We start from the raw sequence: 44,717 nt of genomic DNA, 5'->3' as shown, positions 1-44,717 counted from the left end.
GGATGAACAGCACGACGAAGGATATCGACAGGAGCACGATGGAGATGGCGGCGGCGCCGGTGCGGTCGTCGTTCTCGATCAGCGTCCGTATCCACTGCGACGAGACTTCCGTCTTGCCGGGGACCGCGCCGCCGATCAGCACCACCGACCCGAACTCCCCGATCGCCCGCGAGAAGGCCAGGCCCGCACCGGACAACAGCGCCGGGGTCAGCGACGGCAACACGACGGAGGTGAAGATCTTCGGCCCGCTGGCCCCCAGCGACGCCGCCGCCTCTTCGGTTTCCCGATCGATCTCCAGCAGCACCGGCTGCACCGCGCGCACGACGAAGGGCAGCGTGACGAACGCCAGCGCCACCGCCACGCCCCAGGCCGTGTGCTGCAGATGCAGACCCACCGGGCTGTTGTTGCCGTAGAGGGCCAGCATCACCAGGCTGGCGACGATGGTGGGCAACGCGAAGGGCAGATCGATGATGGCGTCGACGAGGCGCTTGCCGACGAAGTCGTCGCGCACCAGCACCCAGGCGATCACCAGGCCGAAGACCAGGTTGAGCAGGGTGACCCCGGCCGAGATGGTCAGCGTCACCCGGAACGACTCCAACGCCGCGTTGGACGTGACCGCGAGCCAGAAGGCGTGCCACCCGCCCCCGGCGGCCTGCCAGGCGATGGCGGCCAGCGGCAGCAACACGATCACCGAAAGCCACAGTGTCGCCATGCCCACCCGCAGCGACGTGGTGCCCGAGCGCCGCGCCCTCGCCGGGCGCCGCGGGACGTCACCGGACGGGGGCCCCAGCTCCGGCCGAATCGCCTGCGGGTCGGGTGTGATCGCGGCCGTCATCCGGTGGCCTGCGTGTAGATCTTGGTGATGCTGCCGGTGCTCTTATCGAACAGCTGCGGGTCCACCGGCGTCCAACCGCCGAGATCGGCGATCGTCCACAGTTTCGCCGGCGCCGGGAACTGGTCGCGGAATTCGGCGGCGACGGCCGGATCGACGGGCCGAAAGCCGGCCTGCGCCCACACCTTCTGCGCCGCTGCCGTGTACTGGAAGTTCTTGAAGGCGACCGCGGCGTCCAGGTGCGGGCTGGTGGTCACCACCGCCACCGGGTTCTCGATCTTGAACGTCTGCGGTGGGTTGACGTGCTCGACCGGCTTGCCGGCGCGCTCGGTGGCGATCGCCTCGTTCTCGTAACTGATCAACACATCCCCGCTGCCCTGGACGAAAACATCGGTCGCTTCCCTTCCCGATCCGGGCCGCAGCTTGACGTGCTCGTGGACCAGCTTGCTGATGAAGTTGACGCCGGCCGCAGCGTTGGCGCCGCCCTCGCTCTTGACGGCATACGGCGCCAACAGATTCCACTTGGCCGACCCCGAGCTCAGCGGGCTGGGGGTGATGACCTCCACGCCCGGGCGCAGCAGGTCGTCCCAGTCCCTGATGTTCTTCGGGTTGCCCTTACGCACCACCAGGGTCACCACCGAGCCGAACGGAATTCCCTTGGTGGCGTCCGTATTCCAGTCCTTGGAGACCTTGCCGGCCTTCACCAACCGGGTGATGTCCGGTTCGACCGAGAAGTTCACGACGTCGGCCGGCTTGCCGTCGACGACGCCGCGCGACTGGTCGCCGGAGGCGCCGTACGACGTGATCACCTGCACGCTCTTGCCCTCCTCGGCGGCATTGAACGCCGGGATCACCTTGCTCCAGCCGGGTTCGGGGACCGAATAGGCGACCAGGGTGATGCTGGTGTGCGCGTTGGTCGGGCCGCTCCCGCCTACGACGTCACTGGCCCCGCCGCTACATCCCGCGAGGAGGGCGACGACGAGTGCAAGCGCGGCGACCGGCCGCCAGCGCGGCGAGCCGGCGATGTCGTTGAGCATTCGGGCCTTCCGGTACGGGGACTTAGGAGATATCGATCCCGATGCTGCGGAAAGGCGCCATAACCGACGGGAGAGCTCACGAACCCCATACCAGACCGCACACGGGTTGCAGTCAGCGACAACAGTGCACGAAGACATGGCGCTTCACCGCACCCGATGTCACATGCATGGCGGGAAGCCTAACAGGAATCGTCCGGCCCGCCACCGCGCGAGGGGCCGAGCGGGCAACCCACGCTCAGTGCGTCAACCACCATGCGACGATCACCAGGACCACCAGCGCGACCAGAATCAACGTCACGTGTGACCGAGGCATGCGAATTACCCGGGCGCCGCGTCGGCGTGGCGGACGCGGCGCATCAGGGCGATGCCCTTGCCGAGCAGGCCATCGAGCAGTCCCGCCGTGACGGCGGCCACCACCAGCACGACCGGCATCACCACCATGGCCTGCAGGACGAAAGCGAGCCCGGAAAGCCACAGCTCGTTGCCGTCCCACCAATTGAGGAATGCGGTCACGGGGCTCACCCTATTCGGCCCTGCAGCGGAAAACCAATGTGCCAAGATCGGCGCATGTCTGCCCCCTCGTCTACGCCCGAGGCAACGGCCTGCCTGATCGCCGGCGGTGGCCCGGCCGGCATGGTGCTGGGCCTGCTGCTGGCCCGCGCCGGCGTCGACGTCACGGTGATGGAAAAACACGCCGACTTCCTGCGCGACTTTCGCGGCGACACCGTGCACGCGAGCACGCTGCGCCTACTCGACGAGCTGGGGTTGGGCGCCCGGTTCGCGCAGATTCCCCATCGCCTGATCGACACGGTCCGCATGGAGATACAGAACCAACCGGTGGCGCTCGACCTGACCCGCCTTCCGGGCGCGCACAAACACATCGCCCTGGTGCCGCAATGGGACTTTTTGGAGCTGGTGGCCAGCGCGGCCGAGGCCGAGCCGAGCTTTACGCTCCTGCGCAGCACCGAGGTGATCGGCGTGCTGCGGGACGGGGATCGCGTCGTCGGCGTCACCTATCGCGACCAGGCCGGCGAGGTCAAAAGCATGCGCGCCGAGCTGACGGTGGCCTGCGACGGCCGCTCGTCCACGATCCGTTCGGCGATGGGCCTGCGACCGCACAGTTTCGGAGCGCCGATGGACGTGTGGTGGTTCCGGTTGCCCCGCCACCCCGACGATCCACCGGGGCTGGGCGGCGTGCTGCGGGCCGGACACGCGGTCATCGTGATCGATCGCGGCGATTACTTCCAGGTCGCCTACATCATCCCGAAGGGAACCGACGCGAGTCTGCGGGCCGAGGGCATCGAGGCGCTGCACCGGGTGCTGGTCGGCATGGTGCCCTGGCTGGGTGACCGCGTGCAGGCGCTGACGTCCTTTGATGACGTGAAACTGCTTGACGTGCAATTGAATCGGCTTCCCCGCTGGTATGCCGACGGCGTCCTGCTGATCGGTGACGCCGCACACGCGATGTCGCCGGTCGGCGGGATCGGAATCAACCTCGCGGTGGCCGACGCGGTGGCCGCCGCCCGCATCCTGGCCGGCGCGCTGCGCACGGGACGGGTGCCCACCTGGCGGCTGGCCCGGGTGCAGGCGCGCCGCTGGATGCCCACCGTGCTGCTGCAGGCCGCGCAACGGGGCATCCATGCCAACGTGATCGCCGCGGCGGTGGCCCGAAACGAGGACCGCGCGCCGGGGGCCGTGCGGCTGGTGAGCCGGTCCACACCGCTGCGGCGGCTGCTCGGCTACCTCGTCGCGATCGGGCCACTGCCGGAACACGCCCCGCGGTTCGCCCGACGCCGCGGGTGAGGAACAGTGACGCCACGTCGTCGAAAGAATGGACGCCGGGCCGCCCGACAGATGATGATGGCGGGATGGTCCTGCACGCCCAGCCCGACGACCAGCCCGCCGACGCCATGCCCGAGGAAGCGTTCGAGGCGGCGCCGGCGGCCATCGCGTCGCCCATCGACTTCAGCGCGCCGGCACCCCTGGCCTCCAGCGCGGCACTGCGGAACCCTTTTCCGCCGATCGCCGACTACGCCTTCCTGTCGGACTGGGAGACCACGTGCCTCATTTCCCCCGCCGGGTCCGTCGAATGGCTGTGCGTGCCGCGGCCGGACTCCCCCAGCGTCTTCGGCGCCATCCTGGACCGTAGCGCGGGTCATTTCCGGCTAGGCCCCTACGGCGTCTCGGTGCCCTCGGCGCGCCGCTACCTGCCCGGAAGCCTGATCATGGAGACCACGTGGCAGACCCACACCGGGTGGTTGATCGTGCGCGACGCGCTGGTCATGGGGCCGTGGCACGACATCGAGCGCCGATCGAGGACGCACCGCCGCACCCCGATGGACTGGGACGCCGAGCACATCCTGCTGCGCACCGTGCGCTGCGTGAGCGGCACCGTCGAGCTGATGATGAGCTGCGAACCCGCGTTCGACTACCACCGCGTGGGCGCCACCTGGGAATACTCGGCCAACGCGTACGGCGAGGCCGTCGCGCGGGCCACCAAACAGCCCGACGCCCACCCGACCATGCGGCTCACCAGCAACCTGCGGATCGGGCTGGAGGGCCGCGAGGCGCGGGCGCGCACCCGGATGAAGGAGGGCGACGACGTGTTCGTCGCCCTCAGCTGGACCAAGCACCCGGCGCCGCAGACCTACGAAGAGGCCGCCGACAAGATGTGGCAGACCACCGAGTGCTGGCGCCAATGGATCAACATCGGCAACTTCCCCGACCACCCGTGGCGCGCCTACCTGCAGCGCAGCGCGCTCACCCTGAAGGGGTTGACGTACTCGCCCACCGGCGCGCTGCTGGCAGCCAGCACCACATCGCTTCCGGAAACCCCTCAGGGCGAACGCAATTGGGACTACCGCTACGCGTGGGTGCGCGACTCCACCTTCGCGTTGTGGGGGCTCTACACGCTCGGGCTGGACCGTGAGGCCGACGACTTCTTCGCTTTCATCGCCGACGTTTCGGGGGCCAACAGCAACGAGCGTCACCCGCTGCAGGTGATGTACGGCGTGGGCGGCGAACGCAGCCTGGTCGAAGAGGAGCTGCATCACCTGTCCGGCTATGACCATGCCCGCCCGGTGCGCATCGGCAACGGCGCGTACGACCAGGTGCAGCACGACATCTGGGGCTCCATCCTCGACTCGTTCTACCTGCACGCCAAGTCGCGCGAGCAGGTCCCCGAGACCCTGTGGCCGGTGCTGAAGAAGCAGGTGGAAGAGGCGATCAAGCACTGGCGCGAGCCGGACCGGGGCATCTGGGAGGTCCGCGGCGAACCGCAGCACTTCACCTCGTCGAAGGTGATGTGCTGGGTGGCGCTCGATCGCGGGGCCAAGCTGGCCGAGCGGCAGGGCGAGAAGAGCTACGCCCAGCAGTGGCGGGCCATCGCCGAGGAGATCAAGGAGGACATCCTGCAACACGGGGTGGACTCCCGCGGGGTGTTCACCCAGCGCTACGGCAGCGACGCGCTGGACGCCTCGCTGCTGCTGGTGGTGCTGACCCGCTTCCTGCCGCCGGACGACCCGCGGGTGCGCAACACCGTGCTGGCCATCGCCAACGAACTCACCTCCGAGGGCCTGGTGCTGCGCTACCGCGTGGAGGAGACCGACGACGGGCTGTCCGGCGAGGAGGGCACGTTCACGATCTGCTCGTTCTGGCTGGTGTCCGCCCTGGTGGAGATCGGCGAGGTGGCGCGCGCCAAGCGATTGTGCGAGCGGCTGCTGTCGTACGCCAGCCCCTTGCACCTCTACGCCGAGGAGATCGAGCCGCGCACGGGCAGGCACCTGGGCAACTTCCCGCAGGCGTTCACCCACCTGGCGCTGATCAACGCGGTGGTGCACGTGATCCGCGCCGAGGAGGAGGCCGACGGCTCGGGGATGTTCCAGCCCGCCAACGCGCCGATGTAGCGGGTCGCGGCGCTAGGTGCAGCCGGCGCCGCGTCAGCTGCGGGCGCTGAGTTTGTCCATCAGCGCGTGGGTGAGGTCGATGGCGGTGGTGTTGATGTCGCCGTTGCCCTGATCCGCTGGACCATAAATGGGAATGAAGTCGACCGTCATCTCCACCACGTACGGCCCCTTGACGCCAAGCGCCCGGGCCGTGGGGATGGCATTCAAAACCGAGTGTTGGCCGGACCCCCTCGAAACCGTCGCCGCCACAACCGAATCCGCGACGCGCACGTTGGAGATGGCATCCAAACCGTAGACATCGACAGGCTTGACGGTCAGCGTGGTTCCGTCGCACTTCTGCCACTGCGCGGCGAACCTGGCGAATAGCGCGGCGGCGTCCGCGTCAGACCGCAACGCGACGACACCTTCCTCGACGCTGTCGATCTTCACCGAATCGCCTTTGTGTACCCACATTTCGGCGGCGGTTTGTTGTATCGGCGCCGGGGCATACGGGCCCCGCTGCATCCAATGGACGACGCCGATGCAGTCGGCGGGTTGCGCGTCATCCCATGCGTTTCCCAGTTTGTCGGCGCCCCCGAACTCCGAGTAATGCGGGTAGGGCTGGAACGGCTGGCTGAGCAGTTTCGCCAGCGCGGTGCCGTCGAACAAGGCCCGTTCGATGGCTGGCACGTGCCCCGCGTTCGGCGCCAGAACTGCTGTGCCGGAGGTGGTTTCGGTGCAGCCGCCGGCCAGCAGCACCGCGATCACAACGGCCGGAACGCGCCAGCGGTTCTTCACTTCGTCCCTGACCTTCCCGGCGTCACCCCAGCGCGCTGACCTTGTCCATCATCGCGTGCGCGAGGTCGATGGCGCTGCGGTGCACGTCTCCGGACCCCTCGTCCGACGAGCGGGTGGAATTGAAGAACGCCACTTCGACCTCGACGAGGCAGTTCCCCCGCAGGCCGATGGCGCGCGCTTCGGGCCTGGGCCCGCTCGACGGTAGGCCGGGCAGCTGGGTGTCGATCGAAAGGGTCGCGGCCAGAACGGATTCGGAGACCCGGACCTCGGAAATGGTGTCCGACAAGACGATCGAGGGCCGGTCGATGATGATGCTGGGGCGACCGATCGTCACGGTGGTGCCGTCGCAGTCGCGCCACTGCTGCGCGAACTGTTGGAACAATGCGGCGGCCCCCGCGGCGCTGGAGAGCGCCACCACGCCCTCGGCGACGCTGATCACCTTCGCCGGCCCGCGCTGGTTCCACCACGTCTCCCGCGCCGCATTCTTGACGTCGCCGGATCGGTAGGCGTCCTGCACCATCATCGAGGTGACGCCGACGCAGTTGGCGGGCGAGACCGCGCCGAAGGCCGGCGGCAGCACCTCGGGGCCGCCGAACCGCGCCGGCAGTTCGTTCTTGCTGCCGAAGGACTGGCCCAGCAGCTTCGACAACTCGGCGTCGTCGAGGAGCACCTTCTTGACCGGTTGCCCGATGACCGGGTGGGGCTTCAGGTTCGGCGCCGGCCGCGCGGTGCCGGCGACCGTGCAGCCGGTGGCCAGCGCCACGACCGACAGGCAGCTGAGGACCATGCGGCCGACCCTCATCAGTTCGTGCTCGAGACTTTGCGCAACATCGCCTGCACGATATCGACGGCCCTGGTTCCGGCCTGGGCGCGCGGGCCGACGGCGACCTTGACGTCGGCGATCACGTCGCCCTGGACGCCGATCGCCCGCTCGTCCGGGCTCGGCGGGGTGTGATGGTTGTCCCACGCCATGATGGTCGCGGAAACTATCGGCCCGTCGACTCGGACGCCGGTCACCTTCGAGTACAACTCGGTGTCGCTCCTGTCGTGCGTGTACGCGGTGACCGTGGTGCCCGCGCAATGCTGCCATTGCTGCGCGAACGACGCGAAGAGCCGCTGCGCGTCGGCGGTCGACCCGAGCTCGATCGCCGCGGCCGTTGCGCTGGACACCTGCACCCCGGAGTCGTAATTCCAGTAGTCCTGCGTCGCGGCGCGGCGTACCGCGCCCTTCTCGTAGACGATGCGCATCGCCGGCGCGACGACCCCGAGGCATTCGATGGGCGCGGCGCCACCGGTGTCGCGAATTCCGTTGGGCAGCACGTCGATACCGCCCACCTCCGGCGGACGGTGGGGCGGCAGCTCATTGCCGACGGCGGCGGCGACCTCGGCGCTGTCCGGCAGGACCTGTTCCAGCGGCGGCACCGTGCCGCCGAGGCGGCCGGTGCGCGCGGCGGTCCCGGCGACGGTCGTGACGCATCCGGTAGCGAGCACGCCGATACCGACGAACGTCACGGCTCGCATCAGGATCACGGCTATTTCTTGCCTGAGGAACTGGATTTGTCGCCGCCGGCGTCGGTGGACAGCGCCGCCACGAAGGCCTCCTGCGGCACGTCGACCCGCCCGATGGTCTTCATCCGCTTCTTGCCTTCCTTCTGCTTTTCCAGCAGTTTGCGCTTGCGGGTGATGTCCCCGCCGTAGCACTTGGATAGCACGTCCTTGCGAATCGCCCGAATGTTCTCGCGCGCAATGATTTTCGATCCGATGGCGGCCTGCACCGGTACCTCGAACTGCTGGCGCGGAATCAGTTCCTTGAGCTTGGTGGTCATCTTGTTGCCGTAAGCCGACGCCCCGTCCTTATGCACGATCGCGGAGAACGCGTCGACGGCCTCGCCCTGCAACAGGATGTCGACCTTGACCAGCTGGGCCTCCTGCTCGCCGGCCTCCTCGTAGTCCAGGCTGGCGTAGCCGCGGGTGCGCGACTTCAGCGAGTCGAAGAAGTCGAAGATGATCTCGCCCAGCGGCATCGTGTAGCGCAGTTCGACCCGCTCGGGTGACAGGTAGTCCATGCCGCCCAGCTCGCCGCGGCGCGACTGACACAGCTCCATGATGGTGCCGATGAACTCGCTGGGCGCGATGATGGTGGTCTTGACGACGGGCTCGTACACCTCGCGGATCTTGCCCTCGGGCCAGTCCGACGGGTTGGTCACCACGATCTCGCTGCCGTCCTCCTTGATCACCCGGTAGACGACGTTGGGCGACGTCGAGATCAGGTCCAGGTCGAACTCGCGCTCCAGGCGCTCGCGGGTGATCTCCATGTGCAGCAGGCCCAAAAAGCCGCACCGGAACCCGAAGCCCAGCGCCACCGACGTCTCCGGTTCGTAGGTCAGGGCCGCGTCGTTGAGCTGCAGCTTGTCCAGGGCGTCGCGCAGGTTTGGGTAGTCGGAGCCGTCGACGGGATACAGCCCCGAGTAGACCATCGGTTTGGGCTCGCGGTAGCCCGTCAGCGCCTCGGTTGCGCCGTGGCGGGCCGTCGTGACGGTGTCACCGACCTTGGATTGCCGGACATCCTTCACCCCGGTGATCAGGTAGCCCACCTCACCGACCCCCAGGCCCTCGCTGGCCTTGGGCTCGGGCGAGACGATGCCCACCTCCAGCAGCTCGTGGGTGGCGCCGGTGGACATCATCTGGATGCGCTCCCGTGGGACGATCTTGCCGTCCATCACACGCACGTAGGTCACCACGCCGCGGTAGATGTCGTAGACGGAGTCGAAGATCATCGCGCGGGTGGGCGCGTCGGCGTCGCCTTGGGGATGCGGCACCTCGCGCACGACGTGGTCGAGCAGGTCGGCGACGCCCTCGCCGGTCTTGCCGGAGACCCGCAGCACATCGCCGGGCTCGCAGCCGATGATGTGGGCGATCTCCCCCGCGTAGCGGTCGGGGTCGGCGGCCGGCAGGTCGATCTTGTTGAGCACCGGGATGATGTGCAGGTCGCGGTCCAGCGCCAGGTACAGGTTGGCCAGCGTCTGCGCCTCGATGCCCTGGGCGGCGTCGACCAGCAGCACCGCGCCCTCGCAGGCCTCCAGCGCGCGCGACACCTCGTAGGTGAAGTCGACGTGGCCCGGGGTGTCGATCAGGTGCAGGACGTAATCTTGGTCCCCGACCTTCCAGGGCAGGCGCACGTTCTGCGCCTTGATGGTGATCCCGCGCTCACGCTCGATGTCCATCCGGTCCAGGTACTGCGCGCGCATCGAGCGCTCGTCAACCACCCCGGTCAGCTGCAGCATCCGGTCGGCCAGCGTCGACTTGCCGTGATCGATGTGAGCGATGATGCAGAAATTCCTGATCTGCGCCGGCGCGGTGAAGGTCTTGTCGGCGAAACTGCTGATGGGAATCTCCTGGTCTGGGCCCGCTCGAGGCCGCTTGAGCGATACGTCCAGCGTATCTGTGCGCGGTGGCCGAGACCTACTTGGACACAATCGCACCCACGCGCGCGCGTCTATGCTGCGAATATGGCGTCTCCCCGCAAATCCCAGTGGAAGACGATCCAGCGGTTCGCCCGCAACGCGATCATCTATGCACAGACCGCCCAGCTCGTCGCGCGGGAACTTCAGCACGCCGTGAAGGTCACCGCGGACGTCATCGCCGCGGCCGCGCCCCAACAATCCGCGGTTACCGCGGGCCGACCGGTGACCAGCGCGAGCTTCCCCACCGCGCAGCGCGCGCGCAAGCTGGTCTATGCCCCCGACCTCGACGGCCGGGCCGATCCCGGCGAGATCGTCTGGACCTGGGTGGTCTACGAGGACGATCCCACCCGCGGCAAGGACCGGCCCGTGCTCGTCGTCGGCCGCGACCGCCGGGTCCTGCTCGGACTGATGGTGTCCAGCCAGGAGCGCCACGCCTCGGACCGGGACTGGATCGGAATCGGTTCCGGCGCATGGGATTACGAGGGCAGGCCGAGCTGGGTCCGGTTGGACCGGGTGCTCGACGTGCCGGAGGAGAGCATTCGCCGCGAGGGCGCCATCCTGGACCGGGAGATCTTCGACGTCATCGCCGCCCGGCTACGGGAGGACTACGCCTGGAGCTAGCGGGTTAGGCCTACCGCCGAACGTGTAATCAGGGCGGAAAATCGGCCGAATCTTCGCCCAGAGTGCACGCTCGGCGAAATGCCCGGTCAGCCCTGCCCGGCGACGATGCGGGCCGCAACGCGGCCAGCTGAGGAGCCGGGCAATCAGCCCTGCGTGATGTAGGAGTGCAGCTGCTGCTGCTCGGCCTCGAGCTCTTCCATGCGGGTCTTCACCACGTCGCCGATGCTGACGATGCCAATCAGCTTCTTGCCGTCGAGCACCGGCACGTGGCGCACCCGGTTCTTGGTCATCAGCACGCTCAACGAGTCGACCGTGTCGGTCTTGGCGCAGGTGGCGACGTTGGCGGTCATGATCTTCGAGATCGGGCGCGACAGCACGCTGGCCCCGTGGGTGTGCAACTCGCGAACGACGTCGCGCTCGGAGACGATGCCGACGACACCCTCGTCGCCGACCACCACCATGGCGCCGATGTTCTGCTCGGCGAGGCCGGCGAGCAGCTCTTTGACCGTCGCCTCGGGGTTGATGGTCACCACCGCCGCGCCCTTGTTCCGCAAGACATCCGCTATCCGCATCTGGCCTCCAGCCGGTTGTGATCCGCTTCACATCAGGCTACGGCTAACTCGCGCGGCGCAAAAGCCACGACGAGAACCGGTAGCCGATCCGTGTCCATACCCTGACGCCGTAGTCCGAAACCACGGTTCCCGCGTTTGGGCCACCGCGGCGCGCCCCGGCTTGCAAGATAGGGGCCATGATCGAGATCACCCTGCTCGGGACCGGGAGCCCGATACCCGACCCGAACCGCGCCGGGCCGTCGACGCTGGTGCGGGCGGGCGGACAGGTGTTCCTGGTGGATTGCGGGCGCGGCGTGTTGCAGCGCGCCGCGGCGGTGGGCGTGGGCGCCGCCGGGCTGTCGGCGCTGCTGATCACCCACCTGCACAGCGACCACATCGGTGACCTCGGTGACCTGCTCATCACCCGGTGGATCAGCACGTTCGCGCCGGACCCCGCGCCGCTGCCGATCATCGGCCCGCCCGGGATCGCGGAGACGGTGGAGGCCACGCTGCACGCGTTCCGCCACGACATCGAGTACCGGATCGCGCATCACGCCGACCTGAACGCCCCGCCGGCCGTCGAGGTGCACGAATGCACTGAAGGACCGGTGTGGGACCGCGAGGGCGTGGCGATCCGCGTCGCGCCCACCGACCACCGGCCGGTCGCGCCGACCATCGGGTTCCGGGTCGACTACGGGGCGGCGTCGGTGGTGCTCGCCGGCGACACCGTGCCCTGCGCGGGCCTTGACGAGCTGGCGGCCGGCGCCGGCGCGCTGGTGCACACGGTGATCCGCAAGGACATCGTCGCCAACATCCCGCAGCAGCGGCTCCAGGACATCTGCGACTACCACTCGTCGGTCGAGGAAGCGGCGACGACCGCGGCCCGCGCCGGGGTGGGCACCCTCGTCATGACCCACTACGTGCCGGCGCTGGTGCCGGGCCAGGAAGAACAGTGGCGGGCGCTGGCGGCCGCGCGCTTTGGCGGGCGGATCGAGCTCGGCGACGACCTGCACCGCGTCGAAATCGGGACCCCATAACGGTCATTGCCGAATGTCGTTGCCCGGCAACGGCAACAGCGCGCCCGCCAGCACCAGCCAGGACAGCGCGAGCACCCGGGCGACCGGCAGGATCACACCGAGCTCCGGCCACGCCAACACTCCCGTCGCCGCCCCGGCGAGGACCGCGGCGCCCAGGCCGGCCCAGGCGATCGGCCTGCGCAGCACGCCCAAGTTCCGGCAAGCCACCGCCATCGCGCCGACCAGCACGCCGAGGGCCACGATGTGCCCCGGCCCGCCGACCAGAAACACCAGCAGGTACAGCGCCCGCACCAACGTCGTATCCGCGGCGACGTCGGGCCACGACAGCGGCCAGGCCAGCAACCCGCACAGCGCCAGCCCGCCGGCCGCCAGAATGCCTCCGGTGAGCGCGATCGCGGGCGCCGATCCGGCGGCCCCGAGCCGGCGCAGCCGGGCGCTGACCGTCGCCGCGTAGATCGCCAACGGGACCGACGACGCGAACGTCGCAACGGCCATGACCCGCACGGCAACCGGCTTCGCGCGGACGTAGGCCGCCGCGGCGGCCACCGGGCCGTACGGCAGCGGCATCACGCCGCCCAGCGCCACCCCGGCGGCGATTCCACCGAAGAGCAGCGCCGCGCACAGCAACGAGAGCAGCAGCAGCGAGGGACCACCGCGCCGGCGTTCGGTCATGGGTGCACGCTATGCCCGCGCGGCCTCGGCGGCTAAGCCAGCCGGGTCACCTCCACCACGACGTCCAGATCGGTCGCGCCCTCACCGGAGTAGATCCCCTTCAGCGGGGGGACGTCGGTGTAGTCACGGCCGGCGCCCACGCTGACGTATTGCTCGGAGAGCTCGGTTTCATTGGTGGGGTCGTAGCCCCACCACCCGCCGGTCCACGCCTGGATCCAGGCATGGCTGCGCCCGTCCACGGTGTCCCCGACGACGGCGTGCTCCTTGGGATGCAGGTAACCCGACGCGTAGTAGGCGGGAATTCCCATGGCGCGCAACAACATCAGCGACAGGTGCACGAAGTCCTGGCAGACGCCCTTGCCCGCGTTCAACGCGTCCAGGCCCGAGGAGTGCACGCTGGTGGTTCCGGGCAGGTATTCCAGCTGCTCGCGCACCCACTGGGCCGCGGCGACGACGGCCTCGGCGGGCTGGTGCGACTTGGCGATCCTCTTGGCCACGGAGGCAACCTTTTTGCTCGCCGGGGTGTGCTCGGTGGGGCGGAGCAATTCGTCGAACCGGTCGATCACCGCCGCCGAGCGCAGGTCGCTCCAGCCGACGTCGGTCACCGGCGGTTCGGGCCGCTCGGTCTCGACCACCGACGACGACGTCACCGTGAGGTCGGTGTGCGGCGCGTGCAGGTCGAACGCCGTCACCGCGGTGCCCCAGTAGTCGATGTAGCGATAGGAGCGGGTGGCGGGGATCGTTTCGACGCGATTGAGGATGACGTTCTGCCGGGTGTTCGACCGCGGGGTCAACCGCGCCTCGTTGTAGGACGCGGTCACCGCCGACTGGTACGCGTACCCGGTGGTGTGCACCACCCGCAGCCGCCACATCAGTTGTCCCCCGCCCTGCTGACCAATGTGGCGCGGTCGCCGGCGTCCGACCACGCCACCCACGGGGTGACGTGAAAGTACTGCACCGACAACGCTTCTCCGACATCGCGGCAGGTTCGCTGCAGCCCGGCCAGGCGGTCCTCCAGCGACTCCAGCAGGACGCCGGGTTGGACGAATTCCAGTTCGCTGCGGGCCTGCCCGAGCAGCCGCTGCGCCTCCCCCGTGGCCCCGATGCGGCTCTGCCGGTTGTGCAGCAGTTCGTCGAGGTTGTGTTCGGCCAGCCGCAACGAATAGAACACCGAACGCGGGAAAAGCCGGTCGAGCAACATGAATTCGACCACCCGCCCGGCGTCCAGGACACCGCGGTAGGTGCGCAGGTAGGTGTCGTGCGCGCCCGCGGAGCGCAGCAGCGTCACCCATGCCGGCGACGACGCGCTGTCGCCCACCCGGGAAAGCAACAGCCGCACCGTCATGTCGACCCGCTCGATCGCGCGGCCCAGCACCATGAAGCGGTACCCGTCGTCGCGGGACAGCGTCGAGTCCGCCAGCCCGGCGAACATCGCCGCCCGCCCCTCGATGTACGACAGGAATTCATGGGGCCCAAGGCGTTTCGCGGCGCGCTCGCGCTCGGCGAGGGCATGGTAGGTGCCGTTGAGGCACTCCCAGATCTCGCTCGAGGTCACTTCCCGCGCCGACTTCGCGTTTTCCCGCGCTGCCGTGATCGCGTCGACGATCGAAGAGCCGCCCGAAGCGTTGCTGCTGAAGGCCACCAGGTCGGTCAGCGACCAGACGTCGAGGTCGTGGGTCGGGGGGTCGATGCCCAGCACCCGCAACAGCAGCCGGGACGCCTGGTCGGGATCGACGCTGGAATCCTCGAGCAGCTGGTGCAGCACGACGTCGAGAATGCGCGCGGTGTCGTCGGCTCGCTCGACGTAGCGGCCGATCCAGAAGAGCGCCTCGGCGTTACGGGCCAGCACGGCGCTTCGCCCGTCGCTGTTGCTGCTGCAGCTGCTGTTCCTGCGGCGATTCCGTGGGTTGCGACTGTGTTTGCCGCAGCCGCAGCGCGCCGTCGGACGCCGGGTCGGCGATGGACTCCGGCAGCGAGCGCACGACCTCCGCCGCGCCGAGCTCGTGCTCACCGGCCGAGGTGCGCGACGCCAGCACCCAGGTGTCCTTCGAGCCCCCGCCCTGGCTGGAGTTGACCACCCTCGAGCCCTCGACGAGGGCGACCCGGGTGAGCCCGCCGGGCAGCACCCACACGTCTTCGCCGTCGTTGACGGCGAACGGCCGCAGGTCGACGTACCGGGGCGCCAGCGTGTTGCCGATCTGCGTCGGCACGGTCGACAGTTCCATCATCGGCTGGGCGATCCAGCTGCGCGGATCGTCGCGAACCTTCTTGGCGACGGTGGCCAACTCCTTGTCGGTCGCTTCCGGCCCGAACACGATGCCGTAACCGCCGGAGCCCTCCACCGGCTTGAGGACCAACTCGTCGATTCGGTCCAGCACCTCTTCGCGTTCGTCGTCGAGCCAGCACCGGTACGTTTCGACGTTGGCCAGCAGCGGCTTCTCGCCCAGGTAGTACTCGATCATGGTCGGCACATAGGTGTAGACAAGCTTGTCGTCGCCCACCCCGTTGCCGATGGCGCTGGAGACGACGACGTTCCCGGCGCGCGCGGCGTTGACCAGGCCGGCCACCCCCAGCACCGAGTCGGCCCGGAATTGCAGGGGATCCAGGAAGGCGTCGTCGATGCGTCGGTAGATGACGTCGACCTGAACCTCGCCCTCGGTGGTGCGCATGTAGACCTGGTTGTCCCGGCAGAACAGGTCGCGACCCTCGACCAACTCGACGCCCATCTGGCGGGCCAGCAGCGAGTGCTCGAAGTAGGCGGAGTTGTACACCCCCGGGGTCAGCACCACCACCGTCGGGTCGGCCTCGTTGGTCGCCGCCGAGTTGCGCAGCGCACGCAGCAGGTGGGCCGCGTAGTCGTCGACCGCCCGCACCCGGTGGGTGGCGAACAGATTCGGGAACACCCGCGCCATGGTGCGCCGGTTCTCCATGACGTAGGACACGCCCGACGGCGAGCGCAGGTTGTCCTCGAGGACGCGGAAGTTGCCCTTCTCGTCGCGGATCAGGTCGATGCCGGCGACGTGGATGCGCACGCCGTTGGGCGGGACGATGCCGACGGCCTGGCGGTGGAAATGCTCGCAGGACGTGATCAGCCGGCGCGGGATGATGTCGTCGTTGAGGATCTCCTGGTCGCCGTAGATGTCGTCGAGATACATTTCCAGGGCCTTGACCCGCTGGATGATGCCGCGCTCCAACCGGCTCCACTCGGCGGCCGAGATCACCCGGGGCACCAGGTCGAGCGGGAAGGGCCGCTCCTGGCCCGACAGCGAGAACGTGATGCCCTGGTCGATGAACGCGCGGCCGAGCGCTTCGGCGCGGGCCTTGAGCTCCGAGGCGTCCGACGGCGCGAGCTCGGCGTAGATGCCCTTGTACGGTCCCCGCACGCCGCCCTGGCCGTCGAACATCTCGTCAAAGGCCATCGAATAGACGTCCGACGACGTGTTGTAGCCGCCGAAGATGCGCTCAGCGCGCGCGGCGCGTAACCCCCGCCTGGTTTCCTCGAGCTGGCTAGGAAGACTCACTTTTAAGATGCTGCCTCAAATTGACGTTATGGCAGGCCACGGGTTCCCGTTTTGGGAGAAAACGTAACCGACTGATAACCTGGGCAGTCGCCGTGGTGGTATCCGGCGCCCCAAGCCAAACGTCGATTCGAAGAAGGAACTACAAGCGTGGCCAACATCAAGTCGCAGCAGAAGCGCAATCGCACCAACGAGCGCGCTCGCCTGCGCAACAAGTCGGTGAAGTCGTCGCTTCGCACCGCCGTTCGCGCGTTCCGCGAGGCCACCCATGCCGGCGACAAAGAGAAGGCCACGGAGTTGCTCGCGTCGACCAACCGCAAGCTGGACAAGGCGGCCAGCAAGGGCGTGATCCACAAGAATCAGGCGGCCAACAAGAAGTCGGCCCTGGCCCGAGCGCTCAACAAGCTCTGAGCCCCGCCGCTCATCGGTTCCGGTTGGCGGCCAGCTCGGCGACCTTTCTGACCGCCGCTTCCAGCGCGTAGTCGGCGTCCGCGACGGCCCCCTTGACGTTGGCGTTGAGCGTCGCCACCACCTTCATCGCGGCCGCCACGCTGTCGCGCGACCAATACCGCGCCTGCTTCTGGGCCTTCTGCACCCGCCAGGGCGGCATGCCCAGCTGCGACGCCAGCCGGTAGGGATCCCCCGACAGCGGTCCGACCCGGCCGATCGTGTGGATCGCCTCGGCCAGCGCGTCGGCCAACACCACCAGCGGCTCCCCGCGCAGCATCGCCCACCGCAGCGCCTCCGCGGCGCCCGCGACGTCGCCGGCCACCGCCTTGTCCGCGATGTCGAACCCCTTCACCTCGGCCTTGCCGCTGTGGTAGCGGCGCACCGCCGCCGGATTGACCACCCCGCCCGTGTCGGCAACCAGTTGCGAGCAGGCGGCCGCCAGCTCGCGCACGTCGGAGCCGACCGCGTCCAGCATGGCGGTCACCGTGTCCTCGTCGACCTTGACCTTCAGCGCGCGGAACTCCTTGCGGACGAAATCGATCCGCTCGCTGGCCTTGGTGATGCGCGCGCACGGGTGCACGACGGCGCCGAGTGACTGCAGCTCGGTGGCCAGCGCCTTGGCCCGCCCGGCGCCCGAATGCACCACCACCAGCATGGTGCCCAGCGGGACGTCGGCCGCGGCCGAGGTGATCACCGCGGCCGCCTCCTTTCCCGCCTCCCCGGCGGCCTCCAGCACGACGATCCGCTCGTCGCCGAACAGCGACGGACTCAGCAGTTCGGCGAGTTCGTAGGTGCTGACGTCACCCGCCCGCATCCGGCTGACCGGAACGTCCTCGATGCCGGCCCGCTTGCGCGCCGACCGCAACACGTCGGCCACCGCCCGCTCGACCAACAGCTCCTCGTCTCCGAGGACCAGGTGCAACGGCGAAACCTCGCTCACCCCACGATGGTGTCACGAGGCACCGACTACGCCGCTCGGGGATCCAACAGCTCCGACAACCACCACGCCAGCACACAGAGCGCGGCCAGGCCGACCGCCCGGCCGAACCAGCGCCGGCCGCGCAGCCGCGCGACCAGCACGACGATCGCCGCGGTCGCCCCGGCCACCAGCAGGACGCCCGGTGCCCCGGCGGGAACCGGCACCGTCGCCGCGGGCGCGCCGGCCGACCACCGCGCCACGTGCACCACCCACCACACTTCGGGCCCGCTGAAGCGGACCAACAGCTGGGCGCCGGACGGCCACGCCACGCTCAGCACGGCGGCCGCGCTGCCCAGCACGGTGATCGGCGCTATCACCGGTGCGGCCGCGAGGTTGGCGGCGATCGCCACCAGGCTGAGCCGCCCGGAGATGCCCGCCACCAGCGGGGCGGTCACCACGTGCGCGGCGGCGGCGATCGCCAGCGCGTCGGCCAGCGGTTTGGGGCAGCCCCTGGCCGCCAGGTAGCGCGACCAGCGGGGCGCGATGACGACCAGCGCGGCCGTCGCCACCACCGACAGCGCGAAACCCACATCCACGGCCAACTGCGGGGCCACCGCCAGCAATCCCAGCACCGCGGCGCACAGCGCCGCCATGGCCTGGCGCCGACGGGACGACAGCATCCCCAGCAGCGCGATGGCGCCCATCACCGCCGCCCGCAACACGCTCGCCGTCGGTTGCACGACGACGACGAACGCGGCGAGCGTGACGCCGGCGAGGACGACGGCGGCCCGCGGGCCGATCACGCGCGCCGAGAACAGGACGGCCGCGCACACGATGGTCACGTTGGCCCCCGACACCGCCATCAGGTGCGTCATGCCGGCCGCGCGAAAGTCACGGTCGGTCTCGGCGGTGACCGCCGAGGTGTCGCCCAGGACCAGGGCGGGCAGCATGGCCGCCTGCTCGGCGGGCAGCGCGCCACGGACGGCGGCGGTGAACCGGCCGCGCACCGCGTGCGCGGCGCGCTGCGCGGCGCTCGCGGTGCCCACGGTCGGGCGGCCCGAGGCGTTGAGCACCGCGACGGTGAGGTCGCGGCGGGTCGGATGGCCGATTCGTGCGGTGAACCGCATCGGCCGGCCCACCACCGGCCCGTCGGTTTCCGAGTCGAAGTCCGACGCCCGCACGAAAACGACCACCCGGCCGGAGGTCGGCGCGTCGCGCAGGCGCTGCAGCGTGGCGCGAAACATCAGCCGGCCGCGACCCAGCGGGACCGGACTCTCGGTCGGGGTGAGCGTCACCGGGGCCGCGGTGCCGAAGGCCGCGGTGATCGGGTGCCGATCGACCGCTTCGGCGCGCAGTGCAACCGCGAACCCGAATCCCGCGCCGACCACCCCGACCGCGGCCAGGCCGGCGGCCATCGCCCGCAACCGCCCGGCCTCGCCGGCCCGGCAGGCCAGCGCGCCCGAGGCCGCGAGCAACACCAGGCAGCACGCCGCCACCGTCCGGCCGATCGGCCACCAGATGCCGGCGGCGGTCACCAGCCAACAGGTGAGCGCCGCGGGCACCAGGCGCGCATCGAGGCGGGTCGCGCCCGAGTCGATGAGGCCGGCCGGCCCTGCGGCGTCAGACACGGACCAGCGCGCGCAACCTCTCCAGCCGCGCCGGGCCGATGCCGTCGACATCGGCGAGCTGGTCGACGGTGGTGAACTTGCCGTTGGCCTGCCGCCAGGCGACGATCGCGGCGGCCGTGACGGGTCCGACGCCGGGCAGGGCGTCCAAGTCCTCGGCGGTCGCGGTGTTGAGGTCGAGCACCTCGCCCGGCTTCGGCCGGGCCGTTCCGGACCGCGGCGGCGCCGGCTTCGGCGTCGGCGTCGGCGTCGACGCGGATGCCACCGAACTCCCCAACGCCGCCGGCTGCCCGGGCACGGGAGCCAGCCCGACGACGATCTGCTCGCCGTCGCCGAGCGGGCGCGCCATGTTCAGCCCGATGGTGTCCGCCCCGTTCACCGCACCCCCCGCGGCCTGCAAGGCGTCGGCGACCCGCGCGCCGGGCGCCAGGGTGACCAGGCCGGGGGTGTGCACCAGACCCACCACGCTCACCACCACGGGCCGGTCCGGGCCCGGGCCGGGGCTCGCCGAGGATTTGGGGCCGGCCGTCGCCGCCTTGTCCACCGGCGGCAGTTTGGCCGACATCACCGGCGCCGGCCGGTCGTGCAGCAGCGTGAACACCGTGACGAGGACGGCCAGCGCCGCCACGATCGCCAGCCCGATGGCACCCGCGCGTCCCGGGTCGGCGCGCAGCCTGGCCGCCCAGCCCCGATCCCGGGCTGCGTCGGGCAGCCAGCGCGGCAGCAGCGAATTCTGGTCCTCGTCCGCGGCGTCCTGTAAGGACGTCGCCCCCGCACCGTCGGCCTCGGTGTCGGCTTCGGCGCCCAGCCGCCGCTGCAGACGCTCGCCGGGAAGTTCGATTCGCATGCCGCGACCGTAGGCGCGCCGGCCGCCGGATCGGCCCCGCGCGGCCGCGCCGCGGCGCCCACTGGGGATTAAACCGAGGCTGTGCACAACCGCTCCGCGGGATGGGTCAATATGGAACCACGAACGCATCGCCAGCCAGCTGGTAGCCACGTTCACCCCAGACGACAGGAGGCCGCCGTGCAACTGGCGCTCACACCGGAGGAAGCCGCGTTCCGCGACGAACTTCGCACCATCTACACCACCAAGATTCCCGAAGAGGTGCGCGATCGGGTGCGCCGGGGCTCGGCGGAGGTGAACCGCGACGACATCGTCACCAGCCACAAGATCCTGCACGAACACGGTCTGGCGGTGCCGAATTGGCCGGTCGAATGGGGCGGCAAGGATTGGACGGCCACCCAGCACCAGATCTGGGCCGACGAGATGCAACTGGCGTGCGTCCCGGAGCCGCTGAACTTCAACACCAAAATGGTGGGGCCGGTGATCGCCGAATTCGGTTCGGAGGAGATCAAACAACGCTTCCTGCCGCCGACCGCCAGCCTCGACATCTGGTGGTGCCAGGGGTTCTCCGAGCCGGAAGCCGGTTCGGACCTGGCGTCGCTGCGCACCACCGCGGTCCGCGACGGTGACAGCTACGTCGTCAACGGCCAGAAAACCTGGACCACCTTGGGCCAGTACGCGGACTGGATCTTCTGCCTGGTGCGCACCGACCCGCAGGCGCCCAAGCGTCAGGCCGGCATCTCGTTCCTGCTCTTCGACATGAACACGCCGGGCATCACCCTGCGACCCATCAAGACGATCGACGGCGGCCACGAGGTGAACGAGATCTTCTTCGAAGACGTCCGCGTGCCCGCCAATCAGCTTGTCGGAGAAGAAAACAAGGGCTGGACCTACGCGAAGTTCCTGTTGGGCAACGAGCGCACCGGCATCGCCGGTGTGGGTCGGACCAAGGTGCGCCTCGCCGAGGTGAAGAGGCACGCCGCCGAGACCGGGCTGCTCGCCGATCCCCTGTTCGCCGCCCGGCTGGCCGAGGCCGAAAACGAGCTGCTGGCACTGGAACTCACGCAGTCGCGGGTGGTCACCGATTCCGCGAACGGCCAGCCCAACCCGGCGTCGTCGGTGCTCAAACTCCGCGGCAGCCAGCTGCAGCAGGTGGCCACCGAACTGCTCGTCGAGGTGGCGGGCCCCGACGCCCTGCCCGCCGACGGCGAGGGCATCGCGTCCCCGGCCTGGGCGCAACACAGTGCGCCGCACTACCTCAACTACCGCAAGACGTCGATCTACGGCGGCAGCAACGAGGTTCAGCGCAACATCATCTCGTCGACCATCCTGGGATTGTGAGGCTGCCATGGACTTTCAGTTGACCGACGAGCAGACCCTGCTCCGCGACACCACCCGCGATCTGCTGTCGCGCAGCTACGACCCGGAGAGCCGCAACAAGGTGATCGGCACCGATCTGGGCTGGAGCCGCGAGGTGTGGAGCCAGCTCGCCGACACCGGAATCCTCGGCCTCGGCTTCGACCCGGACGAGGCGGGCCAGATCGAGATCATGGTCGTGCTCGCCGAGGCGGGACGCCGGCTGGCCCCCGAACCGATCCTGCACGCCGCGCTGGCGCCGGGTGCGCTGATCGCCGAGCTGGGCACCGACGCCCAGAAGGAACAGCTCGACGAGGTCGCGGCCGGCCAGCGGCTGCTCGCCTTCGCCCACCTGGAGCCCGGTCACCGCAAGGCGACCGAGGGCGTGGTCACCAAGGCTGTGCGGCAAGGAGATTCGTGGGCGTTGACCGGCAGCAAGAACCCGGTGCTGGCCGGTGACTGCGCCGACACGTTGGTGGTGAGCGCCGCCTTGCCCGACGGCGGCACCGGCCTGTTCCTGGTCGACGCGGAAGCGCCGACCCGGCACCCCTACCGGACGTTCGACGGGCAGCGTGGCGCGCAGGTCGACTTGGACGCCACCCCCGCCGAACCCCTGGGCGAGGCGGTCGACGCCTCCCCTGCCATCCGCGACGCCATCGTCCGCATCCGGGCCGGGCTGTGCGCCGAGGCCCTCGGGGCGATGGAGGAGGCGCTGCGGCTGACCACCGATTACCTGAAGAGCCGCAAGCAGTTCGGCGTCACACTGAACAAGTTTCAGGCGCTCACCCAGCGGGCCGCCGACATGTACGTGTCGCTGGAATTGGCGCGCAGCATGAGCCTGTACGCGTCGATGTCCATCGCGGACGGCAACCTCGACCCGCTGATCGCGTCGCGCGCCAAGCTGCAGATCGGCCGCTCGGGCCGGCACATCGCGCAGGAGTCGATCCAGCTGCACGGCGGGATCGGGGTGACCGCGGAATATCCGGTGGCGCACTATGCGGCCCGGCTCACCGCGATCGAGCACACCCTGGGCACCTCCGGCGACCACTTGCACAACCTCATCGACCACCTCGGCGACTACGACCTGGCCCGGCTATAGCCGATGGCCGAGCCCGCCAAGCTCTCGCAAAGAGTCGTCGAGTTCCTGTCAGCGGGCACCCGCACCGGGATGCTGGGCTACGTCGCGGCCGACGGGCGGCCACTGGTGGCGCCGGTGTGGTTCGTGGTCGACGGCGACCAGCTGGCGTTCACCACCGGCCGGGACACGTCCAAAGGCCGTGCCCTGGCCCGTGATCCGCGCACGGTGATCTGCGTCGACGATCCCCATCCGCCGTATTCGTTCGTTCAGGTACAGGGCGTCGTCGCGCTCGGCGAGGAGCCGGCCGACGTGCTGGACGTGGCGACGCGGACCGGCGCGCGGTACATGGGCGCCGGGCGCGCCGAGGAGTTCGGCCGCCGCAACGCCGTCCCCGGTGAACTGGTGGTGCGGCTGCGCCCGACCAAGGTCATAGCCGGCTTCGATATCAGCGACTGAATCCCCCACCCGTCAAAGGAGACGCGATGAGCAAGCCCCCGATGGACCGCCCGCTCAAGGTGATCCAGTGGACCACCGGAAACATCGGGCGGCGCTCGCTGCACGCGATCATCGGCAGGGGAGACATGGAGCTGGTCGGGGTGTACGCACACGGGGCGGACAAGGTCGGGGTCGACGCCGCCGAACTGGCCGGCTGGCCGGAACCGACCGGCGTGCGGGCGACCAACGACATCGACGCGCTGCTCGCCCTGGGCCCCGACGCCTGTTGCTATAACCCCTTGTGGCCGAACGTCGACGAACTGGTGCGGTTGCTGGAATCGGGCGTCAACGTCTGCTCCAGCGCGGCCTGGATCACCGGCGGCAAGCAGACGCCCGAGGACCGCGAACGCATCGCGGACGCCTGCAAGCGAGGCGGTTCGACGATCTTCGGCAGCGGGGCGCACCCGGGCATGACGAACATGGTGGGCATGGTGTTGTCCGGCGCCTGTGAACGCGTCGACGAAATCCGCATCACCGAGTCGGTGGACTGCTCGACGTACGAATCGGCGGAAACCCAGACGGCGATGGGCTTTTCGCAGGATCCCGATACGCCTGGCCTGGCGGAAAGCGTGCGCCGCGAAAGCGAGGTCTTCGCCGAATCGGCCGCCATGATGGCCGACGCGATCGGGGCGAAGCTGGACCGGATGACCTTCGACGTGACCTTCACCGCCGCCACCGGCGATTCCGATCTGGGCTTCATGACCATTCCCGCGGGAACCGTCGGCGGCGTCTATGGCTACCACCGGGGCTGGGTGGGCGACCGCAACGTGGTCAGCGTCGGGTTCAACTGGACCATGGGCAGTCACGTAACCCCGCCCAAACCGCTGGAGCACGGCCACGTCATCCAGGTGTTCGGGCTGCCCAACATGCGCACGGTGCTGCACTGCCTGCCGCCCAAGGATTGGACCGAGCCGGGGTTCATGGGCTTGGGCATGATCTACACCGCGATGCCGGTCACCAACGCGGTCCCGGCCGTGGTGGCCGCCGAGCCCGGGATCGTCACCCTTGCCGACTTACCGCCGGTCACGGGCCGCGTGGCGGGGTAGGCGCGTATGCCGTTCGCCACATCGAAGGGCCCCGGAGGAACGCTTGCGTGCACTAAGGTTTACAGTGCTTAGCTGAGCAAATAGTCGAAAAGACAGCGGTGTCGTCGACGACATAGGTGAGCTTTGCGGCAATGCCCGGACGGCGGGCAAGCGGAAGGCGGTCAGGTGGTGGCTAGTCCAGGCTCGGGTCCACGTACTCCCACCGTGACCCGTGTGCTCAAGCGGGCGTGGATACCCCTGGTTTTGGTGGTCGTCCTGGCCGTTTCGGCATTGATCGTGTCGCGGCTTCACAAGATCTTCGGCTCGCAGGACCTCAACGCGAACGCCGGCAAGGGGATCGAAATCGTGCAGTTCAACCCGAAGGTCGTGGTGTACGACATCACCGGCCCGCCCGGCGCCACCGCCAACATCAACTACTGGGACGAGAACGCCAACACCCATCAGGTGAACGCCGCGCCGCTGCCGTGGTCGACCACCATCTCGACGACGTTGCCGTCGGTCAGCGCCAACATCATGGCGCAGAGCGACAGCGGTCAGATCACCTGCAAGATCACGGTGGACGGCGTCGTGCGCGAACAGCGGAGTTCCGACGGCCACAACGCGCAGACCTTCTGCCTGGTGAAGTCCGCATGAGCAACGCGAGCAACGAAACCCAACGCGACCTGAGCGCGGCCGACACCGGCCCGATCAACACCAAGGGCCTGTCCAAGGCCGAGCGGGGTCACCGCCCGTACCTGCCACATGCGATCCGCATCTTCGCGGTGCCGATCATCCTGGTTTGGTTGTTCGTGACGGTCCTCGTGAACGTCATCGTTCCGACACTGGAAAAAGTCGGTGAGGCCCACTCGGCGCCGATGACACCGCTGGACGCGCCGTCGATGAAGGCGATGATGCGCCTGGGCCACAACTTCCACGAATTCGACTCCAACAGCACGGTGATGATCGTGTTGGAGGGCCAGCAACCGCTCGGCACCGACGCGCACCAGTACTACGACAAGCTGATTCGGCAACTCCGCCAGGATCCCAAGCACATTCAGCACATTCAGGACTTCTGGGGCGACCGGCTGACGGCCGCGGGTGCGCAGAGCGCCGACGCCAAGAGCGCCTATGTGCAGGTGAACCTCGCCGGCAACCAGGGCACCACGCTGGCCAACGAGTCCGTGGATTCCGTCCGCAAGGTGATCGAGGAGAACAAGGCGCCGCCCGGCGTGAAGGCCTACGTCACGGGCCCTGCCGCGCTGTCCGACGATATGCACATCATCGGTAACGCCAGCCTGGCCAAGATCACGCTGTTCACCCTGGGCGCCATCGCGATCATGTTGCTGCTGGTGTACCGGTCCATCGTGACGACGCTGGTGCAGCTGTTCATGACCTTTGTCGCGCTGGCGTGTTCGCGGGGGGTCGTCGCGGTCCTGGCGTACCACAACGCATTCGGGCTCACCACGTTCGCCGCCAACATCCTCACCATGTTGGCGATCGCCGCCGGGACGGACTACGGCATCTTCCTGATCGGCCGCTATCAGGAGGCGTTGGCCGCGGGCGAAGACCGAGAAACCGCGTACTACACCACCTTCAAGGGCGTCGCCCCGGTCGTCTTGGGTTCGGGCCTGACGATTGCGGGCGCGACCTATTGCCTCAGCTTTTCGCGGCTACCGTGGTTCAACACCATGGGCGCGCCCGTGGCGATCGGCATGATCGTCGTGGTGCTGGCCGGCGTCACGCTGGGGCCCGCGGTGGTCTTCGTCGGCAGCCGCTTCCACCTGTTCGAGAGGCAGGCCAAGCGTGGCCGGCTGTGGCGCCGGGTGGGTACCGCCGTAGTACGTTGGCCGGCACCGGTTTTGGCCGTGAGCGCCGCGGTCGTGCTGGTCGGCATGATCGCCCTGCCGAGCTTTCACACGAGCTACAACGACCGCCATTACCTGCCGTTGTCCGCGCCGTCCAATCAAGGACAAGAGGCCGCGAACCGGCACTTCTCGGAGGCACGGATGAACCCCGACCTGTTGATGGTCGAATCCGACCACGACATGCGGAACCCGGCCGACATGCTGGTTTTGGACCGGGTCGCCAAGAACGAGATGCGCACGCTCGGCATCGCCATGGTTCAGGACATCACCCGGCCGCTGGGCATCCCGATTCAGCACAGCTCGATTCCGTTCCAGAACAGCATCCAAAGCCAGACGACGATGCAGAACATGGGCTTCCTCAAGGAACGCATCGCCGACATCCTGCGGATGGCCGACGACCTGCAGACCCAGATCGAGACGACGCAGCGCCAGTACGAGGTGTCCAAAGACCTGGCCAACGCCGCCGAGGACAGCGCCAAGACCACGGCGGTGACGTCGCAGATCACCGATACCCTGCGCGACCACATCGCGGACTTCGACGACACCTTCCGGCCCGTGCGCTCCTACTTCTACTGGGAGCGGCACTGCTACGACATTCCGTTGTGCATCGGGTTGCGGTCGCTGTTCGACACGTTCGACGGATTCGATCAGCTCGCCGAGCAATTCCATTACCTGACAACCGATATCGAGCACACCGCGAAGGCCTCACGCGACCTGACCGAGTTGTTTCCGACGCTGATCAACACGCTGAAGACGACCCGGGGCATCACCTTGACCCTGTATCAGACGTTCAAGGCGATGATCGACCAGATGGAGGCGATGAGCAACACCGCGATCGTGATGGGTCAAAGCTTCGACGCATCGAAGAACGACGACTTCTTCTACCTGCCGCCCGAGGCCTTCGACAACCCGGACTTCCAGACCGGCCTTCGAATGTTCTTGTCGCCGGACGGTAAATCGGCGCGGTTCTTCATCACGCATCAGGGTGATCCGATGTCGCCGGAGGGCATTGCGCAAGTCGACGCCGAACGCACCGCCGCGCAGGAGGGTCTGAAGCAATCGTCGCTGTCCGACGCCCGGGTCTATCTGGGCGGAACCGCCGCGACGTTCAAGGACATGGCCGACGGCGAGAAGTACGATCTGATGATCGCCGTGGTGTCCGCCCTGACGCTGATCTTCATCATCATGCTGCTGCTCACCCGCAGCGTGGTGGCCGCGTTGGTGATCGTCGGCACCGCGGCCAGCTCGATCGCGGCGTCGTTCGGTCTGTCCGTGCTGATTTGGCAGGACCTGTTCGGCATCAGGATCCACTGGATCGTGATGGCGCTGTCCGTGATCATCCTGCTGGCCGTCGGATCCGACTACAACCTGCTACTGGTCTCTCGGTTCAAAGAGGAGATCCATGCCGGCCTCAAGACGGGAATCATCCGATCTATGGCGGGTACCGGTGGGGTGGTGACCGCGGCGGGTCTGGTGTTCGCGTTCACCATGGCTGCCATGTTGGGCAGCGACTTGCGGGTGCTGGGGCAGTTCGGGTCGACGGTGTGCATCGGTCTGCTGCTCGACACGCTCGTCGTGCGGACGTTGCTGATGCCGTCGATCGCGACGCTGCTGGGCCGTTGGTTCTGGTGGCCGCAGGTGGTGCACCCGCGCGGGGACAACGCCCGGCGCGCGGTGCCGGCTTAAGTCGGCGGCTGCACGACGACCGCGACGGCTCCCGCGCCGACGTGCAACGCCAGCACCGGCCCTAACGGGGTGATGATCGCCGGCTCGCAGGCGGGTAACCGCCGCGCCAGCGTCGCCGTCACCTCCTTGGCACCGTCCGGGTTGGCGACGTGATGCACCGCCAGCGCGCACGCGCGGTCGCCGGCCACCTCGCAGACCCGGTCGATCATCGCCTCCGTCGCGTGACTGACTGTGCGCACCCGTTGCGCCAGAACGAGTTTGCCGTCGTCGATGCGCAGCACCGGCTTGAGCGACAGCGCGGTGCCCAGCCACGCGGTGGCCCCGCCGATCCGCCCGCTGCGGCGCAGGTTGTCCAGCCGGTGCACGACCATGAACGCGTGGCTGTGCCGGGCGGCCACGGTCGCCGCCTCGGCGACCGCGTCGAGGTCGCCGCCGGCGGCCGCGGCCCGCGCGGCGGCCAGCGCCGCGAAGCCGGTGCCCATCGCGGTGGTCTTAGAGTCGACCACCCGCACGCGGGGGTCCAGGTCGGCGGCGGTCCGTTCGGCGGCGCCGCAGGTCCCCGACAACCCGGACGAAATGTGCACCGCCACCACGCCGTCCCCGCCACTGTCGGCCAGCGCCTGCTGATAGGCGTCGGCGAGTTCGGCCGGCGTGGCTGCCGCGGTGGTGGCATGGCGCTTGTAGACGTCGTCGGGGATCTCGTCCACACCATCGCGCAGATCGACTCCGTCGAGCAGAATGTGCAGCGGCACAACGCGTATCGCCCACCGGTCGAGCAGGTCGGCCGGTAGGCGCGCCGACGCGTCGGTCACCACCACGACGGTCACGAGTGTGGCTTATCGGTCGCCACTGGTGCCTTTTGCAACGCCTGATTGCGCGGCTTCTCCTCATCGCGCTGCGCGTCCCCCGCAAGCGGGCGCTGCCCCCACTGCATCGTCGCCACGCCCGCCTCGGCCAGCGCCTTCAGCATCAGCTCGGCGACCGCCTGATGGGCTTCGAAATTCCAGTGGATGCCGTCGGGATTTCCCCGCCCGGACATGATTTGTTCGGCGACAGCGGCTTTGAGATCCACCAGGGGAACGTCGTGGCTTTGCGCCCACTCGGTGATCGCGGCCGCGGTCCCCGCGCGGCCATGGTGGGCCCGGCCGTACGTGTCGGCGATGTGCACCGACGGCAGCGACGCGACGATCGGGATGCCGGGGCGGTTGAAATCGATTGCCCCGCGGGTCTGTTCGAGGTATTCGGCGCTGAGGTGCGGCGGCAGCGCGGACCGGGCCACCGGCGAGAGCCGGGGTTGCAGCCAGCCGTATCCGTCGCGGACCCAGCGCCGCAACCGCGGCGGGCGCACGTAGCGGATCAGCTCGCGCAACGCGGTCGGCAACACCGACGGCAGCGAATCCATGCCGCCGGTGGCGAAAATGACGGCGCCCGCCCGGGGCAGCGCCGCCCAGGCGCGCGGGTCCTGGGTCGCCGCCCACCAGATGTCACGGCAGGTCCAGCCGATGCGTCCGATGAGTTCGACGTCCCAACCCAGTTTGGCGGCAACGATATTCGGCCAGATCCGGGGGTCGTCGGCGGGCAGGCCGCCGGTGGGCCCGTAGTAGGCCAGGGAATCGGCGAAGATCAGTAGCGTGGGCCGGGCGTCAGAGGACATCGTTGGACACCTGCGCCGAAGCGTTCCAGACGTCGAGGCGCCAGCGGATGCCGTCGAAACCCGCCGCGTCGTCGTCGGAATGGCCGGAAAGCTGCACCCAGCTGGCATTGCCCATGCCGCCCAGCACCGGCCAGTTGGCGACCGGGAGCTTCAGCAGCGCGGCCGACAGCGCGGCGATCAGGCCGCCGTGGGCCACCAGCACCACCGGCCTGTCGGCGTGCTGGGGGTCGCCCCATTCCGGTTCGCCGGAGACCAATTCGGCAACCAAGGGCACGCTGCGGGCGGCCACGTCGACGCGGCTTTCGCCGCCATGCGGCGCCCAGGTGGCGTCCTCGCGCCAGGCCAGCCGGGCCCCGGGGGCCTGGGCGTCGACCTCGGTATGGGTCAACCCCTGCCAGTCCCCGAGATGGGTCTCGCGCAACCGCTGGTCGACTCGGATCGGCAGGCCGGTCCGCTCCCCTAGCCGCACGGCGGTGTCGTAGGCGCGGTGCAGGTCCGACGACACGATCAGCAGCGGCTGCAGCTTGCCGAGCACCTCGGCGGCCGCGATCGCCTGGGCCCGCCCGAGCTCGCTGAGTTCGGAGTCCAGTTGGCCCTGCATCCGGCTGCCGGCGTTGAACTCGGTTTGCCCGTGCCGCAACATGATCAGGCGACGAATGGTCATTGCGCGTCCGCTGAATCCTCGGGGCCCTCGGCCAAATCCACGGGCACCACCGGGCAGTCGCCCCACAACCGGTCCAGGGCGTAGAAGTCGCGGTCGTCCTGGTGCTGGATGTGCACGACGATGTCGCGGTAGTCCAGCAGCGTCCAGCGGCCCTCCCGGGTGCCCTCCCGTCGGGCCGGCTTGTAGCCCGCCCTGCGCATCTTCTCCTCGACCTCGTCGACGATGGCGTTGACCTGTCGTTCGTTGGACGCGGAGGCGATGACGAAGCAGTCGGTGATGACCAGCTGACCCGACACGTCGATCACGACGACGTCGTCGGCCAGCTTCGAGGCGGCCGCGCCGGCGGCCACCGTCGCCATGTCGATGGCTTCCGGGGTGGCGGTCATGGGTTGTTCCCGGCGGGCAGGCTCGATCGGCTCACGGTGTCCTTCGATGGTTCAGCGGCGCGATACAGCCGGCGCTTGGAGACGTATTGCACGACACCGTCGGGCATCAGGTACCACAGGGGCCGACGCTGTTCGGCGCGCAGGCGGCAATCGGTCGACGAGATCGCCAGCGCCGGAATCTCGACCAGCGTCAGCACATCGTCTTCCAGCTCGCCCAGCACGCCGGTGATGTGTTCGCGCCGCAGCTCGTATCCGGGCCGGCTGACGCCGACGAACCGCGCCAAGTCGAACATCTCCGCCCAGCCCTGCCACGACAGGATGGAAGCGAGCGCATCGGCGCCGGTGATGAAGTACAGCTGCGAATCCGGGTTCAGGGCCTGCAGATCCCGCAGCGTGTCCTTGGTGTAGGTGGGCCCGGCGCGGTCGATGTCGACCCGGCTCACCGAGAAGCGGGGGTTGGAGGCGGTGGCGATCACCGTCATCAGATACCGGTCCTCCGCGGCCGAAACCTCGCGGTCCTTCTGCCAGGGCTGACCGCTGGGCACGAACACGACTTCGTCGAGGTCGAACAGGTCGGCGACCTCGCTGGCGGCGACCAGGTGCCCGTAATGGATGGGATCGAACGTCCCACCCATCACGCCGAGCCTGCGAAGCTGCTTTTGCACGGTTTGCCAGCTTACTTGAGGCGGCGATCCGGCCCGATTTCGTCACAGCGGCCACAGCGGCCCCGGCGAACGCCGCCGGGGGTCACGCTGGCGTGACTCTCGGCCCTCCCCGCCACGCTGGCGTGACGCTGGGCGACGCGGGAACCGCCCTTAGACCGGCAGCAACTGGTCGATCACCGCGGCCAGCTGCTTGGCCGACCGGCATTCGTGCATCGCGATGACCTCCTGGTAGCGCGGCACCGCCGAGTCGCCGCTGCCCCACAGATGCCTGGGCTCGGGATTGAGCCAGTGCGCGTGCCGGCTCGCGGTCACCATGTGGGACAGCAGCTCGGTCTCCGGATTGCGGTAGTTGGTGCGGCCGTCGCCGAGCACCAGCAGCGAGCTGCGCGGCGACAGCACGTTGGGGAACGCCTGCACGAACGACGCGAAGGCGTTGCCGTAGTCGGAGTGCCCGTCACGGCTGAACACGCCGGCCTCCCGGGTGATCCGCTGGATCGCCACGGCCAGATCGGCCTCCGGCCCGAACATGTGAGTCACCTCGTCGGTGGTGTCGATGAACGCGAACACCCGGACCCGCGAGAACTGTTGGCGCAGAGCGTGTACCAGCAGCAGGGTGAAGTGGCTGAATCCGGCAACCGAGCCGGACACGTCGCACAGCACCACCAGTTCCGGTCGCGCCGGCCGCGGTTTGGCCAGCACCACGTCGATCGGCACGCCGCCGGTGGACATCGACTTGCGCAGCGTCTTGCGCAGGTCGATCACCCCGGCGCGGCTGCGCCGGCGCCGCGCCGCCAGCCGGGTGGCCAGGGTGCGGGCCAGCGGGGCGACCACCCGTTGCATCTGGCGCAGCTGTTCGCCGGATGCCCGCAAGAACTCGACGTTCTCGGAAAGCTGTGGAATGCCGTACATCTGGACGTGGTCGCGGCCCAGCTGTTCGGCGGTGCGCCGTTTCGTCTCGGCGTCGACCATCTTGCGCAGCTGGGTGATCCGCTGCGCGGCAAGCGCTTTGGCGATCTGCTCCTGGGTGGGAGTGGGCTCGTCGCCATACGGGGCGAGCAGTCCGGCCAGCAGCTTGCCCTCCAGCTCGTCCAGGGCCATCGCCTTGAGCGCCTGGTAGGAGGAGAACGACGGGCCGCGGCTGGAACTGTATTTGCCGTAGGCCTCCACGATCCGCGCGACCATGGCGACCAGCCGCTCGTCCATGTCGGCCAGGTCGGGGTTCTCGTTGAGCAGATCCAGCAGCATCTGGCGCATGGCCTCGACGTCGTCGGGCGGCAACGAGTCGTCGCCCGGGGTTCCGTCGCCTTCCTCGTCGGTGACCGTCGCGCGCGCGCCCAGCGCCGCGGGGAACCACAGGTCGAACATGGCGTCGTAGGTGTCGCGGTGTTCGGGGCGGCGCAGCACCGCGCACGCGAGGCCCTCGCGCAGCACCTCACGATCGCCCAGACCAAGGGTGGCCATCACTCGGCCGGCGTCTACGGTCTCGGACGGTCCCACCGAAATGCCCACTCCGCGAAGCGCTTCCACGAAACCCACCAGGTGGCCGGCCAGCCCGTGCGGGGCGAGCGGCCGGGTGGGGCGGATGCGGCGGGCGGCCATCTTTGTTGAGCCCTTTCCTTAATTGAGCCGGAGCTCCCCGGCCGCGCGCTGCTGGTCGGATTGATGCTTGAGGACCACCCCTAGGGTGGCCGCGACGACGGCGTCGTCGATGGTGTCCAGGCCCAGCGCGAGCAAGGTGCGGCCCCAGTCGATCGTCTCGGCGATGGACGGCACCTTCTTGAGCTGCATGCCGCGCAACACCCCGATGATGCGCACCAGTTCCTCGGCGAGGTGCTGCGGCAGCTCGGGCACCCGCGACAACAAGATCCGGCGTTCCAGCTCGGGGCTGGGAAAGTCGATGTGCAAGAACAGGCATCGACGCTTGAGGGCCTCGGACAGTTCGCGGGTGGCGTTGGAGGTCAACACCACGAACGGCGTCCGCTCGGCGGTGATGGTGCCCAGTTCGGGAACGGTCACCGCGAAGTCGGACAGCACCTCGAGCAGCAGGCCCTCGATCTCGATGTCCGCCTTGTCGGTCTCGTCGATCAGCAGCACCGTGGGTTCGGTGCGCCGGATGGCGGTCAGCAGCGGGCGCTGCAGGAGGAACTCCTCGCTGAACACGTCGTCCTTGGTCTGGTCCCAGTCCCCGGAGCCGGCCTGGATGCGCAGGATCTGCTTGGCGTGGTTCCACTCGTACAACGCGCGCGCCTCGTCGACCCCCTCGTAGCACTGCAGGCGGACCAGTCCGGAGTCGGTGGCCTGGGCGACGGCGCGGGCCAGCTCCGTCTTGCCGACGCCGGCCGGGCCCTCCACCAGCAACGGCTTGCCCAGCCGGTCGGCCAGGAACACCGCGGTCGCGGTGGCGGTGTCCGGCAGATAACCGGTCTCGGCCAACCGCCGCGATACGTCGTCGATGTCGGCGAACAACGGCTTGGGCCGGGCGGGCACGCTCACTATCTCAGTTCTCCTAAAACACGGAAGTCAGGCGGGGCGGACTTGCCCGTCACCCCACGCGATCCACTTGGTCGAGGTCAGCTCCGGCAGCCCCATCGGACCGCGCGCATGCAATTTCTGGGTGGAGATGCCGATTTCGGCGCCGAAACCGAACTGCTCGCCGTCGGTGAACGCCGTCGACGCGTTGATCATCACCGCGGCGGCGTCCACACCGTCGCTAAACCGTTGCGCCGCAGCCATATTGCTGGTGACGATGGCCTCGGTGTGCCCGGTGCCGTACTCGTTGATGTGGGCGATCGCGGCGTCGATGCCGTCGACCACCGCGACCGCGATGTCCATCGACAGATACTCGCGGCGCAGGTCGTCCTCCGCGGCGTCCGCCGAAATCCCGCCGTGCACGGTCACTCCGGCGTCCTGCAGGGCGCTGAGCAGCTGAGGCAGCGCCTTCTTGGCGATCGCGGCGTCGACCAACAGCGTCTCGGCGGCGTTGCAGACGCTGGGCCGACGGGTCTTGGAATTCAGCAGGATTCGCTCCGCGAGCTCCAGATCGGCACCTTCGTGCACGTACACGTGGCAGTTGCCGACCCCGGTCTCGATGGTGGGCACCTGCGCGTCGCGGACCACCGCGTTGATCAGGCTCGCTCCCCCACGCGGGATCACCACGTCGACCAAACCGCGGGCCTGGATCAGGTGTGTCACCGTGGCGCGGTCCTCGGCCGAAAGCAATTGCACCGCATCGGCGGGCAGGTCCTCGCTGACCAGCGAGGCGCGCAGCACCTGGACCAGCGCCTGGTTCGACCGGGCAGCCGACGAACTCCCGCGCAACAACACCGCGTTTCCGGACTTGAGCGCCAGGCCGAAGGCGTCGACGGTGACGTTGGGCCGGCCTTCGTAGATCATGCCCACGACGCCGAGCGGCACGCGCTGCTGCCGCAGATGCAAACCGTTGGGCAAGGTGTAGCCGCGCAGCACCTCCCCGACCGGGTCGGGCAGGCCGGCGACCTGCCGCAGCCCGGCGGCGATTCCCTCGACCCGCTTGGCGTCCAGCGCCAACCGGTCGAGCATCGCGGTCGGTGTGCCCGCGGCTTCCGCGGCGCTGAGATCCTCGGCGTTGGCCGACAGGATCAAGTCGGTGTGGGCGGCAATCGCGTCGGCCGCGGACCGCAGCGCCTGGTCCTTGGCGACCGTCGGCAACAACGCGAGGACGCGGGAGGCGACCCGGGCACGCCGCGCGGCGTTGTGGACCTCCCGGCGCAAGTCAGGCAGCGATGGTGCTTGCAGACTCATTGAACCAGGGTATCGGGCCACAACCGGCCAGGTGCGGCGGCCCGGGTATTTACGGCATGCGCTCGTCCCGTAACGCCGGGGCCGGGCGCGGCACCCGCGTTCTCCTCAGCGCAGCGGCTTGGCGGAATCCTGCGCCTCGGCGCGGGCCGGCCCGAGCCGCTCACGCCCACTGACCTGACGCACCTTGGCTTGCCGCTCGTCGATCAGCCGGCCTAAGTCTTGAAGCAGCAACGGTTTTCGCATCACCAGATGCTCCAGGTGCTCCCGATCGATCTGCAGGGCGGTCACCTCGTCCAGCGCGTAAGCGCCGGCGAGGTTGGGCTGGCGGGTCAGCGCGGTCAGGCCGAGGAACGACCCCTCGTCCAGGATGGTGACCGGAACCATCGACCCGTCTTCGGTCCTCGCGGTCAGCCGCACCCGGCCGGCCACCAGAAAGGTCATTCCCGACGACACCTGACCGGCGTACTCGAGGATCTCGTCGGCACCGTAGCGGACGAGTTTCGCGTACGGCACCAGCGACTGCTGATCGATGTGGCTCAGCCGCAACGCCGGCGCCACCACCGTGCGCAACGCCTTCTCCACCCGTCGCTTGGTGGAGAAGTTGTCCTCGGTGCCGTCCAAGCGCAGGCGCGCCCGGCGCGCGGCGTACCAGACCCAGCGCAGGAAGGTGGCCTCGGTCGCCTCGGCGTCGGCGGGCGACACCAGCCGGATCGTCGTGCGGTATTGGGCGCCGCCGAGGGCCACGGTGCTCGGCGGCACTTCGGGTCTGCGGGCCGGTAGCGCGCCGGCGACCCGGGTCAACATCGCGCACACCTTGTCCGGCGAATCGCCGGGCGCGAACTTCGTTGTGATCGCGCAGTCGTACGCGCGCGAGGGCCGACTGAGGTTGGTGAACGAGGTGCTGGCCAGCATCGAGTTGGGCATGATGCGGATGCCGTTGCCGGTGTCGATGTGCACGGCCCGCCAGTTGACTTCGACGACACGCCCGCGCACCGTGCCGGTGTCCAACCAGTCGTCGATGCGGAACGGCTGCTCGAACAGCATGAACAAGCCGGACACGATCTGCCCGACGGAGTTCTGCAGCATCAGGCCGATGACCACCGACGTGACGCCCAGCGCGGTGAACAAACCGGCGATCCGGACACCCCAGATGACCGACAGCATCAGCGTCAGCCCCACACCGATGACCCCGAAACGGGCGACGTCGAGGAAGATGGCCGGCAGTCGCTTGCGCCAACTGTCGTCGGGCGCACCCTCGAACACGGTCGCGTTCAGCGCCGAAAGCACCAGCACCAGCACCAGCAGGCCGAACACCGTGGTCAGGATCCGCACCGAGCCCTGGCCGGCCGGCACCTGCGAAGCCTTGACGAGCAGCAGCAACAGCGCGCCGAGCGGCAGCAGGTAGTTGCGCAGCAGGCTCACCTGCCGGGCGAGGTGGCTGTGGCGGCGAACCAGCGTGCGATGCAACTCGGTCAGCAGGATCAACGCGACCGGAAATCCGATCGCGACGCCGATGGCCCAGTAGAACCACGATGAGCCGAAGAGGTTCATTATCGCTCCGACAGCCGGTAGATCGGCTGGTCGGTTCCACCGACCGATATGGTGCCTGCCGGCGCGAACTGCCGCACGTCACGCATCGCCTCGTACACCTGCGACGTGACGTAGATGCCGGATTGGCTTGAGCCACTCTGCATCTGATAGGCCAGGCTCACCGCGGCGCCCCACATGTCGTAGACCAGTCCGGATCGGCCGACCAGTCCGCTGATGACGTTGCCGGTGTTGATGCCCACCCGAAGGCGCAACTCGTGACCCGTTTGGCTGTTGAACCGCTCGATGATCTGGCGCATCTCCACGGCGAAGTCGACGCTGCGGTGGATGCTGTCCAGCCGCGGCGTCACCACCCCGCAGCTGGCGAGGTAGCCGTTGTGGAAGGTGCGGATCCGCTCGACGCCAAGGGATTCGGCCGCCGAATCGAACTGCCGGAACAGTTCGTCGACGATGCCGACCAATTCGTCTCCCGACACATCCCCGGAGATCTCGTCGAGCCCGACGATTTCGGCGAAGATGATCGCCACGTCCTGGTGTTCCTGCGCGATGGTCTCCTGGCCTTCGCGATACCGCTGGACGACGGACTCGGGCATCAGCGCAAGCAGCAGGCGATCGTTCTCCCGGCGCTGTTCGTTGAGCAACTCCTCCTTGATCGCGAGATTGCGACTCATCTCGTTGAAAGCCCCAGTCAGGTCTCCGATTTCGTCCCGCGTGGTCACCGGGATGCTGACCTCGTAATCCCCGGAGGTGATCTTCTGGGTCCCGGCCTGCAGGCGGCGGATCGGCCGCAGCATGAGCTGGGCCAACACCATGGACGCGACGCAGATGGCGAAGATCATGATCGCCACCGCCAGCACCAGCGTCCTGCTGAACCTGCCCAGGCGCGCGAACGCGTCCGAGTTGTCCCGCGTCGCCAGGATCGACCAGTGCAGATCGGAGTTCGGCACCGTCAGCGGCGCGTAGGCCTCCAGCTCCCGGTTGCCCTGGTAGTCGGTGGCGCTGATGACCCCGGACTGCCCGCGTTGGGCCGCACGAAGACCCGCGGTTTGGACCGGCTGCACCAGCGTGGTCCCGCCCAGGCGGATCGCTTCGTCCACGACGTCAGGCGGGGTGCCCGCCGCCACGGCCTCGCGCCGGTACTCGGCCGGGTCCTCCAGGAAAAGCCTTGAGTCGGAACGCATCAGGCCGTCGGGGCCGGCGAGGTACGTCTCCGTTGCCGGCCCCATGCCGGCGGCCTCCCAACGCTTGTCGGCGGTCATGATCCGGTTGATCTTCGAGATCGGCAACGGCAGCGCCATGACGCCGTCGACCTTGCCGTTCATCCCGACCGGGGACACCGCCCACGCCGTTGGGGCGTCCAGCTGTGGCTGGTATTGCTGGAAGTCGGTGATCCAGACGAAGTTGATGTCGTTGGAGCGCAGCGCTTTTTGATACGCGTCTCGCAGATTCGATTCCCGGTAGGGGCCGGTGAGGATGTTGGTGCCGAGGTCCGGGCCCTTGTTCACCGAGTACACGACGTTGCCCTGCATATCCAGCAACAGCGCGTCCGGGAACTCGAAATGCGTGACGATGTTGCGCATGTAGAAGCCGTAGCGGGCGTTGGCCGCCGACCAGGCGCTGCCGTCGCCGGCGTCGTCGACCTTTCGCGCCTCCGAGACCAACGGGTACGGCGCGGTGTAGTGCGCCTGAAGATACTTCTGCGCATTGGAACTCGGGAAGATCGCGTTGCGATCGAGCTCGTCGCCGGTGATCCGCCTGATCGGTTGGATCATGTTTTCGTCGTAGTAGGTGACGAGCGCCTGCTGCTGGGCCGGCGTGATCGTCGCGTTGGACAACTGCGCGAAACCCTCGGTGAACGCCGCCGCGCCCTCGACGATGGAGAACCCGCCGCTGTAGACGATCAGCGAATTCGTCACCTCCCGGAACAGCGACTGCACCTGCCGCGCCTGCGACTCGCGCAACTCGATGAGTCGCTCGGATTCGACCTGGCGCAAGGCGTTGCGCCCCGACGACGCCCCGATGAAGCCGATCACCCCGATCGACAGGATGCTGCAGAGCAGCAGCGTCAGCAGGAGCTTGGATTGAATGCCGATGCGGAAAAGCCGGCGACGGCGAAACTTATGGTGCTTGCGAGCCTCGTCTTCCTGCGTCCCAGCCGTTTCCACCCGGGTGGGGGCCGGTGCGGTTTGCGAAGCCGGCTCAGCGTCTTGCAGCTCGCTCGATGTCACTGAAACTTCGCCCTTCCTCGGACACGCAGCATCGCTCACGCAGCACATTAGCGCGCGCGTTGCAAGATATGGGGGATTGCGGCAAAGCGTTCGACGGGAAGAACGGCACTTAACTCACCGGGCAGCGGGCACTTATCCTTGGCGCTATGAGCGACGGGTGCGCCCAGGGTTGCGGCTCCGCGGCGGCCGACGTGGCAACCACCCGACGCCGGGACGCCGAATGGGTTCGGGCGGCGCGCTGGGCGCGCCGGCTGGCGTGGGTGAGCCTGCTCTGGATGTGCGCGGAGGGCGCCCTGGGCCTGTGGCAAGGGTTCACCGCCGGGTCCGTCTCCCTGATCGGCTGGGCGCTCGGCAGCGCGGTCGAGGGACTGGCCAGTGTGATCGTCGTCTGGCGGTTCTCGGGCTCACGCACGCTGTCGGAGACCTCCGAGCGGCGGGCCCAGCGCGGGGTGGCCATTTCGTTCTGGCTCATCGCGCCCTACATCGCGTTCGAATCGGTCCGCAACCTGCTTTCCGGGGCCCGCCCCGAGACGACGGTGATCGGGATGGTGTTGACCGCCGTTGCGCTCGTGCTGATGCCGCTGCTGGGCTGGGCCAAGCGCGCGCTCGCCAGGCGCCTGGACTCGCGGGCCACCGCCGGGGAGGGCACCCAGAACTATCTGTGCGCCGCGCAGTCCGCCGCGGTGTTGCTGACGCTGGCCGTGATCGCCGTGTGGCCGGGTGGCTGGTGGCTGGACCCGGTGGTGGGGCTCGCGATCGCCGGCGTCGCGGTCCGGGAGGGTGTCGAGGCGTGGCGGGGCGAGGATTGCGGATGCTGACGCACGCTCCAAAACGGCGTCACCGCAAACGTTTTGGCCCGGGCAACCGATGATGCCACGAGTCTGCGTGATCGGCAGCGTGAACATGGACGTGTCGCTGCGCGTCGAAGCGCTTCCGCGCCCCGGCGAGACGGTGCTGGCGTCGGAGTTGGCCTACGCGCCGGGCGGCAAGGGTGGCAATCAGGCGGTGGCGGCGGCCCGGGCGGGCGCGCGGGTGCAGTTCGTGGGGGCCGTCGGCGACGACCCGGCCGCCGAGCGGTTACGCGCGCACCTGCGGGACAACGGCGTGGGATTGGACGCCACGGCCGAGGTGCCCGGTTCGAGCGGCACGGCGATCGTCGTCGTCGACGCCGACGCCGAGAACACCATCGTGGTCGCACCGTGCGCCAATGGGCGACTGTCGCTGGACGGCGCCGCCGCACGAACGGCCATCGCCGGCTGCGACGTCTTATTGACGCAGTTGGAAATTCCGGTGGCGGCGGCGGTTGAGGCGGCGCGGCAGGCTCGCGCGGCGGGGGCGGTCGTCATCGTCAATGCCTCGCCGGCCGGCCAGGACCGGGGCTCGTTGTCCGACCTTGCCACCCTGGCCGATGTGGTGATCGCCAACGAGGCCGAGGCCCGCAAGTGGCCCTGGCGACCCGCTCACCTGGTCACCACGCTGGGCGCGCGCGGCGCCCGGTACGCGGGCGTCGACGGCGAGTTCGTGGTGCCCGCGCCCGCGGTGACGGCGGTGGACACCACCGGGGCCGGGGACGTGTTCACCGGTGTGCTGGCCGGAAGCTGGCCGCCCAACCCGGGCACGCCCGCCGAGCGGCTGCAGGCGTTGCGGCGGGCCAGCGCCGCGGGCGCGCTGGCGACGCTGGTCGCCGGCGCCGGGGACTGCGCGCCGGCTGCCGACGCCATCGACGCGGCGCTCGAATCACTGGCCTGACCTGCGGTTGGCAGTAGTTGGCAGCGTCTGGCGTCGATCTGGCAGTGGTCAGCGGGCAGCGTCGGAGGCGTTCAAGCCATCGACGAAAGGAACATCATGTCCGCCACCACGATTGACCGCACCGGCACCCGCGACGGCCTGCTTCGCCTTGCCATGCGTGCCGACGCCGCCATCAGCGGACTGGTCGGTCTGGCCGGTATCCCGCTGGCCGGCCGGCTCGCCGAGCTCTCGGGCACGACGAAGGGGTTCGAGTACGCCATGGGCGCGTTCCTGATCGGTTACGGCGTGGTCGTGTTCGCGCTCGCCGCGCGGCCGTCGGTCCTGCGCACCGGCATGGCCGTCATCATCGCCAACGTGGCGTACACGGTGGCCGCCGTCGTGCTGGTGCTCACCGACGTCTTCCCACTGACCTCGGCGGGCGTCGCCTTGAACCTGGCGGCCGGCGCCTACACGCTGGTGTTCGCCGAGCTGCAGTACCAGGGCTGGCGCCGCGCGCGGGCGTGAGCGGACGCCCGGGGGCCCGTCCGGCGCTGCCGGGCGGGCCCGCAACGCGCTATTCCTCGGGGATCTGCCGCTCGATTTCGTCGAGCCAGATGCGGGCGGACATGTCCGACGGGGCACGCCAATCGCCGCGCGGCGACAACGCGCCGCCGTGCGACACCTTCGGGCCGTTGGGCAGCGCCGAGCGCTTGAACTGACTGAACGAGTAGAACCGCTGCACGAAAACGCCCAGCCAGTGCCGAATCTCCTTCAGCGAGTAGGTCGGTCGCTTTTCCTCGGGAAATCCCGGCGGCCAGTTGCCACGGTCGGGGTCGCTCCACGCGTGCCAGGCCAGGAACGCGATCTTCGAGGGCCGGAAGCCGAAGCGCAGCACGTGGAAGAGTGAAAAGTCTTGCAGCGCATAGGGACCGACCTTGTCCTCGCTGCTCTGCAACTCTTCCTCTTCGCCGCTCGGAACGAGCTCCGGGGAGATCTCGGTGTCCAGCACCGACTGCAGCACGTCGGTGACGTCGGTTTCGAACTGACCGGACGAGATGACCCAGCGAATCAGGTGCTGGATCAGCGTCTTGGGGACGCCGCCATTGACGTTGTAGTGCGACATCTGGTCGCCAACCCCGTACGTCGACCAGCCCAGCCCCAGCTCGGAGAGGTCACCGGTGCCGAGCACGATGCCGCCGCGCTGGTTGGCCAGCCGGAACAGGTAGTCGGTGCGCAGGCCGGCCTGGACGTTTTCGAAGGTGACGTCGTAGACCTTCTCGCCGCGCCCGAACGGGTGGCCGATCTCGGCGAACATCAGCTTCGCGGTCTCGGTGATGTCGATTTCCTCGAACGTCACACCCAGGGCGCGGCACAGCTCGATCGCGTTGCGCTTGGTCCGATCTCCGGTCGCGAAGCCGGGCAGCGTGAACGCCAGGATGTCGCTGCGCGGCCGCTCTTCCCGGTCCATCGCGCGGGCCGCGACGATCAGCGCGTGCGTCGAGTCCAGGCCGCCCGAGATCCCGATGACGATCTTCGGATAGTCCAGGGCCCGCAGCCGCTGCTCGAGCCCGGAGACCTGAATGTTGTAGGCCTCGTAGCAATCCTGTTCCAGCCGTTCGCGGTTGGCGGGAACGAACGGGAACCGCTCGACGTCACGACGCAGTCCGATGTCGCCGCCCGGCGGGTCCAGCCGAAAAGCGATGCGCCGGAACGATTCGGCCGGCCCGCGGTGGTGACGCCGGTTGTCGTCGAACGTCCCCATGCGCAGCCGTTCCGAGCGCAGCAGGTCGAGGTCGACGTCGGCCACGCTGCGTCGCTCTCCCTTGGGGAAGCGCTCGGAGGAGGCCAGCAGTTCGCCGTTCTCCCACACCATGGTTTGCCCGTCCCACGCCAGGTCGGTGGTCGATTCGCCCTCGCCTGCGGCCGCGTACACGTAGGCGGCCAGGCATCGCGCCGATGCCGAGCGGGCCAACAGGCAGCGGTCCTCGGCCCGGCCGATCGTGATGGGGCTGCCGGACAGGTTCGCCAGCACCGTCGCGCCCGCCAACGCCGCCTCCGCGCTGGGCGGGATCGGCACGAACATGTCCTCGCAGATTTCGACGTGCAGCACGAAGTCGGCGATGTCCGACGCGGCGAACAACAGGTCCGGGCCGAACGGAACCTCGGCGTCGCAGATCCGGATGGTGCCGCGCTCGTCGTCCCCGGCCGCGATCTGGCGGCGCTCGTAGAACTCCCGGTACGTGGGTAGGTACGACTTCGGCACCACTCCGAGGACCGTGCCGCGGTGGATGATCACCGCGGTGTTGTAGATGCGGTGCCGATAGCGCAGCGGGGCCCCTACGACCAGCACCGGCAGCAGATCGCTGGAGGACGCGACGATGGTCTCGACGGCGGCTTTGACGTCGTCGAGCAACAGGTCTTGCATCACGATGTCCTCGATGGAGTACCCCGACAGCGTCAGCTCCGGGAACACCGCCACCGCGACGCCGTCCTCGTGGCACTCTTGCGCTAGCCGTAAGACCGACTCGGCGTTGGCCGCCGGATCGCCGATCGTGGTGTGATGGGTGCACGCGGCGACCCGGACAAAGCCCTGGCTGTAAGCGTTGTAGAAGTCCATCGCCCTTCCATTGTCGCCTGACCGGTGTCAACCCGTGGCCGCCGGGTATCCCCTCCATCATGAGCGATACGGCCGTGGTGGTGGTCGACATGATGAACACCTATGAGCATCCCGATGCTGAGGACCTAATACCCAATGTGGCCAAGATCATCGACCCCTTGGCCGATTTGATCCGCCGCGCACGCGAATCCGACGAGGTCGACCTGATCTACGTCAACGACAACTACGGCGACTTCGCCGCCCAGTTCTCCGACATCGTCAGCGCCGCGCTGGACGGCGCCCGGCCCGATCTGGTCAAGCCCATCGTTCCCGCCGGCGACCTCCGGGTGATGACCAAGGTGCGCCACAGCGCCTTCTACGCGACCGCGCTGGCGTACCTGCTCAACCGGCTGGAGACCAAGCGGCTGATCATCGCCGGGCAGGTCACCGAGCAGTGCATCCTCTACACCGCGCTCGATGCCTACGTGCGCCATTTTCCCGTCGTGATCCCGACCGACGCCGTCGCCGGCATCGACGCCGGGCTGGCCGAAGCGGCGTGCAAGATGATGGAGCAGAACATGTCCGCGGAGCTCACTACGGCCGCGGAGTGCCTGGGCTAGGGTCCGTACCCTGGATGGGGTGACCAGCCGCCGCGCCGAAGCTCCGGAACTGGTCGCGCTGCTCGCCGGCCGCCGGATCGCGGTGCTGACGGGCGCGGGCCTGTCCACCGATTCCGGGATTCCCGACTACCGCGGGCCCGATTCACCGCCGAGCAATCCGATGACCATCCGCCAATTCACGTCGGATCCGGTGTTCCGCCAGCGCTATTGGGCGCGCAACCACGTCGGCTGGCGGCACATGGACGACACCCAGCCCAACGCCGGGCACCGCGCGCTGGCCCACCTCGAGCGCGCCGGTGTGGTGACGGGGGTGATCACCCAGAACGTCGACCTGCTGCACACCAAGGCCGGCAGCCGCAACGTGGTCAACCTGCACGGCACCTACGCGCGGGTGGTCTGCCTGAGCTGCGGCTACACCATGAGCCGCGCGGCGCTGGCCGACCGGCTCGAAGCGCTCAACCCGGGCTTCATCGAGCGGGCCGAAGCGGTCGGCGGCCTGGCGGTGGCTCCCGACGCCGACGCCGTCGTCGGCGACACCGCGTCGTTTCGCTACCTCGACTGCCCGCGCTGCGGCGGCATGCTCAAGCCGGACATCGTCTACTTCGGCGAAAATGTCGCCAAAGACGTTGTCGCTCAAGCGTATTCACTGGTCGATGAGGCCGATGCCCTGCTGGTCGCCGGCTCGTCGCTGACGGTCTTCTCCGGCTACCGATTCGTGCGGCACGCCGCCGCGCTGGGCACGCCGATCGCGATCGTCAACCGCGGCGAAACCCGCGGCGATGAGCTGGCAACGGTCAAGGTCGACGGCGGTTGTTCCGAGCTACTGACCCTGTTGGCCGACGAATTGTCGCCGCTGGCAACGCGTTAGAACGTGCAGGGCATGCTGCGGACGGCGTGCACGAAATTGCCCGCCACGTAGGTCGGATCGCCGGCCTCGATGCCCGGCAGCTGCCGCAGCAGCTCGCCGAAGATCGCCCGCAGCTGCGCCCGGGCGACGTGCGCCCCGAGGCAGAAGTGCACGCCGCCGCCGCCGAAGCCGACGTGCGGGTTGGGGCTGCGGCCCAGGTCCAACCGTTCCGGATGATCGAACG

The 44,717-nt window shown here is 68.8% G+C and carries 41 protein-coding genes and 2 pseudogenes; 16 read left to right on the top strand and 27 right to left on the bottom strand.

Going from position 1 to position 44,717, the window contains the following annotated elements; genetic code table 11:
* The 3 genes from cysT to A5702_RS04175 form a co-directional block, all read right to left on the bottom strand.
* Positions 1-835, bottom strand: an 835-nt coding sequence (cysT, locus tag A5702_RS04185; protein WP_068218491.1) for a sulfate ABC transporter permease subunit CysT, incomplete at its 3' end; no start/stop codon positions are given.
* Positions 832-1,869, bottom strand: a complete 1,038-nt coding sequence (locus A5702_RS04180; protein WP_055402568.1) for a sulfate ABC transporter substrate-binding protein — start codon at positions 1,867-1,869, stop codon at positions 832-834. The genes cysT and A5702_RS04180, both read right to left, overlap by 4 nt.
* Positions 1,870-2,187: 318 nt before the next feature.
* Entirely contained in the window at positions 2,188-2,382 is a 195-nt protein-coding gene (locus A5702_RS04175) for a hypothetical protein (RefSeq protein WP_068218487.1), read from the bottom strand.
* 54 nt (positions 2,383-2,436) lie between these two features.
* Here A5702_RS04175 and A5702_RS04170 point away from each other — a divergent pair, with 54 nt between their 5' ends.
* Positions 2,437-3,672, top strand: coding sequence for an FAD-dependent oxidoreductase (locus A5702_RS04170; protein ID WP_067818146.1), 1,236 nt, complete (start codon positions 2,437-2,439; stop codon positions 3,670-3,672).
* A gap of 65 nt (positions 3,673-3,737) precedes the next feature.
* Positions 3,738-5,774, top strand: a complete 2,037-nt coding sequence (locus A5702_RS04165) for a glycoside hydrolase family 15 protein (RefSeq protein ID WP_055402575.1) — start codon at positions 3,738-3,740, stop codon at positions 5,772-5,774.
* Between the two features lie 33 nt (positions 5,775-5,807).
* Here A5702_RS04165 and A5702_RS04160 read toward each other — a convergent pair whose 3' ends face one another.
* The 4 genes and pseudogenes from A5702_RS04160 to lepA all read right to left on the bottom strand — a co-directional run bounded on the left by A5702_RS04160 (position 5,808) and on the right by lepA (position 10,079).
* Positions 5,808-6,551, bottom strand: a complete 744-nt coding sequence (locus tag A5702_RS04160; RefSeq protein ID WP_068218485.1) for a sensor domain-containing protein — start codon at positions 6,549-6,551, stop codon at positions 5,808-5,810.
* Between the two features lie 22 nt (positions 6,552-6,573).
* Entirely contained in the window at positions 6,574-7,353 is a 780-nt protein-coding gene (locus A5702_RS04155) for a sensor domain-containing protein (protein ID WP_067818136.1), read from the bottom strand.
* Positions 7,353-8,072 carry a sensor domain-containing protein gene (locus A5702_RS04150; protein WP_068218502.1) on the bottom strand — a complete coding sequence of 240 codons (720 nt, stop codon included), beginning with the start codon at positions 8,070-8,072 and terminating at the stop codon, positions 7,353-7,355. The genes A5702_RS04155 and A5702_RS04150 overlap by 1 nt, the downstream gene beginning before the upstream one ends.
* An 11-nt stretch (positions 8,073-8,083) precedes the next feature.
* Positions 8,084-10,079: pseudogene (gene lepA, locus A5702_RS04145) on the bottom strand (translation elongation factor 4).
* Here lepA and A5702_RS04140 point away from each other — a divergent pair.
* Positions 10,061-10,636 carry a type II toxin-antitoxin system PemK/MazF family toxin gene (locus tag A5702_RS04140; RefSeq protein WP_055402583.1) on the top strand — a complete coding sequence of 192 codons (576 nt, stop codon included), beginning with the start codon at positions 10,061-10,063 and terminating at the stop codon, positions 10,634-10,636. The pseudogene lepA and the gene A5702_RS04140 sit on opposite strands and share 19 nt — an antisense overlap.
* A gap of 143 nt (positions 10,637-10,779) precedes the next feature.
* On the opposite strand, the gene A5702_RS04135 is transcribed toward A5702_RS04140, so the two are convergent.
* A complete protein-coding gene (locus A5702_RS04135; RefSeq protein WP_055402585.1) occupies positions 10,780-11,208 on the bottom strand; it encodes a CBS domain-containing protein in 429 nt (142 codons plus the stop codon).
* 176 nt (positions 11,209-11,384) lie between these two features.
* Between A5702_RS04135 and A5702_RS04130 the strand changes: the two genes are divergently transcribed.
* A complete protein-coding gene (locus A5702_RS04130; RefSeq protein WP_055402603.1) occupies positions 11,385-12,224 on the top strand; it encodes a ribonuclease Z in 840 nt (279 codons plus the stop codon).
* 3 nt (positions 12,225-12,227) lie between these two features.
* On the opposite strand, the gene A5702_RS04125 is transcribed toward A5702_RS04130, so the two are convergent.
* From A5702_RS04125 to A5702_RS04110, 4 genes are all read right to left on the bottom strand, one after another.
* Positions 12,228-12,803: a hypothetical protein gene (locus A5702_RS04125; protein ID WP_156669481.1), complete on the bottom strand. Its 576-nt coding sequence runs from the start codon at positions 12,801-12,803 to the stop codon at positions 12,228-12,230.
* Positions 12,804-12,928: 125 nt separating this feature from the next.
* Entirely contained in the window at positions 12,929-13,768 is an 840-nt protein-coding gene (locus A5702_RS04120; protein ID WP_055402587.1) for a transglutaminase family protein, read from the bottom strand.
* Positions 13,768-14,745, bottom strand: a complete 978-nt coding sequence (locus A5702_RS04115; protein ID WP_055402589.1) for an alpha-E domain-containing protein — start codon at positions 14,743-14,745, stop codon at positions 13,768-13,770. The genes A5702_RS04120 and A5702_RS04115 overlap by 1 nt, the downstream gene beginning before the upstream one ends.
* The gene (locus A5702_RS04110; protein ID WP_068218482.1) at positions 14,732-16,426 is read right to left on the bottom strand and encodes a circularly permuted type 2 ATP-grasp protein; all 1,695 of its coding nucleotides are present in this window, start codon (positions 16,424-16,426) and stop codon (positions 14,732-14,734) included. The genes A5702_RS04115 and A5702_RS04110 overlap by 14 nt, the downstream gene beginning before the upstream one ends.
* A gap of 138 nt (positions 16,427-16,564) precedes the next feature.
* Between A5702_RS04110 and rpsT the strand changes: the two genes are divergently transcribed.
* Positions 16,565-16,825, top strand: a complete 261-nt coding sequence (gene rpsT / locus A5702_RS04105; RefSeq protein WP_055402594.1) for a 30S ribosomal protein S20 — start codon at positions 16,565-16,567, stop codon at positions 16,823-16,825.
* Between the two features lie 10 nt (positions 16,826-16,835).
* Here rpsT and holA read toward each other — a convergent pair whose 3' ends face one another.
* The 3 genes from holA to A5702_RS04090 are packed head-to-tail and all read right to left on the bottom strand — an operon-like array spanning position 16,836 to position 20,255.
* The gene (gene holA / locus A5702_RS04100; RefSeq protein WP_156669480.1) at positions 16,836-17,786 is read right to left on the bottom strand and encodes a DNA polymerase III subunit delta; all 951 of its coding nucleotides are present in this window, start codon (positions 17,784-17,786) and stop codon (positions 16,836-16,838) included.
* A 44-nt stretch (positions 17,787-17,830) separates the two neighbouring features.
* On the bottom strand, positions 17,831-19,381 hold the full coding sequence (locus A5702_RS04095; RefSeq protein ID WP_068218497.1) for a ComEC/Rec2 family competence protein: 1,551 nt from the start codon (positions 19,379-19,381) through the stop codon (positions 17,831-17,833).
* Between the two features lie 22 nt (positions 19,382-19,403).
* Positions 19,404-20,255, bottom strand: coding sequence for a ComEA family DNA-binding protein (locus tag A5702_RS04090; RefSeq protein WP_068218476.1), 852 nt, complete (start codon positions 20,253-20,255; stop codon positions 19,404-19,406).
* A 177-nt stretch (positions 20,256-20,432) separates the two neighbouring features.
* On the opposite strand from A5702_RS04090, the gene A5702_RS04085 reads away from it, so the two are divergent.
* The 6 genes from A5702_RS04085 to A5702_RS04060 all read left to right on the top strand — a co-directional run bounded on the left by A5702_RS04085 (position 20,433) and on the right by A5702_RS04060 (position 27,757).
* Positions 20,433-21,593, top strand: a complete 1,161-nt coding sequence (locus A5702_RS04085; RefSeq protein WP_067821069.1) for an acyl-CoA dehydrogenase family protein — start codon at positions 20,433-20,435, stop codon at positions 21,591-21,593.
* 7 nt (positions 21,594-21,600) lie between these two features.
* Entirely contained in the window at positions 21,601-22,707 is a 1,107-nt protein-coding gene (locus A5702_RS04080) for an acyl-CoA dehydrogenase family protein (protein WP_068218473.1), read from the top strand.
* 3 nt (positions 22,708-22,710) lie between these two features.
* Positions 22,711-23,142 carry a PPOX class F420-dependent oxidoreductase gene (locus A5702_RS04075; protein WP_068218470.1) on the top strand — a complete coding sequence of 144 codons (432 nt, stop codon included), beginning with the start codon at positions 22,711-22,713 and terminating at the stop codon, positions 23,140-23,142.
* Positions 23,143-23,168: 26 nt separating this feature from the next.
* On the top strand, positions 23,169-24,227 hold the full coding sequence (locus A5702_RS04070; protein ID WP_067821061.1) for a dihydrodipicolinate reductase: 1,059 nt from the start codon (positions 23,169-23,171) through the stop codon (positions 24,225-24,227).
* A gap of 204 nt (positions 24,228-24,431) precedes the next feature.
* Positions 24,432-24,860, top strand: coding sequence for an MmpS family transport accessory protein (locus A5702_RS04065; RefSeq protein ID WP_156669479.1), 429 nt, complete (start codon positions 24,432-24,434; stop codon positions 24,858-24,860).
* Entirely contained in the window at positions 24,857-27,757 is a 2,901-nt protein-coding gene (locus tag A5702_RS04060; protein ID WP_067821054.1) for an RND family transporter, read from the top strand. Before A5702_RS04065 ends, A5702_RS04060 begins: the two co-directional genes overlap by 4 nt.
* Here the strand turns inward: A5702_RS04060 and A5702_RS04055 are convergent.
* The 10 genes from A5702_RS04055 to A5702_RS04010 form a co-directional block, all read right to left on the bottom strand.
* Positions 27,754-28,584, bottom strand: coding sequence for a DegV family protein (locus A5702_RS04055; RefSeq protein ID WP_068218464.1), 831 nt, complete (start codon positions 28,582-28,584; stop codon positions 27,754-27,756). The genes A5702_RS04060 and A5702_RS04055 overlap by 4 nt on opposite strands.
* A complete protein-coding gene (gene octT, locus A5702_RS04050; RefSeq protein ID WP_068218461.1) occupies positions 28,581-29,411 on the bottom strand; it encodes a diglucosylglycerate octanoyltransferase in 831 nt (276 codons plus the stop codon). The genes A5702_RS04055 and octT overlap by 4 nt, the downstream gene beginning before the upstream one ends.
* On the bottom strand, positions 29,401-30,075 hold the full coding sequence (gpgP, locus tag A5702_RS04045) for a glucosyl-3-phosphoglycerate phosphatase (protein ID WP_067821046.1): 675 nt from the start codon (positions 30,073-30,075) through the stop codon (positions 29,401-29,403). The genes octT and gpgP overlap by 11 nt, the downstream gene beginning before the upstream one ends.
* On the bottom strand, positions 30,072-30,461 hold the full coding sequence (rsfS, locus tag A5702_RS04040) for a ribosome silencing factor (RefSeq protein WP_067821043.1): 390 nt from the start codon (positions 30,459-30,461) through the stop codon (positions 30,072-30,074). The genes gpgP and rsfS overlap by 4 nt, the downstream gene beginning before the upstream one ends.
* Positions 30,458-31,126 carry a nicotinate-nucleotide adenylyltransferase gene (gene nadD, locus A5702_RS04035; protein ID WP_082459969.1) on the bottom strand — a complete coding sequence of 223 codons (669 nt, stop codon included), beginning with the start codon at positions 31,124-31,126 and terminating at the stop codon, positions 30,458-30,460. The genes rsfS and nadD overlap by 4 nt, the downstream gene beginning before the upstream one ends.
* A 150-nt stretch (positions 31,127-31,276) precedes the next feature.
* Positions 31,277-32,725, bottom strand: a complete 1,449-nt coding sequence (locus A5702_RS04030; protein WP_068218459.1) for a VWA domain-containing protein — start codon at positions 32,723-32,725, stop codon at positions 31,277-31,279.
* Between the two features lie 18 nt (positions 32,726-32,743).
* The gene (locus A5702_RS04025; protein WP_067821037.1) at positions 32,744-33,619 is read right to left on the bottom strand and encodes a MoxR family ATPase; all 876 of its coding nucleotides are present in this window, start codon (positions 33,617-33,619) and stop codon (positions 32,744-32,746) included.
* Between the two features lie 27 nt (positions 33,620-33,646).
* Positions 33,647-34,906 (bottom strand): glutamate-5-semialdehyde dehydrogenase, encoded by a 1,260-nt coding sequence (locus A5702_RS04020; RefSeq protein ID WP_055400084.1) that lies wholly within the window; start codon positions 34,904-34,906, stop codon positions 33,647-33,649.
* A gap of 105 nt (positions 34,907-35,011) precedes the next feature.
* The gene (locus A5702_RS04015) at positions 35,012-36,457 is read right to left on the bottom strand and encodes a mechanosensitive ion channel domain-containing protein (RefSeq protein WP_068218456.1); all 1,446 of its coding nucleotides are present in this window, start codon (positions 36,455-36,457) and stop codon (positions 35,012-35,014) included.
* Positions 36,457-38,682, bottom strand: coding sequence for an adenylate/guanylate cyclase domain-containing protein (locus A5702_RS04010; protein ID WP_068218453.1), 2,226 nt, complete (start codon positions 38,680-38,682; stop codon positions 36,457-36,459). The genes A5702_RS04015 and A5702_RS04010 overlap by 1 nt, the downstream gene beginning before the upstream one ends.
* Before the next feature lie 146 nt (positions 38,683-38,828).
* Between A5702_RS04010 and A5702_RS04005 the strand changes: the two genes are divergently transcribed.
* The 3 genes from A5702_RS04005 to A5702_RS03995 all read left to right on the top strand — a co-directional run bounded on the left by A5702_RS04005 (position 38,829) and on the right by A5702_RS03995 (position 40,935).
* A complete protein-coding gene (locus tag A5702_RS04005; protein WP_067821028.1) occupies positions 38,829-39,500 on the top strand; it encodes a cation transporter in 672 nt (223 codons plus the stop codon).
* Positions 39,501-39,549: 49 nt separating this feature from the next.
* The gene (locus A5702_RS04000; RefSeq protein WP_197506497.1) at positions 39,550-40,431 is read left to right on the top strand and encodes a ribokinase; all 882 of its coding nucleotides are present in this window, start codon (positions 39,550-39,552) and stop codon (positions 40,429-40,431) included.
* A 96-nt stretch (positions 40,432-40,527) separates the two neighbouring features.
* Positions 40,528-40,935, top strand: a complete 408-nt coding sequence (locus A5702_RS03995) for a hypothetical protein (protein ID WP_068218451.1) — start codon at positions 40,528-40,530, stop codon at positions 40,933-40,935.
* A gap of 49 nt (positions 40,936-40,984) precedes the next feature.
* Here the strand turns inward: A5702_RS03995 and A5702_RS03990 are convergent, their stop codons facing one another.
* Positions 40,985-43,027 carry an NAD(+) synthase gene (locus tag A5702_RS03990; protein ID WP_055400097.1) on the bottom strand — a complete coding sequence of 681 codons (2,043 nt, stop codon included), beginning with the start codon at positions 43,025-43,027 and terminating at the stop codon, positions 40,985-40,987.
* A gap of 59 nt (positions 43,028-43,086) precedes the next feature.
* On the opposite strand from A5702_RS03990, the gene A5702_RS03985 reads away from it, so the two are divergent.
* Both A5702_RS03985 and A5702_RS03980 read left to right on the top strand, forming a co-directional pair.
* On the top strand, positions 43,087-43,626 hold the full coding sequence (locus A5702_RS03985) for a cysteine hydrolase family protein (protein ID WP_068218448.1): 540 nt from the start codon (positions 43,087-43,089) through the stop codon (positions 43,624-43,626).
* A 19-nt stretch (positions 43,627-43,645) separates the two neighbouring features.
* Positions 43,646-44,494, top strand: a complete 849-nt coding sequence (locus A5702_RS03980) for an NAD-dependent protein deacetylase (protein WP_068218445.1) — start codon at positions 43,646-43,648, stop codon at positions 44,492-44,494.
* On the opposite strand, the pseudogene A5702_RS03975 reads toward A5702_RS03980, so the two are convergent.
* Positions 44,491-44,717 (bottom strand): annotated as a pseudogene (locus A5702_RS03975) (cytochrome P450); the annotation flags it as partial. The gene A5702_RS03980 and the pseudogene A5702_RS03975 sit on opposite strands and share 4 nt — an antisense overlap.

Source organism: Mycobacterium sp. E3339, from assembly GCF_001666915.1.
Taxonomy (GTDB): Bacteria; Actinomycetota; Actinomycetes; order Mycobacteriales; family Mycobacteriaceae; genus Mycobacterium.
The sequence above is the reverse complement of the archived record's forward strand: the minus strand, read 5'-3'. Positions and strand labels throughout refer to the sequence as shown.

Bases quoted from the DNA above. Each gene is read 5' to 3' on its own strand.
- A5702_RS04140 (WP_055402583.1), top strand. From the start codon at position 10,061: ATGGCGTCTCCCCGCAAATCCCAGTGGAAGACGATCCAGCGGTTCGCC.
- A5702_RS04060 (WP_067821054.1), top strand. From the start codon at position 24,857: ATGAGCAACGCGAGCAACGAAACCCAACGCGACCTGAGCGCGGCCGAC.
- A5702_RS04000 (WP_197506497.1), top strand. From the start codon at position 39,550: ATGATGCCACGAGTCTGCGTGATCGGCAGCGTGAACATGGACGTGTCG.
- A5702_RS04075 (WP_068218470.1), top strand. From the start codon at position 22,711: ATGGCCGAGCCCGCCAAGCTCTCGCAAAGAGTCGTCGAGTTCCTGTCA.
- A5702_RS04020 (WP_055400084.1), bottom strand. From the start codon at position 34,906: ATGAGTCTGCAAGCACCATCGCTGCCTGACTTGCGCCGGGAGGTCCAC.
- A5702_RS04165 (WP_055402575.1), top strand. From the start codon at position 3,738: ATGGTCCTGCACGCCCAGCCCGACGACCAGCCCGCCGACGCCATGCCC.
- A5702_RS04005 (WP_067821028.1), top strand. From the start codon at position 38,829: ATGAGCGACGGGTGCGCCCAGGGTTGCGGCTCCGCGGCGGCCGACGTG.
- A5702_RS04015 (WP_068218456.1), bottom strand. From the start codon at position 36,457: ATGAACCTCTTCGGCTCATCGTGGTTCTACTGGGCCATCGGCGTCGCG.
- A5702_RS04070 (WP_067821061.1), top strand. From the start codon at position 23,169: ATGAGCAAGCCCCCGATGGACCGCCCGCTCAAGGTGATCCAGTGGACC.
- A5702_RS04030 (WP_068218459.1), bottom strand. From the start codon at position 32,725: ATGGCCGCCCGCCGCATCCGCCCCACCCGGCCGCTCGCCCCGCACGGG.
- A5702_RS04090 (WP_068218476.1), bottom strand. From the start codon at position 20,255: ATGCGAATCGAACTTCCCGGCGAGCGTCTGCAGCGGCGGCTGGGCGCC.
- A5702_RS04180 (WP_055402568.1), bottom strand. From the start codon at position 1,869: ATGCTCAACGACATCGCCGGCTCGCCGCGCTGGCGGCCGGTCGCCGCG.
- A5702_RS04170 (WP_067818146.1), top strand. From the start codon at position 2,437: ATGTCTGCCCCCTCGTCTACGCCCGAGGCAACGGCCTGCCTGATCGCC.
- rsfS (WP_067821043.1), bottom strand. From the start codon at position 30,461: ATGACCGCCACCCCGGAAGCCATCGACATGGCGACGGTGGCCGCCGGC.
- gpgP (WP_067821046.1), bottom strand. From the start codon at position 30,075: ATGACCATTCGTCGCCTGATCATGTTGCGGCACGGGCAAACCGAGTTC.
- A5702_RS04130 (WP_055402603.1), top strand. From the start codon at position 11,385: ATGATCGAGATCACCCTGCTCGGGACCGGGAGCCCGATACCCGACCCG.
- A5702_RS03985 (WP_068218448.1), top strand. From the start codon at position 43,087: ATGAGCGATACGGCCGTGGTGGTGGTCGACATGATGAACACCTATGAG.
- A5702_RS04135 (WP_055402585.1), bottom strand. From the start codon at position 11,208: ATGCGGATAGCGGATGTCTTGCGGAACAAGGGCGCGGCGGTGGTGACC.
- A5702_RS04120 (WP_055402587.1), bottom strand. From the start codon at position 13,768: ATGTGGCGGCTGCGGGTGGTGCACACCACCGGGTACGCGTACCAGTCG.
- A5702_RS03995 (WP_068218451.1), top strand. From the start codon at position 40,528: ATGTCCGCCACCACGATTGACCGCACCGGCACCCGCGACGGCCTGCTT.
- A5702_RS04080 (WP_068218473.1), top strand. From the start codon at position 21,601: ATGGACTTTCAGTTGACCGACGAGCAGACCCTGCTCCGCGACACCACC.
- A5702_RS03990 (WP_055400097.1), bottom strand. From the start codon at position 43,027: ATGGACTTCTACAACGCTTACAGCCAGGGCTTTGTCCGGGTCGCCGCG.
- A5702_RS04150 (WP_068218502.1), bottom strand. From the start codon at position 8,072: ATGCGAGCCGTGACGTTCGTCGGTATCGGCGTGCTCGCTACCGGATGC.
- A5702_RS04155 (WP_067818136.1), bottom strand. From the start codon at position 7,353: ATGAGGGTCGGCCGCATGGTCCTCAGCTGCCTGTCGGTCGTGGCGCTG.
- octT (WP_068218461.1), bottom strand. From the start codon at position 29,411: ATGTCCTCTGACGCCCGGCCCACGCTACTGATCTTCGCCGATTCCCTG.